Source organism: Marinimicrobium sp., from assembly GCF_002695945.1.
GTDB classification, from domain to species: Bacteria; Pseudomonadota; Gammaproteobacteria; order Pseudomonadales; family Cellvibrionaceae; genus Marinimicrobium; species Marinimicrobium koreense.
In genome coordinates this window covers 3228-60898 of the sequence record NZ_NZQP01000012.1, presented here as the reverse complement: position 1 = coordinate 60898, position 57671 = coordinate 3228, and the positions used below count along the sequence as shown (strand labels likewise).

The 57671-nt window shown below is 60.0% G+C and carries 47 protein-coding genes, 2 pseudogenes and 1 riboswitch (2 of these 50 cut by a window edge); of the genes and pseudogenes, 23 read left to right on the top strand and 26 right to left on the bottom strand.

Annotation, left to right across the window (positions count from 1 at the left end; genetic code table 11):
- Positions 1–124, bottom strand: partial view of a nucleotidyltransferase family protein gene (locus tag CMG77_RS01215; protein ID WP_286807298.1) — the 5' portion only. It extends 473 nt beyond the left edge of the window; 124 of the gene's 597 nt are visible here — the first part of the coding sequence; the start codon lies at positions 122–124; the stop codon falls past the left edge of the window.
- Positions 114–1082 (bottom strand): XdhC family protein, encoded by a 969-nt coding sequence (locus CMG77_RS01210; RefSeq protein ID WP_286807297.1) that lies wholly within the window; start codon positions 1080–1082, stop codon positions 114–116. The genes CMG77_RS01215 and CMG77_RS01210 overlap by 11 nt, the downstream gene beginning before the upstream one ends.
- A gap of 131 nt (positions 1083–1213) precedes the next feature.
- On the opposite strand from CMG77_RS01210, the gene CMG77_RS01205 reads away from it, so the two are divergent.
- A complete protein-coding gene (locus CMG77_RS01205) occupies positions 1214–2125 on the top strand; it encodes a histone deacetylase family protein (RefSeq protein ID WP_286807296.1) in 912 nt (303 codons plus the stop codon).
- Positions 2126–2335: 210 nt separating this feature from the next.
- Complete coding sequence (locus CMG77_RS01200; RefSeq protein WP_286807295.1) at positions 2336–3301, top strand: pectinesterase family protein; 966 nt, start codon at positions 2336–2338, stop codon at positions 3299–3301.
- Between the two features lie 21 nt (positions 3302–3322).
- On the opposite strand, the gene CMG77_RS01195 is transcribed toward CMG77_RS01200, so the two are convergent.
- The 5 genes from CMG77_RS01195 to senB all read right to left on the bottom strand — a co-directional run bounded on the left by CMG77_RS01195 (position 3323) and on the right by senB (position 8295).
- The gene (locus CMG77_RS01195) at positions 3323–4246 is read right to left on the bottom strand and encodes a metal ABC transporter permease (RefSeq protein WP_286903473.1); all 924 of its coding nucleotides are present in this window, start codon (positions 4244–4246) and stop codon (positions 3323–3325) included.
- A complete protein-coding gene (locus tag CMG77_RS01190) occupies positions 4243–5454 on the bottom strand; it encodes a metal ABC transporter permease (protein ID WP_286807293.1) in 1212 nt (403 codons plus the stop codon). Before CMG77_RS01190 ends, CMG77_RS01195 begins: the two co-directional genes overlap by 4 nt.
- Positions 5451–6245: a metal ABC transporter ATP-binding protein gene (locus CMG77_RS01185; RefSeq protein WP_286903472.1), complete on the bottom strand. Its 795-nt coding sequence runs from the start codon at positions 6243–6245 to the stop codon at positions 5451–5453. The genes CMG77_RS01190 and CMG77_RS01185 overlap by 4 nt, the downstream gene beginning before the upstream one ends.
- Positions 6242–7156 (bottom strand): metal ABC transporter solute-binding protein, Zn/Mn family, encoded by a 915-nt coding sequence (locus tag CMG77_RS01180; protein WP_502691722.1) that lies wholly within the window; start codon positions 7154–7156, stop codon positions 6242–6244. Before CMG77_RS01180 ends, CMG77_RS01185 begins: the two co-directional genes overlap by 4 nt.
- 152 nt (positions 7157–7308) lie before the next feature.
- Complete coding sequence (senB, locus tag CMG77_RS01175) at positions 7309–8295, bottom strand: selenoneine biosynthesis selenosugar synthase SenB (protein ID WP_502691721.1); 987 nt, start codon at positions 8293–8295, stop codon at positions 7309–7311.
- A 234-nt stretch (positions 8296–8529) separates the two neighbouring features.
- Between senB and CMG77_RS01170 the strand changes: the two genes are divergently transcribed.
- From CMG77_RS01170 to CMG77_RS01160, 3 genes are read left to right on the top strand one after another with little or no spacing between them, the layout of a single operon-like run.
- Positions 8530–9399: a putative selenate ABC transporter substrate-binding protein gene (locus CMG77_RS01170; protein ID WP_286903469.1), complete on the top strand. Its 870-nt coding sequence runs from the start codon at positions 8530–8532 to the stop codon at positions 9397–9399.
- Positions 9399–10052, top strand: a complete 654-nt coding sequence (locus CMG77_RS01165; RefSeq protein ID WP_286807288.1) for an ATP-binding cassette domain-containing protein — start codon at positions 9399–9401, stop codon at positions 10050–10052. The genes CMG77_RS01170 and CMG77_RS01165 overlap by 1 nt, the downstream gene beginning before the upstream one ends.
- 19 nt (positions 10053–10071) lie before the next feature.
- Complete coding sequence (locus CMG77_RS01160; RefSeq protein ID WP_286807287.1) at positions 10072–11544, top strand: PhnE/PtxC family ABC transporter permease; 1473 nt, start codon at positions 10072–10074, stop codon at positions 11542–11544.
- 14 nt (positions 11545–11558) lie between these two features.
- Here CMG77_RS01160 and CMG77_RS01155 read toward each other — a convergent pair whose 3' ends face one another.
- The 5 genes and pseudogenes from CMG77_RS01155 to CMG77_RS01135 all read right to left on the bottom strand — a co-directional run bounded on the left by CMG77_RS01155 (position 11559) and on the right by CMG77_RS01135 (position 19215).
- Positions 11559–12326, bottom strand: a complete 768-nt coding sequence (locus CMG77_RS01155) for a peptidylprolyl isomerase (RefSeq protein WP_286807286.1) — start codon at positions 12324–12326, stop codon at positions 11559–11561.
- 151 nt (positions 12327–12477) lie between these two features.
- Positions 12478–13173 (bottom strand): respiratory nitrate reductase subunit gamma, encoded by a 696-nt coding sequence (gene narI / locus CMG77_RS01150; RefSeq protein WP_286903468.1) that lies wholly within the window; start codon positions 13171–13173, stop codon positions 12478–12480.
- Positions 13173–13868, bottom strand: coding sequence for a nitrate reductase molybdenum cofactor assembly chaperone (gene narJ, locus CMG77_RS01145; protein ID WP_502691720.1), 696 nt, complete (start codon positions 13866–13868; stop codon positions 13173–13175). Before narJ ends, narI begins: the two co-directional genes overlap by 1 nt.
- Before the next feature lie 41 nt (positions 13869–13909).
- Positions 13910–15442, bottom strand: coding sequence for a nitrate reductase subunit beta (gene narH, locus CMG77_RS01140; protein ID WP_286903466.1), 1533 nt, complete (start codon positions 15440–15442; stop codon positions 13910–13912).
- Positions 15443–15450: 8 nt separating this feature from the next.
- Positions 15451–19215, bottom strand: a pseudogene (locus CMG77_RS01135) (nitrate reductase subunit alpha).
- Positions 19216–19574: 359 nt separating this feature from the next.
- Here CMG77_RS01135 and CMG77_RS01130 point away from each other — a divergent pair.
- The 6 genes from CMG77_RS01130 (at position 19575) to gloA (ending at position 26371) form a co-directional block, all read left to right on the top strand.
- Positions 19575–20852: an O-acetylhomoserine aminocarboxypropyltransferase/cysteine synthase family protein gene (locus CMG77_RS01130; protein ID WP_024461197.1), complete on the top strand. Its 1278-nt coding sequence runs from the start codon at positions 19575–19577 to the stop codon at positions 20850–20852.
- Positions 20853–20914: 62 nt separating this feature from the next.
- Positions 20915–22735: an ATP-binding protein gene (locus CMG77_RS01125; RefSeq protein ID WP_286807281.1), complete on the top strand. Its 1821-nt coding sequence runs from the start codon at positions 20915–20917 to the stop codon at positions 22733–22735.
- Between the two features lie 21 nt (positions 22736–22756).
- Entirely contained in the window at positions 22757–23971 is a 1215-nt protein-coding gene (chrA, locus tag CMG77_RS01120; protein ID WP_286807280.1) for a chromate efflux transporter, read from the top strand.
- Positions 23972–24093: 122 nt separating this feature from the next.
- A complete protein-coding gene (locus CMG77_RS01115) occupies positions 24094–25209 on the top strand; it encodes a flavin monoamine oxidase family protein (RefSeq protein ID WP_286807279.1) in 1116 nt (371 codons plus the stop codon).
- Between the two features lie 72 nt (positions 25210–25281).
- Positions 25282–25806 (top strand): protein tyrosine phosphatase family protein, encoded by a 525-nt coding sequence (locus CMG77_RS01110; RefSeq protein WP_286807278.1) that lies wholly within the window; start codon positions 25282–25284, stop codon positions 25804–25806.
- Between the two features lie 34 nt (positions 25807–25840).
- Positions 25841–26371 carry a lactoylglutathione lyase gene (gloA, locus tag CMG77_RS01105; protein WP_286807277.1) on the top strand — a complete coding sequence of 177 codons (531 nt, stop codon included), beginning with the start codon at positions 25841–25843 and terminating at the stop codon, positions 26369–26371.
- A 15-nt stretch (positions 26372–26386) separates the two neighbouring features.
- Here the strand turns inward: gloA and CMG77_RS01100 are convergent, their stop codons facing one another.
- From CMG77_RS01100 to CMG77_RS01080, 5 genes are all read right to left on the bottom strand, one after another.
- Positions 26387–28654 (bottom strand): xanthine dehydrogenase family protein molybdopterin-binding subunit, encoded by a 2268-nt coding sequence (locus CMG77_RS01100; protein WP_286903465.1) that lies wholly within the window; start codon positions 28652–28654, stop codon positions 26387–26389.
- A 12-nt stretch (positions 28655–28666) separates the two neighbouring features.
- On the bottom strand, positions 28667–29122 hold the full coding sequence (locus CMG77_RS01095; RefSeq protein WP_024461204.1) for a (2Fe-2S)-binding protein: 456 nt from the start codon (positions 29120–29122) through the stop codon (positions 28667–28669).
- Positions 29123–29180: 58 nt separating this feature from the next.
- On the bottom strand, positions 29181–30155 hold the full coding sequence (locus CMG77_RS01090; RefSeq protein WP_286903464.1) for an AraC family transcriptional regulator: 975 nt from the start codon (positions 30153–30155) through the stop codon (positions 29181–29183).
- A 175-nt stretch (positions 30156–30330) separates the two neighbouring features.
- Positions 30331–30789, bottom strand: coding sequence for a nuclear transport factor 2 family protein (locus tag CMG77_RS01085; protein ID WP_286903463.1), 459 nt, complete (start codon positions 30787–30789; stop codon positions 30331–30333).
- Positions 30790–30887: 98 nt separating this feature from the next.
- Positions 30888–31790, bottom strand: coding sequence for a LysR family transcriptional regulator (locus tag CMG77_RS01080; protein ID WP_286903462.1), 903 nt, complete (start codon positions 31788–31790; stop codon positions 30888–30890).
- A gap of 341 nt (positions 31791–32131) precedes the next feature.
- On the opposite strand from CMG77_RS01080, the gene CMG77_RS01075 reads away from it, so the two are divergent.
- Together CMG77_RS01075 and CMG77_RS01070 are read left to right on the top strand one after the other, a co-directional pair.
- Complete coding sequence (locus CMG77_RS01075) at positions 32132–33256, top strand: alpha/beta hydrolase (protein WP_502691713.1); 1125 nt, start codon at positions 32132–32134, stop codon at positions 33254–33256.
- Positions 33257–33416: 160 nt separating this feature from the next.
- Complete coding sequence (locus CMG77_RS01070) at positions 33417–34559, top strand: cupin domain-containing protein (RefSeq protein ID WP_286903460.1); 1143 nt, start codon at positions 33417–33419, stop codon at positions 34557–34559.
- A gap of 80 nt (positions 34560–34639) precedes the next feature.
- Here the strand turns inward: CMG77_RS01070 and CMG77_RS01065 are convergent, their stop codons facing one another.
- Complete coding sequence (locus CMG77_RS01065) at positions 34640–35281, bottom strand: flavodoxin (RefSeq protein ID WP_286903459.1); 642 nt, start codon at positions 35279–35281, stop codon at positions 34640–34642.
- Between the two features lie 396 nt (positions 35282–35677).
- On the opposite strand from CMG77_RS01065, the gene CMG77_RS01060 reads away from it, so the two are divergent.
- The gene (locus tag CMG77_RS01060) at positions 35678–36166 is read left to right on the top strand and encodes a (2Fe-2S)-binding protein (RefSeq protein WP_286903458.1); all 489 of its coding nucleotides are present in this window, start codon (positions 35678–35680) and stop codon (positions 36164–36166) included.
- Positions 36153–38354: a molybdopterin cofactor-binding domain-containing protein gene (locus CMG77_RS01055; RefSeq protein WP_286903457.1), complete on the top strand. Its 2202-nt coding sequence runs from the start codon at positions 36153–36155 to the stop codon at positions 38352–38354. The genes CMG77_RS01060 and CMG77_RS01055 overlap by 14 nt, the downstream gene beginning before the upstream one ends.
- 41 nt (positions 38355–38395) lie before the next feature.
- Here CMG77_RS01055 and CMG77_RS01050 read toward each other — a convergent pair whose 3' ends face one another.
- On the bottom strand, positions 38396–41056 hold the full coding sequence (locus CMG77_RS01050; RefSeq protein ID WP_286903456.1) for a nitrate/nitrite transporter: 2661 nt from the start codon (positions 41054–41056) through the stop codon (positions 38396–38398).
- A 162-nt stretch (positions 41057–41218) separates the two neighbouring features.
- Complete coding sequence (locus tag CMG77_RS01045) at positions 41219–42718, bottom strand: MFS transporter (protein WP_286807267.1); 1500 nt, start codon at positions 42716–42718, stop codon at positions 41219–41221.
- A 238-nt stretch (positions 42719–42956) separates the two neighbouring features.
- Between CMG77_RS01045 and narL the strand changes: the two genes are divergently transcribed.
- The gene (gene narL, locus CMG77_RS01040) at positions 42957–43607 is read left to right on the top strand and encodes a two-component system response regulator NarL (RefSeq protein ID WP_024461215.1); all 651 of its coding nucleotides are present in this window, start codon (positions 42957–42959) and stop codon (positions 43605–43607) included.
- Positions 43607–44830, top strand: a complete 1224-nt coding sequence (gene moeA / locus CMG77_RS01035; RefSeq protein WP_286807266.1) for a molybdopterin molybdotransferase MoeA — start codon at positions 43607–43609, stop codon at positions 44828–44830. Before narL ends, moeA begins: the two co-directional genes overlap by 1 nt.
- Positions 44831–45060: 230 nt before the next feature.
- Here the strand turns inward: moeA and CMG77_RS01030 are convergent, their stop codons facing one another.
- Positions 45061–46326, bottom strand: coding sequence for a peptidase U32 family protein (locus CMG77_RS01030; protein ID WP_349678207.1), 1266 nt, complete (start codon positions 46324–46326; stop codon positions 45061–45063).
- A gap of 184 nt (positions 46327–46510) precedes the next feature.
- Positions 46511–46663, top strand: a riboswitch (molybdenum cofactor riboswitch).
- Here CMG77_RS01030 and moaA point away from each other — a divergent pair.
- Together moaA and moaB are read left to right on the top strand one after the other, a co-directional pair.
- Complete coding sequence (moaA, locus tag CMG77_RS01025) at positions 46653–47630, top strand: GTP 3',8-cyclase MoaA (RefSeq protein ID WP_286807265.1); 978 nt, start codon at positions 46653–46655, stop codon at positions 47628–47630. It overlaps the preceding riboswitch by 11 nt.
- 41 nt (positions 47631–47671) lie before the next feature.
- Positions 47672–48187: a molybdenum cofactor biosynthesis protein B gene (moaB, locus tag CMG77_RS01020; protein ID WP_286807264.1), complete on the top strand. Its 516-nt coding sequence runs from the start codon at positions 47672–47674 to the stop codon at positions 48185–48187.
- Positions 48188–48304: 117 nt separating this feature from the next.
- Here the strand turns inward: moaB and CMG77_RS01015 are convergent, their stop codons facing one another.
- The 5 genes from CMG77_RS01015 to ubiU all read right to left on the bottom strand — a co-directional run bounded on the left by CMG77_RS01015 (position 48305) and on the right by ubiU (position 54615).
- Positions 48305–48679 carry a putative zinc-binding protein gene (locus tag CMG77_RS01015; protein WP_286807263.1) on the bottom strand — a complete coding sequence of 125 codons (375 nt, stop codon included), beginning with the start codon at positions 48677–48679 and terminating at the stop codon, positions 48305–48307.
- Positions 48680–48770: 91 nt separating this feature from the next.
- Positions 48771–49433, bottom strand: a complete 663-nt coding sequence (locus tag CMG77_RS01010) for a TSCPD domain-containing protein (protein WP_024461223.1) — start codon at positions 49431–49433, stop codon at positions 48771–48773.
- A gap of 14 nt (positions 49434–49447) precedes the next feature.
- Positions 49448–52702, bottom strand: a complete 3255-nt coding sequence (locus CMG77_RS01005; RefSeq protein ID WP_286903455.1) for a ribonucleotide reductase barrel domain-containing protein — start codon at positions 52700–52702, stop codon at positions 49448–49450.
- 42 nt (positions 52703–52744) lie between these two features.
- Positions 52745–53620: a U32 family peptidase gene (locus tag CMG77_RS01000; RefSeq protein WP_286807259.1), complete on the bottom strand. Its 876-nt coding sequence runs from the start codon at positions 53618–53620 to the stop codon at positions 52745–52747.
- Positions 53620–54615 carry a ubiquinone anaerobic biosynthesis protein UbiU gene (ubiU, locus tag CMG77_RS00995; RefSeq protein ID WP_286807258.1) on the bottom strand — a complete coding sequence of 332 codons (996 nt, stop codon included), beginning with the start codon at positions 54613–54615 and terminating at the stop codon, positions 53620–53622. The genes CMG77_RS01000 and ubiU overlap by 1 nt, the downstream gene beginning before the upstream one ends.
- Positions 54616–54709: 94 nt before the next feature.
- Here ubiU and ubiT point away from each other — a divergent pair, with 94 nt between their 5' ends.
- The 4 genes and pseudogenes from ubiT to CMG77_RS16070 all read left to right on the top strand — a co-directional run.
- The gene (gene ubiT / locus CMG77_RS00990) at positions 54710–55192 is read left to right on the top strand and encodes a ubiquinone anaerobic biosynthesis accessory factor UbiT (RefSeq protein ID WP_286807257.1); all 483 of its coding nucleotides are present in this window, start codon (positions 54710–54712) and stop codon (positions 55190–55192) included.
- 223 nt (positions 55193–55415) lie between these two features.
- The gene (locus tag CMG77_RS00985; protein ID WP_286807256.1) at positions 55416–55835 is read left to right on the top strand and encodes a hypothetical protein; all 420 of its coding nucleotides are present in this window, start codon (positions 55416–55418) and stop codon (positions 55833–55835) included.
- Between the two features lie 109 nt (positions 55836–55944).
- Positions 55945–56739 (top strand): class II glutamine amidotransferase, encoded by a 795-nt coding sequence (locus tag CMG77_RS00980; RefSeq protein ID WP_286903454.1) that lies wholly within the window; start codon positions 55945–55947, stop codon positions 56737–56739.
- A 117-nt stretch (positions 56740–56856) separates the two neighbouring features.
- A pseudogene (locus tag CMG77_RS16070) lies at positions 56857–57671 on the top strand (NAD(P)/FAD-dependent oxidoreductase); it runs 415 nt beyond the window's last position.

Genomic DNA, 57671 nt, shown 5'->3' with positions numbered 1-57671 from the left:
CCTGAAGTAGTGTCTGGCCTTCCGTGAGCTGGGCCCGGCGTTTGTCCGCGCCGAACCGGGTGGAGTAGCCGGCGGCCATGATCAGGCCGACGACATTGCTAGAGGGGGTGACACTAGAGGGCATGGCGCGGTCGGCCCCGGTGCACTCGGATGATGTCGGCCATGACGGCCAGGGCGATTTCGGCGGGGGTTTTGCTGCCGATGGCCAGGCCGATCGGCATGTGCAGACGCTCGATGTCCGCGTCGTTCAGGCCACCGGAGCGGCGCAGGCGTTCGGCGCGGTTGGCGGAGGTTTTGCGCGAGCCCATGACGCCGATGTAAAACGCCTCGGTGCGCACCGCTTCCATCATCGCCAGGTCGTCGATTCTCGGATCGTGGGTCAGAGCCACTACCGCCGTGGCGGCATGGGCGTGCTGCTCGATGTAGAGCGATGGCAGGACGGCCTCGACATTGACCCCCGGCACGTTAAAGGTGGCTACTTCGTCATCGCGCGGATCGCACACAATCACATCAAATCCCAGTGCCTGGGCAAACTCGGCGCAGGCAGCGGACACCGGGCTGATGCCGGCGATGATCAAGCGCAGCGTGGGGCCGACCCGGATGCGCACGGCCTGTTCATCACGCTCCACTCGCGGACCGAGGGCCGAGCCCTCGACAAAGGTCGATTCACCATTGTCCAGCAGCACCGAGCGGATCAACGATTGCTGACCCCGCATTGCCTCTCGCAACGTCTGAAGATGCGCGCGGTGTTCTTCCGTCGGGGTCAGTCGTTCAATCAGAACGTCGAGCACCCCACCGCAGGGAAGCGTGACCTTTGGGCCGGAGACTTCATCGTTGCCATAGCGGATCTGGGACAACGGCTGATGAAAATCACCGGCGCGCAGTCGGGCCAGAAAGTCTTCCTCGACACAACCACCGGACAGTGAGCCCACGTGTTGACCGTCCGAGCGGGCCACCATCATGGAGCCGGGTTCGCGTGGCGAGGAGCCGAAGGTGGCGAGAACGGTGCACAGCCAGATGGGTTGGTTATTGTCCAGCCATTGTAGGGCCCGTTCGATGACTTGCAGGTCGAGGTGTTGCATGGTTTTTTCGCTTTGTTTCGGGTTTGGTTACAGCATAGCGGAGTTGTGTCGTATTGTCGTGGTTGTGGAGTGTTATTCGCTGGCACCATACTTTAAGATGACTCATTCAATTAACGCATTTTATTCACCCTATGCCCTCATCCCTACCCCTGGTTTATCACCCGGCCTACAGCTTCCCTTTCCCGGAGCGACACCGGTTTCCGATGGCGAAGTTTGGCCTGCTGGCCGAGCACCTGCGCCGCATCGGTCTGCTGCGCCCGGAGAACAGCTTTCGGCCCGGGCCCTGCAAGCCGCTGTGGTTGGAGCAGACCCACTGCCCGGACTACCTGCAGCGCTTTATCTCTCGGGCCCAGTCACCTCGGGAACTTCGGCAGATGAACCTGCCCTGGAGCGAGGGGTTGCTCAAGCGCACGCTGATTGCGCCCTCGGGCACGGTGCTGGCCGCACAGCTGGCACTTCATACCGGCCTGGCCTGCCATCTGGCCGGCGGCACTCACCACGCACACTATGACTACGCCTCGGGCTTCTGCATTCTGAACGATCTGGCGATAGCCGCAAAGGTGCTGATTCGCCAGAGCGGTGTCGGGCGGGTGCTGATTTTTGACTGCGACGTCCATCAGGGGGACGGCACCGCCGCACTGCTGGCGGATGAGCCCCACGCCTTTACCTGTTCGCTGCACTGCGACAATAACTTTCCGTTCGACAAACAGCGCAGTGATCTCGATGTGCCGCTGCCCGATGGCATGGGGGATGAGGATTATCTGCGGGTGGTGATGGACACTCTCGAACAGGTACTTACGGATTTTCAGCCCGATATCGTCCTCTATGATGCGGGGGTAGACGTCTATGCCGGAGACCCGCTCGGGAGGCTGAACATTACGGAGGCGGGCATTCGAGAGCGGGATCGGCGGGTGTTGAGTGAATTGCTTAAGCGGGATATTCCGGTGGCGACGGTGATTGGGGGCGGTTACGATGATGACCGGTTGGCATTGGCGCGGCGCCATGGGATTGTGGTGGAGGAAGCGGCGAAGTTGCGGGGGTGATGTGGTTGGCGGAGAGTCGGTTACGGCGGATGCGGGAAAGTGTGGGAACGGCGGATGCGCCTTCGGCTTATCCGCCCTACGGATAGCATGGCGGTCGGCGTAGGGCGGATAAGCGAAGCGCATCCGCCGTTACCCAAGTGTGAAAAACACCAATGGTTTACAATAATACGTCAAACCAAAAAACAATGAACTGAGAGAGAGAAGTCAACCATGAAGATCGGATACCGTATCGTTGTATTTTTTATGCTATCACTGCTGGCGACCCTGCCTGTGCGGGCGGATATCGTCTATGAGATGACCGTCGCCCCGGACGGCAGCGGTGATTACGACACCATTCAGGCCGCGATCGATAACACCAAAGCCTTTCCCGACAAACGCATCACCATCCACATCAAGAACGGCACTTATCGGGAGAAGGTCCGTGTGTATGAGTGGAACCCGATGGTGTCTCTGATTGGCGAGGACGCCGGCAAGACCATCATCACCTGGGGCGATCACTTCAAGCAGATCGACAAGGGCCGCAATAGCACCTTCCACACCGCCACCCTGCAGGTAGATGGCGATGACTTCCACGGTGAAAATCTGACCATTGAAAATACCGCCGGCCCGGTGGGCCAGGCGGTCGCACTGGCGGTCAATGCCGATCGGGTGAGTTTTTACAACAGCCGCTTTCTCGGCCATCAGGATACGCTCTACCTGACCGGGGAAGGCAAACGGCAGTACTTCCGGAACTGTTATGTCGAAGGCACCACGGATTTTATTTTCGGTCGCGCCACGGCGGTGTTCGACCACTGCCAGATCCACTCGAAAAGTGATTCTTATATCACGGCGGCCTCGACACCGGAGGGCATCTCCCACGGCTTTGTGTTTCTGAACGCAACACTCACCGCCGCCGAGGGTGTAGATGAGGTTTACCTCGGGCGCCCCTGGCGAGACTTTGCCCGCACGGTGTTTATCAACACCGACATGGGGCCACACATCAAGCCCGAGGGCTGGCATAACTGGTCCAAGCCGGACGCGGAGCACACCGTACTTTACGGTGAGTACGACAGCCGCGGACCAGGCGCGCAGCCCGACAAGCGGGTGAAATGGCAAACCACTTTGAGTGACGAACAGGCCGGCGATTACACGCTGGAGACAATTCTCGGTGAGGATGGCTGGTATCGCGCTCGATAAGCCGACGATCCGAAGCGGTGCTTAGGCGTTCGCAAGCACCGCACGGCCGCGTCGCTGCGGGCCCCAGAGGCAGGTCAGCAGCAGAATAAGCCCGGCCACGGTGGCGATCATGCCGGCGGCGCTCAGCGACATATCCAGCCCCAGCGCGATCAGGCCGTAGCCCGCCAACCAGTAGCCCACGACGGCGGATATCAGGGCAAAGAGCTGACTCCAGGCGAGCTGTTTGCCCAGGTGATTGGTCATCAGGCGGGCAGCCGCCGCCGGGCAGATGAACATGGCGATCACGATAATGGAGCCCACCGCTTCAAAGGCCGCGATGGCCGCCACCGCCACCATGGTGACCAGCAGAAGATCCACCAGCGCCGGGCGGGCGCGGATGCTGGCGGCGAATTCCGAATCAAAACTTCCCAGAATCAAGTGACGGCGGAACACCACCACGAACACCAGTACCACCAGTGCCACCCCCCCGACACGAGCCAGTTGCGGTGGCAGAGTGGCCAGCGCCGCCGGATCAACCAGGGATGAAAGACCGACGCCTTCAAACCAGATCAGACTCTCCAGATTTCCGTATAGGGCGTGCTGCACATCAATGTGTACGCCGCTGGCCTGACTCACTTCCAGCAACAGCACTCCCAGGGCAAACAGGCTGGTAAAGGTCACCCCCATGGCCGCACTGATTTCCACTCGCCCGAACCGGCGTATGGCGTCGATCATGGCCACCGTCACCAGTGCCGAGACCCCGGCACCCAGCATCATGGCCGTGGAGGCAATGGTGCCGGTAAGCAGAAAGCTGGCCACGATGCCCGGCAGGGCGACGTGACTGATGGCATCGCTGATCAGACTCTGCCGGCGCAATACCAGGAAGTTGCCCAACAGCGCACAGGTCATGCTGATAATGATGGCCACGGTCATGGGCACCAGGCTGAACATCATGAAATCGCTCATGCCCTACCCCCGCTCGCGAGCAACCGCTGTTCAAGCTCATCAATGGCATCCGGCGGCAAGACCCGTGCAATCGGATCCAGACCCGCATGCTCGCGGTGCAGGGCGTCGCCGGGATAGAGCCGGCGGTACAAGGCCCAGAGCCGCTCTTCATGCTCCGCCTCCCGGGCCGCCGCCCGCCCCTGGGCCGTGGCGACCCCATCGCGCCGGATGTGGCCCGCCCGACGTAACAACCGCAACGTGAGGCCATCAAAAATTGGCTCGTTGCGTGACATCGACAGCAGCCCCTGGCGCAAATGAACCCGCCGACGAAACCGCTGGTGGGCGAGCAAAGAGGCGAACACACCGCGACGCGGCGCGGCGAGGAACGACATCAGAAAAATCGCAAACGCCGACAAGACAATCAATGAGCCGGTGGGAAGACTCGCGCGCGCACTCGACAGGGTAACGCCCAGATAAGCCGCCAAGGCGCCCAGCACCGCCGCCAGCGCCACCATGCGCGGCGGCCGGTTGGTCCAGAAGCGAGCACTTACCGGCGGGGTGATGGTGAGTGCCACCACCAGAATCAACCCGGTCACCTTCAGGCCGATGACCACCACCGCCATCAACAACAGCAACAGTAACAGGTCTACCCGCCCGGTATTGACCCCCTGGGTTTGCGCAAACTCCGGATCAAAGCAGACCAACAAAAATTCCCGGCGCAAAATAAAGACCGCCAAGAGCAGCCCGAGCGCACAGGAGGCGATCAGCTTGGCCTCGACGGCCAACATTCCGGCAGTAGAACCCACCAGGTAGCCAGTCAGGCCCGATTGACCGGTGACGTTCATGGATTGAATGACCGTAATGAGGACCACACCGAAGGCAAAAAACGTGGACAGGACCGCCCCAATCGCTGCGTCTTCACCCAGACGGGTGCGGGCGCTGATCCACTGCACCAGCCAGAGTCCTAGGGCGGCACTCAACGCGGCGCCCAATAGCAGTCCGGGCAGCCAGCGACCATCACCCTGAACCGCACCTATCAGTACAAAGGCCATCGCCAACCCGGGGAGGGTGGCATGGGTGATGGCGTCGCTGACCAGGGAGCGTTTGCGCAACAGGACAAACGCACCGATCATGCCCGCCCCGGCGCCCAACAGCATGGCTCCCAGAGTCACCAGCGTGGTGTTATAGCCCGCCGAGAAAATGAGTGCCGGCCACCAGGCGTCCATCATGGCTCCTCCGAGACCGCCGGCACCAACCGCTCCAACTGCACCGGATTGAGGCGCCCGCCATAGGTGGCCTGAAGGTTCTCCGCCGTGAATACCTGATCGACCGGACCGGCGGCCACGCGCCGCACATTGAGCAGCAACACGTCATCGAAGTAATCTCGCACCGTGGACAGGTCGTGGTGAACACACAAGAGGGTTTTCCCCTCTTCGCGCAACTGCTTCAAGACCTCGACAATGGCCCGCTCGGTGGCCGCGTCCACCCCGGCGAAGGGTTCATCGAGAATGGTCAGCGCCGCGTTCTGGACCAGCGCCCGCGCCAGAAAGACCCGCTGCTGCTGACCACCAGACAGTTCACCGATCTGCCGATCCGCGAAGGCTTCCATCCCCACCCGCGTGAGACTTTCCATGGCCTTGTCGGTATGGCTGCGGCGGGTCAGCTGCCACCAGCGCAGTTTGCGAAACAGTCCCATGGTGACCACATCGAGCACGGTGGCCGGGAAGTCCCAATCGACGCTGTTGCGTTGCGGCACGTAGGCAATGTCTTCGGTCATCTGCGCCAGCGGTCGGCCAAAAACCCTTACATCCCCGGTCAGGCTGCGGGTGATACTGAGCGCGGCTTTGAGCAGGGTTGACTTGCCCGCGCCATTGGGGCCAACAATCGCGGTCATACGGCCTGGCTTCAGCAACAGGTCCACGGAGTAAACCACGGGCCGGTGGTCNTAACTGACGGTCAGNCCCTGAATCGATANNGGNCTGGCGGTCACGGCTTCACTGAGTTGNCCTTTGGCGTTCATTCCCTGGCCCCGGCGTGTTNCAGTTTCCCNAGCCGGCCACNGGACGGGACTTCACCGCCCANCGCACGGGCAATGGTACTGACGTTGTGATCGATCATTCCCAGCCAGGTACCTTCGTAGGTGCCGGCGGGCCCCATGGCATCGGAGTACAGNTCACCGCCAATGCGCACCGAGTGACCGCGCGCGGCGGCGCCCTCAATCANCGCCCGGACGTTCCGATCCGACACCGATGATTCGACAAAAATCGCCCCGATTTCGCGCTCGACCAACAGATCAACCAGCGCTTCGATTCGCGACAGACCGGCCTCGCTTTCCGTCGAGAAGCCCTGAATCCCCAGCACCTCGAATCCGTAGGCATCCCCAAAGTAGCCGAAGGCATCGTGAGCGGTNACCAACACCCGCTTACCTTCCGGGACNCTGCCCAACACCTGANNNGCGTAGTCATTGAGTGTTTCCAGCTCGCTCAGATAGGCNTCAGCGCGCTGGTCAAAGTAGGCTTTCTGNTCCGGGCGGAGCTCCANCAATGCGCTGCGCACCGCTTCAACCCCATAGCGCCAGCGNCCCGGGTCCATCCAGACGTGNGGATCCGACTGGTTCCGNTATTCNTCATCCGACAGACGCAAGCGCTCGGGNACNCCTTCCNCTACCGCGAANACCGGACGACGCTGGGCCAGACGNTCCAGGAACTCTTCCAACTGGGCCTCCAGGTAGAGGCCGTTCCAGAAAACGGCATCGGCCCGGCTGAGCGCGGTAATATCGCGGCGGGTCTGGCGGTACAGGTGCGGGTCCACCCCCGGCCCCATCAGCCCTTCGACANGCACGTGATCTCCCCCGACCTCACGCACCACATCCGCCACCATGCCGGTGGTCGCCACCACCTGTAGTCNTGACTCCGCCGCAACGGACAGCATTCCGCCAAACAGGCCGGTGATTAACAGTGCCGCCGAAAGGGCAACACGCTTGGTCAGCGTCACAAAAACTCCTCAGATCGTTCAATCAATAACAACAGACTATTCCTTTCACAGCCATTTGTTAATTTATCATACTTTATAGATACCATAGCTCAGGCAGAGGTGACCCGTTCAATGATCTGCCCCAGAGCGCNCTGCTCCGCCTCGGGCTGAAACAGGGGAGCTCGAGCCATCACCTGGTCCCTGAGCCGGCGCCNCCAGACCGGGTCTCGTTCGATACGCAACAGACACTCCCGCAGGGCGACGGTGTTGCCCATCGGGTAATAGCCCACGTAGTCCTCCCCGAGCAACCCACGGTTGCCGGCAATATCCGACGCAATGATTGGTAACCCGGCGACACAGGCCTCGCTGACCACATTGGCACCGCCCTCCATTCGGGAGCTGATGACCATGGCCCGCGCCCGCCCCATCCACTGCCTGACCCGCCAACGGGGCTGATCCCCCAGCCAGCGATAGCGCGGATTACGTCGCGCCTCNTCTTCGGCGGCCTCGGCCCAGTCCTCCGAGAGCGCACCGCCCAACTGCACGACTCTCAGCCGGGAATCCAGAGGAAGATCCCGCACGGCCATGGCCGCCCGCAGGGAGTCCTTCTCTTCCCGCAGGTGCCCCGCGACAAGAATGTCCACCGTGCGCCGAACCGCTTGAGGGACTCCGGGCGGCAGCGGCTCGGCGGACTGATGCACCACATGCAACTTCGGCCAGTAACGCTCGGGCAGGTCCTCCTCCAGACAGTCGTGCAAGCCGATCAGAGCATCCGCCGCATCCAGGCTGGCGTAAACTGTCTCGGGCTCGCTGACCTGAAACCGGTACACGTCCGTTCCGGTCAGCACCACAACCAGCGGAGAGTCCGGATGGGCCCGCCTCCAGGCAAGGACGGCAGCGTGACTGCGCCAGGCGTGCAGGGCCAGAATCAGGTCCGGCGCACGGCCTGTCGGCGCATCCTCCGACAAATGAATCGAGACCCGATAGCCCAGGGGCCTCAACAATCCAGCCCAGCGGCTCGCCGTCGCACGGTTGCCGGCCCTGGAGCCCGGCGCCGCGGGCGTAATCAATGCGATGTGCCCCCGTTGTTTCACCATCACCACCTTTTGAACGATTTGCTGGCCGAAGATTAACACGACAGTCCAGCGCATATTCCGTTCATACGCCGCCGCGTGCGCCTCGGACGCGTCTGTTNACCCGGTATTCACGTATCGCGTAGTGGATCGGCCGGCACACTATACTCATCAGAGCACCCCGGACAGATCATCGGGATTCCGGTACCATACCGATTGAATGCCCATTCAGTTTTACTCACACCAGAGGATTTGACCATGTTAGGACGCAACCTCCTTCGCTTTGCCTTCACCGCTGTGGTGCTGGGCTTGACCTCCTTGGGTGCCAGTGCCCAGACCTTTGTGTTCACCGCCATTCCCGATGANGATGAAACCCGGCTTCAGGAGCGATTTCAGGCCGTGGCGGACTATCTGGAAGAGGANCTTGNGGTCGACGTGCGCTTTGTACCGGTCAAGTCTTACGCGGCAGCCGTGAGCGCCTTCCGCAACGACCAAGTACAACTGGCCTGGTTCGGTGCGCTTTCCGGGGTCCAGGCCCGGGAACGGGTACCCGGCTCCCAGGCTTTAGCCCAAGGGACCGAAGATCAGGCGTTTTACACCTATATTGTGGCCCACAAAAGCACCGGGCTTGAGCCCAACTCTGGGCTGACCGAGGCCATGCGGGGCATGACCTTCACCTTTGGCTCCAAAGGCTCCACCTCAGGCCGTCTGGTGCCCGAGTATTATATTCGCGAGGCCTTTGGTGAGGCGCCCGATGAGGTGTTCTCACGGGTCGGCTACAGCGGCAACCACAGTCGCACCGCATCCATGGTGGCCTCCGGCGCCTATCAACTGGGCGCGGTGAATTACACCGTGTGGGAAACCGAAATTGAAGCCGGCAATGTCGATCCGGACGAGGCTTTCGTGGTGTATAAAACCCCCAGCTACCCCAACTACCAGTGGAGCATTCGCGGTGACGTGGATGAGCGCTTTGGCGAAGGTTTTACCGAGAAAGTGCGAGCGGCGCTGATTGGCATGGACGACCCGGCGATGCTGGAAAGCTTCCCCCGCTCCGCGTTCGTGCCCGCGAGTAATGACAATTACGCGGTCATCCGTGACGTGGCCAAAGAAATCGGTCTGCTGGACTGATGACGGCGCTGTCCCTGACCGATGTGGTCGCCGACTACGGCGACCTGCGCGTACTCGGCCCTCTCAGCCTTGATGTGGTGCGCGGTCAGACTGTGGCCCTGGTGGGCAAGAGCGGCGCGGGCAAGTCCACTCTGCTTAGTCTGATGTACCAGCAGTGGCGCCCCCTGGGCGCGGCGTTGATGCCCCAGGACCTCGGGCTGGTTCCGGCCCTGAGCGTGTTTCACAACGTCTATATGGGCGGGCTGAAGCGGCACTCCACGACCCACAACCTGTTGTCTCTGCTACGCCCGTTCAAGCGGGATATCGAGCAGATCCGCCCGATCCTGGAAACCCTCGACATCGACCACAAATGCTGGACCGCAACCGGGGAGCTTTCCGGTGGTCAGCGCCAGCGCGTGGCGGCGGCGCGGGTCATTCACCAGAAAGGTGAAATCCTGTTGGCGGATGAGCCGGCGTCGGCCCTCGATGGCCCCATGGTGGAACGGGTCCTGGCGGCACTCACCGACGCCTACCCCACGTCAGTGCTCGCCATGCACGATGTCGAACTGGCCCTGCACTTTGCCGATCGGGTGGTGGGTATCGCCGACGGCGGCATTGCCCTGGACGAACCCCGCGATCGTCTGCAGGCCAGTGACCTGCTGACGCTGTACTGAGTCGGGTAACGGGCTGTTTATGTGGCGATCCGCAAGTGTAAGAACCAGTCTGGCTTTTGTCGCGCTGGCCCTGGCCTGTCTGTTTGTCGCCGACCTGGGCATCAGCGCCCACGATCCCTGGGGTGAGTTGGACCGACTGTTTTCCGGGCTGATTCGCCCCGACTTCACCCAGACTGATTACCTCGGCGAGGCGCTGGTCCGAACCCTCGCCTTTGCTTTTGTCGGCGTGGGGCTGGGCGCGACCGCCGGGCTGCTGTTGGCTCTGGTATTTAGCTCAAAAATCGTGCGCACTTTTTGCGCCTTTATTCGGGCCATTCACGAACTTTTCTGGGCGCTGATCTTTCTGCAGTTTTTCGGCCTGCATCCGCTGACCGGGGTGCTCGCCATTGCCATTCCCTATGCGGGCGTATTCGGCAAGGTCTACGCCGAAATACTGGAGGAAACTGACCCGCTACCGCACACCACCCTGCCCTTCGGCACGGGATCGGTCGTCGCCCTGGTGTACACCCGGTTCAGCCAGGCCTGGCCCCATCTGGTCACCTACACCGCCTACCGCCTGGAATGCGGCATCCGCTCCAGTGCGGTGCTGGGTTTTGTGGGCATGCCGACGCTGGGCTTCTATCTGGAATCGGCGTTTGCCCAGGGGCACTACGCCGTGGTGGGCGCGCTACTGTTACTGTTCTATGTGCTGATCAGCACCCTGCGCCTGTGGGCCCGTCCGAAACTGATTCCCCTGTATCTGATCGCCGCACCGTTTCTGCTCGGCAGCGGCCTGCCGATTCGCTGGCAAAACGTCACCCGTTTTTTCACCGAGGACATAGTGCCCGCGCCCCTGCACAACGGTGAGGGGCTGGAGGGATTGTGGCTTTGGCTGGCGGAACTGTTCAGCACCCAGGCACTGCCGGGTATCTGGAATACTCTGGTGCTCACCCAGATTGCCCTGGTACTGACCGGCATTCTGACATTGCTGTTGTATCCACTCGCCTCACGGCACTTTACCAATCGCCTGACCGGCCCCGTCGGCCATACGGTGCTGGTGGTGCTGCGCTCGACCCCGGAATATCTGCTGGCGTTTATTCTGTTGCAGCTCTGGGGCCCCTCCATGCTGCCGGCGGTGATCGCCCTGGCGGTGCATAACAGCGGTATCATTGGCCACCTGATCGGCCGGCGCACCAACGAAATCACCCTGCGCCCGGACGCCCCCCGAGGGGTCGAGCGCTACGGCTATGAACTGACGCCACGGATTTATGGCCCCTTCCTGGCATTCCTGTTTTACCGCTGGGAAATCATCATGCGCGAGACCGCCATTCTCGGGATTCTGGGTATTGCGACTCTCGGCTTTTATGTGGACAGCGCGATTCAGGAAATTCGCTTCGACCGGGCGATGGTGTTGATTTTGATTACCGCGTTGTTGAACATCGGGGTGGATATTTTGGCCCGGTGGTTGCGAGCGCGGTTGCGGTTAAGGCATACCGCGCAGAGTGAGCCTTGAGGTTTGCACCCGACCTACTGCATCAACGGCGAACCATCCACCTGGAAATCGTATCCCTCGATCTCCGCCTCCGCGATCAATACCTGAATGTACTGGGCAATCGCCTTGCGCCGGACTTTTTCATTCAGATACTCGGCGATCTTTTCCCGGGCCTGATCAAAGGTCAACGGTTTTCCCGGAATCTTGCGCTCGATGTACACCAGGTGAAACCCGTAGCGGGATTCCACCGGGCGGGGCATCAGGCCCGGCTCGGCGACGAACACCTGACGTTCGAACTCCGGAACGGTCTGGCCTTTGCTGAGCTGACCGAGGCTGCCACCGGTTTCTTTCGAGGGGCAGGAAGATTCCCGCTTGGCCAGTTTGCCAAAATCGGCACCGCCCTTGAGGATATCCAATAGGGCATCGGCGCGCATTTTGGCTTCGGCCCGTCCGGCGTCGTCTTCTTTCGGCACTGCCAGCAGAATGTGCTTTACCTCCAGCAGTGGCGAGGTTTCGAATTTGCCCGGGTTGGCCTCGAAATATTGCCGGCAATCTTCCTCTGAAGCATCGGGTATGGCCACTTCCTGCTCGATCAGGGCTTCGATGAAATCTTCATCGGAGCTTTCCACGGTGTCATCACTGACCGGAATGCCGAGCGTTTTGGCGCGCTGTCGAAACAGCTCACCGATGATCAGGGATTCGGCCGCTTTGAACATGGCCTCCCGCCGGGATTCCGCCGGGTGGTATTGCATTTCCGCGAGGACTTTGTCTTCGGGGATTTGGGTTTGGTTGACGGTGATCATGGTGTGAGTCCGTTTTAAGGTGGAGTCGGGGTTTTGGGTTTGGTAGAAAGATCGCGTTTGGGTTACGGCCGAGCGCAGCGGTATAGACCCGCGTAGGGCGGATCGGTCCGACGCATCGGAGCGAAGCGCATCCGCCGTAACCACACGTGATCTACATCGACGCTCTCGCCCGACGGCGAACCACCTGATAATTCCGGCCCAAATACTTCACCGGCACACTCAACAGATGCACCAGACGGGTAAAGGGGAACAACAGGAAGATGGTCAGCCCCAACACCAGGTGCGCTTTGAAGATCCAGTGCACACCGACAATGTATTCCGCACCACTCAACCCGCGCAGCAGGAAGANGCTCTGAGCCCAGTGCATCAGTTGCAGCATTACCGCGCCGTCCAGATGACCAACGGAGATGAAGATGGAAGCCAGGCCGAGCAACAACTGCGCCAACAGCAGGAACAACACCACGATATCCATGGGCTTGCTGTTGGGACGGATGCGCGGATGGAACAGGCGGCGCAGCGTCAATACCACCAGACCGAACAGACACAGCACCCCGAACAGGCCACCGGCCACCACGGCCAGGATCTGCTTGGCGCTGGCACTCACGCCCAACAGGTGCCACACCTCCACCGGGGTCAACAGCCCCACCAGATGACCAAAGAAAATGCCGATGATCCCGATGTGAAACGGAATGCTACCGATGCGCAGCCACTTCTTCTCCAGCAACTGACTGGAGCTGGCCTTCCAGGTGTACTGCTCCCGGTCGTACCGGATCCAGGTACCGATAAACATCACCGCCAGCGCAATATAGGGGTAGATGCCAAACGCGAATAGATGAAAAGTGGACATCATGCCTCCTGACGATTTTTTACTGGTTGAGGTTCCATCAGGTTCAGTATCTGCTCCTGATCCCGACGCTGGCCGGACTCCGGCCGGTATTGAACATTGCAGCCTTCNGCCTGGGCGTCCGGGCCGAAGNTNACGGCTTCTTCTTCCCACACCTTGTCCANCGCCTCGGGGGTATCNTCNCGGGCTTCACCGGCCACCTGCTCCCGGATCTNCTCGATGTTGACCCGATCGCCACACCANTGCAGCANCGCTTCNAACAGCGCNGCGTAGTTGGANTCNCGCTCNTTCANNCGAGCGGCGAGCAGGCCNAGNATNTGCTCCACNTCCTGCANTCCCGCGCGCGCGTTGTCCGGCCCCTGNGTGGACAGAAACTCCAGGTATAGAGGCAGATAGTCCGGCAGTTCGTTGGCGTCGATGGCCAGNCCCGCCTGCTGGTACTGGTTCATCAGGTCCACCATGGCNTGACCGCGATCCCGGGATTCGCCATGCACATGCTCGAACAACAGNAGCGACAGGGAACGACCGCGCTCAAACAGCGCATCGTACTCGGACTGCCAGTCCATCAGGTCACCNCNGGTGCGCTGCTCGACAAAGGCCAACAGCGCATCGCGCTGCTTGCCCTTGAGGTTCATACTGGCGACCAGAGCTTTGAGCTCGTCTTGAGCTTCCATCAACTCTGCCGTGGGGTACTCCATCAGCAGAGAAATAACGCGTAAACTTTTCATCGGTCTTTCTCCTAATCCTGCAGGATGGCAGGAATGATCTGGCGAACCCCGGCGCGATTGCCGCCGAACAGGCTGGTTTCGCTGGTGCCGTCCGCACAGCCATTACCGAAACTGAAACCGCAGTCGCCTTTCATGTCGTAGGCGTCTTCGGCGTAGGCCCGGTGACTGGTGGGAATCACGAAGCGATCTTCATAGTTGGCNATGGCCATATAGCGGTACATGTCTTCCACCTGGGCCACACTCAGACCGACCTGCTTGAGCACCTCGAGATCTTCCACGCCGTCCACATGCTGGGAGCGCTTGTAGGCGCGCATGGCGATCATCCGCTCCAGCGCTTCCACNACCGGCTGNTCTTCCCCGGCGGTNANCAGGTTGGCCAGGTANCGAATCGGAATCCGCAGGGATTTCAGNTCGGGAATTTCGCCATTCATGCCCACATGNCCNGCTTCNGCCGCACTCTGAATCGGTGACAGCGGCGGNACGTACCAGACCATGGGCAGGGTGCGGTATTCCGGGTGCANCGGCAGCGCCACTTTCCACTCAACCGCCATTTTGTAGGTGGGCGANTTCTGNGCNGCNTCGATCCAGCCCTGNGGAATNCCTTCGGCCTGAGCNGCNGCNATCACCGCCGGGTCGTTCGGGTCCAGGAAGATGTCCAGTTGCGCCTGGTACAGGTCCGCCTCGTTGGCCACACTGGCCGCCTCTTCGATGCGGTCCGCGTCGTACAGCANNACNCCCAGGTAGCGGATNCGNCCCACNCAGGTTTCCGAGCAGACNGTGGGCTGNCCCACTTCNATNCGCGGATAGCAGAAGGTACATTTCTCGGACTTACCGCTCTTCCAGTTGTAGTANATNTTCTTGTACGGACAGGCCGAGACACACATNCGCCAGCCNCGNCACTTNTCCTGATCAATGAGCACAATNCCGTCTTCCTCGCGCTTGTAGATNGCNCCNGANGGACANGANGANACACAGGCCGGGTTCAGGCAGTGCTCGCACAACCGGGGCAGGTACATCATGAAGGTNTTTTCAAACTGCCCGTAGATATCGGCCTGTACCTGATCGAAGTTCACGTCCTTACGACGCTTTTCAAACTCGGTGCCGAGNATCTCCTCCCAGTTCGGACCCCACTCGATTTTCTCCATCCGCTGACCGGANACCAGCGAGCGCGGACGNGCGGTCGGCTGGTGCTTTTTNTCACCGGCNGTGTGCAGGGTCTGNTAGTCAAAATCGAACGGCTCGTANTAGTCGTCAATNTCCGGCAGATCNGGNTTGGCGAACAGGTTNGCCAGTACCCGCAGCTTGCCGCCGATNCGNGGCTTGATNTTGCCTTTCTTGTCGCGTTTCCAGCCACCGTTCCACTTGTTCTGGTTTTCCCACTCTTTGGGNTANCCGACNCCGGGNTTGGTNTCNACGTTGTTAAACCAGGCGTACTCGACACCNTCGCGNGAGGTCCAGACGTTTTTNCAGGTCACTGAACAGGTGTGGCAACCAATGCACTTGTCCAGGTTCAGCACCATGCCGATTTGNGCTCTTACTTTCATNNCTTACCTCACNTAGCCAGGCTGTCAGTGGTCTGCTCGTCTTCTTCGAGCCANTCNACTTTNTCCATCTTGCGGACAATGACGAATTCGTCGCGGTTNCAGCCTACGGTGCCGTAATAGTTGAAGCCGTANGCCTGTTGGGCGTAGCCACCGATCATATGNGTGGGTTTCATCACCGCNCGGGTCACAGAGTTGTGAATCCCGCCGCGGGTTTTGGTCAGGTTCGATCCNGGNGTGTTGATGATCCGCTCCTGGGCGTGATACATCATGCTCATGCCCTCGGGCACCCGCTGNGAGACGACCGCACGACAGGCGATAGCGCCGTTGACGTTGAACACGTCGATCCAGTCGTTATCCTCAATNCCCGCTTCCTTCGCGTCNTTCTCGCTCAGCCACACNATCGGGCCNCCGCGCGANAGGGTCTGCATCAGCAGGTTGTCCGAGTAGGTGCTGTGGATGCCCCATTTNTGGTGNGGGGTNATCCAGTTGAGCACCAGCTCTTTGTNGCCNTTGCTNCGCTGATTGAGAATNGGCTCGACGGTTTTCAGGTTTACCGGCGGCTTGTACAGGCAGTGNTGCTCACCGAAGTCGAGCATCCACTCGTGNTCCTGATAGAACTGNTGACGACCGGTGATGGTGCGCCANGGGATCAGNTCATGCACGTTGGTNTAGCCNGCGTTGTAGGACACNTGCTCGTCTTCCAGACCCGACCAGGTGGGNGAGGAAATGATCTTGCGCGGCTGGGCGACNATGTCNCGGAAGCGNATNTTNTCNTCNTCNTTGGGCAACGCCAGNTGCTTGTGATCCCGNCCGGTAATTTTGCCNAGGGCGTCCCANGCTTTTACCGCCACATGGCCGTTGGTTTCCGGCGCAAGGGACAGNATCACTTCACAGGCATCAATGGCGGACTCGATCCGCGGGCGGCCCTGGTTGGCGCCCTCTTCNTGATGCACGCGGTTGAGNTTNCCGAGGAATTCNACTTCCTCTTTGGTATCCCAGTTGATGCCCTTNCCGCCATTGCCCAGCTTGTCCATCAAGGGNCCGAGNGAGGTGAAGCGGTGNTAGGTGTTGGGGTAGTCCCGNTCCACNACGTTGATGTTGGGCATGGTCANGCCGGGTACCGCATCGCACTCGCCTTTCCACCAGGCTTTGACGCCGTAGGGCTGNGCCATTTCTCCCGGGGAGTCGTGCATGATGGGTGTGGTCACCACATCCTGCTCCACCCCCAGATGGCCGTTGCTCANCGCGGAGAATTTTTTGGCGATGCCTTTGAAAATGTCCCAGTCGCTGCGCGATTCCCACACCGGGTCCACCGCTTCGGTNAGCGGGTGGATAAAGGGGTGCATATCCGAGGTGTTCATATCGTCCTTTTCGTACCAGGTCGCGGTCGGCAGAACGATGTCGGANTANAGGCAAGTGGTGGACATACGGAANTCCAGNGTNACCCACAGGTCCACCTTGCCCTCCGGCGCCTCATCGCGCCAGGTGACGTCCTCGGGCTTGGCCTCGCCGGTTTCGCCCAGGTCTTTGTTCATCAGGCCGTGNTTGGTNCCCAGCAGGTGGCGCAGCATGTANTCGTGGCCCTTGCCGCTGGANCCCAGCAGGTTGGAACGCCAGATGAACATATTGCGCGGNTAGTTCTGNGGGCTGTCCGGATCTTCGCAGGCGAANTTCAGCTCGCCACTGACCAACTGATCGCGCACATANTCNTTGACGTCTTTACCGGCCGCCTTGGCGGCTTCGGCCAGNTTCAGCGGNTTGGTCGCCAACTGCGGNGCGGACGGCAACCAGCCCATGCGCTCGGCGCGGGTGTTGTAATCCAGAATACTGGACTGCCATTTGTCCTTGTTCGCCANGGGCGAAACCAGGTCGCTCATGTTCAGTTTTTCGTAGCGCCACTGATCGGAATGCGCGTAGAAGAATGAGGTACCGTTCATCTGCCGGGGCGGACGCTGCCAGTCCAGACCAAAGGCCAGGGGCTGCCAGCCCGTCTGCGGGCGCAGCTTTTCCTGACCCACATAGTGCGCCCAGCCGCCGCCGCTCTGACCGATGCAGCCACACATCATCAACATGTTGATCAGGCCGCGGTAGTTCATGTCCATGTTGAACCAGTGGTTCATNCCGGCNCCNACAATGATCATGGAGCGGCCGTGGGTTTTATCGGCGGTGCGGGCAAACTCCCGGGCAACGCGGATCACATGCTCGGGTTTGACCCCGGTCACGCGCTCCTGCCACTTGGGNGTGTAGGGNTTGTCGTCATCAAAACTCTGGGCGCAGTTGGGATCGTCCAGACCATTGTCCACGCCATAGTTGGCCAGAGTNAGGTCGTACACGGTAGCGACCAACACCTCGCGGCCATCGGCCAGCTTGACGCGTTTGGCCGGCACCTTGCGCATCTGCACTTCGGCGTGTTCGGTGTGCTGGAAATAACCGTAGTCGTGCTCTTTACAACCNAAGTAGGGGAACGCGACTTCGGCCACNTCATCGCTGTTGCCTTTCAGGGACAGCTGCAGATCCACTTCNTCGCCGGTTTTGCCATCGCGGTTCTCCAGGTTCCACCGGCCGGCTTGGCCCTCCGGGCGACCCCAGCGGTAACCGATGGAGCCNTTGGGGCTGACCAGNCGCTGGTCGTCGCTGTTAATGGCAATGGTTTTCCAGTCCGGGTTGGCTTCCTCGCCCANGTTATCCACCAGATCCGCCGCGCGCAGAAAGCGACCCTGCTGCAGACGACCGCCTTCGTCATCNAGNATGACCAGGTTGGGCATATCGGTNTAGCGCTTCACATAATTTGTGAAGTACTCNCTCTGGGAGTCNACGTAGAACTCTTTCAGGATCACGTGACCGAANGCCATGGCCAGGGCCGCATCGGTNCCCTGGCGCGGTGCCAACCACTGNTCGGTCAGTTTGGCNACTTCGGAGTAGTCCGGCGTGATGCTGATGACCTTGGTGCCCTTGTAGCGNACTTCGGTCAGGAAGTGGGCATCCGGGGTNCGGGTCTGGGGNACGTTGGAACCCCAGCAGATGATGTAGGAGGAGTTGTACCAGTCGGCGGATTCCGGCACGTCGGTCTGCTCGCCCCAGACNTGTGGTGAGGCGGGAGGNAGNTCGCAGTACCANTCGTAAAANCTCAGGCAGTTGCCGCCNATCAGGGACAGNTAACGGGCNCCGGAGGCGTAGGACACCATNGACATCGCGGGAATGGGCGAGAAGCCGGTGATCCGGTCCGGNCCATAGGTTTTTGCGGTGTAGACGTTCGAGGCGGCAATGATTTCATTCACCTCGTCCCAGTGCGCCCGCACAAAGCCACCGAGGCCGCGACGGGATTTGTAGCTTTTCGCNTTGGCCGGGTCTTCNACAATGGACGCCCAGGCGGCCACCGGGTCGGTGTGCTCCTGACGGGCTTCGCGCCAGAGNTTCATCAGGGACTGGCGCACCTTGGGGTATTTCAGGCGGTTGGCGCTGTAGATNTACCAGGANTANCTGGCACCGCGNGGGCAGCCNCGAGGTTCGTGGTTGGGCAGNTCNGGNCGNGTNCGCGGNTANTCNGTCTGCTGGGTTTCCCAGGTGACCAGACCGTTCTTCACGTAAATTTTCCAGCTGCAGGAACCGGTGCAGTTCACNCCATGGGTGGAGCGCACAATTTTGTCGTGCTGCCAGCGCTGGCGATAGCCGCGCTCCCATTGGCGATCTTCATCGGTGGTAACGCCGTGGCCTTCGGCAAAAGGTTCTCGCTGCGCCTGAAAGTAGCGCAGCTTGTCGAGAAGGTGACTCATTCGCGGACTCCTGAACAGAGGCTATGACAATGCCCGGNTCAGGGCATCGCTCGGTATCAATTTCACCCGTTCATAGTGCGCAATAATCCGCGAGCCCGCCACTGCCCCCAACGCCCTTCAAATGCCCCCTTCTACCCCCTTGGAGGTATCGCACCGATCCCCTAACCCATTGATTTCGTTGACCTCATGGATTCCAACTGACAACAAAACCACGACTTGGGCGCCCTTCAATTCATCGGTGGTATCCCGTAAGAGACGTGGGGTTTTTGCGAGTCATTTTCATTCCTGGATGTGGTACAGTCTCCGATCCTTTAAAACAACAATCCCGCGCCACCGGCGCCCTGTTTGGAGAACCGACCATGAAGCTGGAATCACTGGCCCTACACTGCGGGTACGAGCCCGAGCCGACCACCCATGCGGCCACCACCCCCATCTATCAGACCACCTCCTACACCTTTGATGACACCCAACACGGTGCCGACCTGTTCGACCTGAAGGTGCAGGGCAACATCTACACGCGCATCATGAACCCCACCAACGCGGTACTGGAAGCGCGGGTCGCGGCGATGGAAGGGGGTATCGGTGCCCTGGCGTTGGCCTCGGGTATGGCCGCGATTACTTACTCCATTCAATGCATCGCCGATGCCGGCGACAATATCGTCAGCACCAGTCAGTTGTACGGCGGCACCTACAACCTGTTTGCCCACAGCTTCCCCCGTCAGGGCATCGATGTGCGCATGGCGTCCTTTGATGATCTGGAGAAAATGGAAAGCCTGATCGACGACAAAACCAAGGCGCTGTTTTGCGAGTCGATTGGCAATCCCGCCGGTAATATTGTGGACCTGCAAGCACTGGCGGACATCGCCCACCGCCATGGTATTCCGCTGATTGTGGACAACACCGTCGCCACCCCCTTCCTGTGCAAGCCGTTCGAGTTCGGCGCGGACATCGTGGTCCACTCCCTGACCAAATACATTGGTGGCCACGGCACCACTGTGGGCGGCGTTATTGTGGACTCGGGCAAATTCGATTGGGTCGCCAACAAAAAACGCTTCCCGATGCTGAATGAGCCGGACCCCTCCTACCACAATGTGATTTACACCGAAGCCCTGGGCGAGGCCGCTTACATTGGCCGCTGCCGCGTGGTACCGCTGCGCAACACCGGTTCGGCCCTGGCACCGCACAGCGCCTTCCTGATCATGCAGGGCTTGGAGACGTTGGGCATTCGCATGGAGCGTCACTGCGAGAACGCATTGAAGGTCGCCCAACACCTGAAGCAGCACCCCAAGGTCAACTGGGTGAACTACGCCGCCCTGCCGGACAGCCCCTACAATGGCCTGTGCCAGAAAATCAGCGGCGGACGCGCCTCGGGTATTCTGAGCTTCGGTATCAAGGGCGGTAAGGAAGCGGGGGCGCAGTTTATCGACGCGCTGCAGATGATTCTGCGCCTGGTGAACATCGGCGATGCCAAATCCCTGGCCTGCCACCCGGCCACCACCACCCACCGTCAGTTGAACGAGGAAGAGCTGAAATCCGCGGGTGTGTCGGCGGACTTGGTGCGACTGTCCATTGGTATTGAGCACATCGATGATATTATTGCCGATATCGATCAGGCCCTGGAGAAAGTCAGCAGCTGATCCCATCGGTCAAACGCCGGCCGGGACTCAAGTCCCGGCCGGCCCGTTCAGACGGCACCGCTATGCGCACCCAATCCCTGGTTCTCAGTATCAAGCTCGCCCTCGCGGGCATCGTCGCTCTGGCCGCCCTGACCATGGCCGCGTCCTACTGGTTATCCGACCGGGCCGACAGTGACGCCCACGCCATCAACCTGGCCGGCTCCCTGCGCATGCACACCTACCACTTGCTGGCATTGGAAGAGAGCCCCGCCGCCAGCACCGAGCGCCGCGAACAGGTCCTCGGTCAACTGGAAAGCACCTGGAATCACCCCCTTTTTGAGCTGTTGCGTCACCGCAGCCCGGCGCTCGAACAGCGGCTGGAAACCACCGAAGCCCAGTGGCGACAGCTGCGCACGCAACTCAACAACCTGAACGCCGACGAGCGCATTGCCGCCACCGAGGCCCTGGTCGAGCAGATCGACGCCACGGTCGGTGAACTGCAACGTCACGCCGAAACCAATGCCTCGCTGCTGCGCCTGGTTCAGGTGATTGCCCTGTTTACCATTCTGGCGCTGGCCGCCGTGGTGGTGTACTGGCTTCACCTGCGGGTGGAGCAGCCCCTGGCCGAGCTGCTGGGGGTCACCCGCCGGGTCAGCCAGGGCGACTACGAGCACCGACTGGCGCCGCGTTATATGGATGAGCTGGGCGAAGTGGCCGAGTCGTTCAACCAGATGAGCCGCGCCATCGCCTACGCCCATGGGGAAATGGAAGCCCAGATTGCCCAACAGACCCGGGAGCTGCAGCGCAGCAATACGACGCTGGAGTTTCTGTACCAGACCGCTCAGACGATCATCGAGCAGGAGCCCGAGGGCATCGACTTTCAGCCAATCATCACCCGTGCCGCCGAAGTCGCCCAAGTGGACGATCTGGAACTGTGCCTGATTACCTCCGCTGGCGATCATCCCTATCGTCAAGTCAAACCCGAGGACAGCGAGTACGATATCTGTATGACCCGTAACTGCGGTGATTGCCTGAGCGGCGAGTTGCTGAGCAATGCCCAGGGCACCGGTTTGCCGGATCCCGTCTATCGCTACAGTTTCCCCATGAACCGCGACCAGCAACACTACGGCGTACTGGTGTGTCGTATGGGCGACAGCGGCAGCCTCACCCCCTGGCAGCAGCAATTACTGCAGTCGGTGGCAGACCAGATCGCCATGGCACTGAGCCTGCAGGCGGAAGAAGACAACGCGCGGCGACTGTCCCTGGCCCACGAGCGCACGGTGATCGCCCGGGAGCTGCACGACTCCCTGGCCCAGGCACTGTCGTATCTGAAAATCCAGGTCACCCGCCTGAACCGGGCGCTGGCCAAGGACGACAAGCAAACGCTGGAAGACGTCTCCAAAGAATTGCAGGAGGGGCTGAGCTCCGCCTACCGGCAGCTACGCGAACTACTGACGACTTTCCGTCTGAAAGTGGACGGCCCCGGGCTGCTCGGCGCCCTGCAAACCAGCGTGAAGCAGCTCAGCGCCCAGACCGAGATGACCATCGAGCTGGATTACCAACTGGAAAGCCTGCCGCTAACGCCGAACGAAGAAATCCACCTACTGCAGATTGTGCGCGAGGCGACCCAGAACGCCCTGCACCACAGCCAGGGCCAGCGCGTCGATATCCAGATTGAGCGCCGGCACAATAAAGTGTCGGTGGTGATCGACGACGACGGGGTGGGCATTCCGGAGAACCCCGAAAAGCTGAACCATTACGGCATGGCGATCATGCAGGAGCGCAGCAAAAATCTCGGCGGCGAGGTGACCATCGGCAACCGCACCGGAGGCGGCACCCGGGTCCAGTTCCTGTTCACGCCGGACTGCCTGCGCCAGGCAGGCGTGTTTGCCCGCGAAGCTTAAAACCAACTACGGAGGAGAGCAGTGCCCCAGGCGAACACCCCCACCACCCACCCGCGAGGCTCAGCTCTCGAGGTCTTTCTGGCGTTCCTCAAACTCGGGCTGACCTCCTTCGGCGGCCCCGTCGCGCACCTGGGCTACTTCCGCGAAGAACTCATCAAACGCCGGCAGTGGCTGAGCGAACAGGGCTATGCCGACCTGATCGCGCTGTGCCAGTTCCTCCCTGGCCCGGCCAGCAGCCAGGTGGGTTTTGCCCTGGGCATGATACGCGGGGGGTTTATCGGCGCCCTGCTCGCCTGGGTCGCCTTTACCCTGCCCTCCGCCGCTCTGCTGTTCGGCTTCGCCTACCTGGCCGATGCCTTTGGCGGCCCCCTGGGGCAGAGTGCCATCGACGGCCTCAAGCTGGTGGCCGTCGCGGTGGTGGCCCACGCGGTCTGGGGCATGGCACGCAACCTCTGTCCGGACCGGACCCGTGCGCTGATTGCCCTGGGCGGCATTGCGGCGGTGGTTTTCATCCCGACCGCATTTGGACAGATTGGCGCCATCACCCTTGGGGCACTCGCCGGGTTGGTGTGGTGCCGAAACCTCCAACGCCCCGAGGCTGGACATATAGCGCTGCCTTTGTCGCGCCGGGCCGGTAGGGTTTTTCTGGTGGCCTTCTTCGCCCTACTGGGGGGCCTACCACTGGCGGTAGCGCTCTGGCCCGCCCACGCGCTGGCGCTGTTCGAAGCCTTCTATCGCTCCGGCGCCCTGGTCTTTGGTGGCGGCCATGTGGTGCTGCCCCTGCTCGAATCCCGGGTAGTGGACACCGGCTGGGTCAGCGCCGATGCCTTCCTTTCGGGTTACGGCGCCGCCCAGGCGATTCCGGGCCCATTGTTCACCTTCTCGGCCTACCTGGGTGCGGTGGATGCCAATCTCGGCGGCCTGCTCGGGGCCAGCATTGCGGTGCTGGGGATCTTTCTTCCCGGTATGCTGCTACTGCTGGGCGTACTGCCCTTCTGGGACCAACTGCGCCGGAAGCGCTTCGCTTTCCCGCTTATGGCCGGCGCCAACGCCGCCGTGGTTGGGATACTGGCCGCCGCCCTCTACCAGCCGGTGTGGACCAGCGCCGTACTTACGCCCTCGGACTTTCTGATCGCCGCCGCGGGCTTTGTGTTGCTCTCAGTCTGGAAGCTGTCGCCGCTGAAGGTGGTGGTGGGCATCGTCGTGGCCAATACCCTACTCGGGCTTGCCAGTTGACCCCCAAAGGAAAGGCACCGAATGATCCCAGGCTCCCGCCTCGCCGTATCGCAATCGTCGAGGCATGAGGGATCAACTCTGCCCCATCGACAGCCTGGCCCATCAAACACAAGAGCTCGTTTATGCACAGTGCCTCAATAGCGATCATCGGCGGCGGCTTGAGCGGCCTGTACGCGGCTTACCGGCTGGAGCAGATGGGCCTTACCGACTATGTGCTGATTGAAGCGCGCTCGCGCTTTGGCGGTCGTATCGAGTCCCCCACGTTCCCCGATATGACCGGCCCGCACAATCGGTTTGATCTGGGCCCATCCTGGTTCTGGCCTGAGCTCCAGCCGCAACTGATGCAACTCATCCAGGCAATGGATCTGGAGGTATTCGAGCAGTTCGAAACCGGCGCCATGGTGATTGAGCGATCGCCCGATGTTGCGCCCATTCGGACCAATGGCTATGTAAACTCGCCGCCCTCCATGCGGTTGGCGGGCGGCGTGGCCAGTCTGGTGGAGGCCCTGCACCGACGGCTGGATAAAACCCGGTTAATGACCGGAGAAACGGTCCAGAGCCTTCGCTACCGCGATGATCATATTGAGCTTGATAGCGTCGATATCGCCCATTCCGTCACCACCCGAAAGGTCCAGCGGGTGCTGCTGGCCATGCCTCCGCGGCTGGCGGAAAGCACCATCGCCTTTGATCCGCCGTTGCCCGAGCCACTGGCTCGGCAGTGGCGCTTCACGCCGACCTGGATGGCACCACACGCAAAGTACGTCGCGCTGTATGACACACCGTTCTGGCGGGAACAGGGGCTATCGGGTGAGGCTCGCAGCCTGCACGGCCCCATGAACGAAATTCACGATGCCTCCGTACCGGGCGGTGCGGCGGCGCTGTTCGGTTTCTTTGGTGTTCCGGCCCAGGTGCGCCAGACGGCGACCGAGGCGACGTTAAAGGCCCACTGCCGGTCGCAGCTCGGTCGGTTGTTTGGGCCACAGGCGGCCGAGCCCCGAGCTGAACTGCTTAAAGACTGGGCGCTTGACCCGCTCACCGCTACATCGGCTGACCGACGGGACGGCGGCGCCCATGTCGCGGCACCGGAAATCGAAGCGCCCTCTGGCCCCTGGCGAGGTCGCGTGACCGGTATTGGCAGCGAGTGGTCAAAACCGTTTCCAGGCTACCTGGCCGGCGCCATCGACGCTGTCACCCGAGTCGTGGAGCGGATCCCGTCAGAAACTCAGGGGTGGACGTAACCACAACGAAAAGCCCACGACGCCTTGACCGTGTTATCGTAATTACCTCATTTCAAGCAGGAGTGAATCACCATGAGTTCCATCGTCCGATGTGCCACTACCGCCCTGTTATTGCTCTGGGCCGTCAATTCTCTCGCCGGTGACTTGTCCGCCACCGCCGAGGCCCATGACTTTTACACACCGAGCGAGAACCTGGTAACCGGGGGCCAACCGTCGCGGGACGAGCTGGCGGCCCTCAAAGCGGCCGGGGTGACCAAAGTGATCAACCTGCGTGGACCGGAAGAAAAGGTCGCCTTTGACCCCAAGGCGGAAGCCGAGGCACTGGGTATGGAGTATGTCTCACTGCCCATTTCCGGCGCCGGTGATGTGACCGCCGACAATGCGCGTAAACTGCACCAACTGCTGCAGCAAGAGGATGATGAACCGGTCTTCCTGCACTGCGCCTCAGGCAACCGGGTGGGCGCACTGCTGGCCATTGCCGCGCACCAGATTGAAGGCAAACCTCTGGACGAGTCTCTGACCCTGGGCCGCTCGGCCGGGCTGGGCTCACTTGAAGGCAAGGTGCGCTCGGTACTCGACGAGTCAGGCCGCCAGTAAATCAATTCATTAAACATCAAACAGTGGAATTCCCATGAGCTTTAACACAGAAAAATACCCCGGTGTGGCCGACGAGGCCCCGAAGGAAACCGACGGCTTTCGCTTTAACCACACCATGCTGCGGGTGAAAGACCCTGAGCGCTCCCTGGCCTTTTACTCCCACGTGCTCGGCATGCGCGTACTGCGCCGGCTGGACTTTGAGGAGATGGAGTTTTCCCTGTACTTCCTGGCCAAGCCCGATGCGGACGAGCCCCTGCCCGAAGACGCGCAAGAACGCACCCGCTGGACCTTCAGTGAGCGCGGCATTCTGGAGCTGACCCACAACTGGGGCACCGAGAAAGACCCGGACTTTGAGTACCACGACGGCAACAGCCAGCCCCAGGGCTTTGGCCACATCTGTTTTTCCGTGCCCAACCTGGAAAAGGCCGTCGCCTGGTTCGATGCCAATGATGTGAACTATGTAAAGCGCCCGGAAGACGGCAAGATGAAGCACATCGCCTTCATCAAGGACCCGGACGGCTACTGGATCGAGATTGTCCAGGCCGAGCGGATGGCGCCCTCCTGACGCCATCCCAACCCGCTAGCCTTTCTCCAGGGCTTTGATAAACGGCTGGTCATACAGCCTTGTTCCCGTAGCCCGGTACAAGGCGTTAGCCAGCGCTGGGAAGACCGGCGGAAACGGTGGTTCGCCCAGACCGGTGGGGTCTATGTCATTGTCGACAAAGTTCACATGAATCTGGCGGGGGATTTCGTTCATGCGAATTATCCGGTAGCGATCAAAATTACGCTTATCCGGCTTACCGTCAGTGAACGTCATCTCGCCGTACATGGCATTACCGATGCCATCGATGACTGCACCCTCCACCATGTTGACCGCCGCATCGTGATTTACCACAACGCCACAATCCACCGCGCTGTGCACCTGGTCGACTTTGGGTAAGCTATCCCCCTCCTGGGTGACGGTTACCACCTGAGCCGCGTAGGAGTTATGACAGAAGTAGGCTGCTACGCCTTTCTTGACGTCCGAGGGCATGGAGTTCCAACCCGACCGGTCGCGCACCAGTTTCAACACGCCCGCATAGCGACTCGGGTCGTAGTCATTGTTCTCGCCGACCGGATTGTTGTTCGCCCGCTCCAGCAAGCTCAAACGAAACGCAATCGGATCTTCTCCGGCCGCCTCGGCCACTTCATCCAGAAACGCCTGCTCGGCCAGCGCCATGAAGTTGGAGCGAGGTGCACGAAACGCCCCGGTGGTGATATTGGAGGGAATCACCAAGCCCTCCGCCAGGTAGTGATCCACGGCCCCGGCGGGAAAGCGGTTTTCATGCACGCAATGCTCGGTCAACCCCACACCGCGAACCTGATAAGCCACCAACTGGTTATTTTCATCCAGCGCTGCTTTGAGCTGAACGGTATAGGTGGGGCGATAGATCCCCATGGTCATGTCGTCTTCGCGGCTATAGATCAGTTTGACGGGCGCCTTGACCTGCTTCGAGATAACGGCCGCTTCCACCAGATAGTGGGAGTACGCGCGACGACCAAAGCCGCCTCCCATGCGGGTCATTTCAATGCGAACCTTATCGGTGGGCACATTGAGCCGGCTGGCCACAGTGCCCTCGATAAAAGCCGGCGCTTGCAGCGGGCCCGCCACATGAACCTCGTCGTCGGAGACATGGGCAAAAAAGTTCATGGGTTCCAGTGTGTTGTGCGCGAGTAACGGTGCCCGGTATGTCCTCTCGATCACCGTTTCGGCTTGCTCGAAAGCCGTTTTAGGGTCTCCGTCCCGGCGCAACACTTCCAGCTCGCCGTCCAGCGCATTGTCCATCGCCTTGCGGTGACCGTCGGTACTCTCCAGACCGCCGGGCACCTTCACCTCAATGGCAGTACCAAAACGATCAATGGTCTCGGTCCGGGCAGGCATGGCCTTCCACTTCGCCGACAGGGCTTTTTTCGCCTTCATCACCTGCCAGGTTTTATGCCCGACTATGGCGATAAGGCTGGGGAAGGCGGTGGTATCAAAATAGTTCTTTTGGTAGTCCGGTCGCATGGACTCAAAGACAAAGGCATCCACAATGCCTTTCATTTTTTTGATCTCATCCAGATCCGCCGAGTCAACCGTCTGCCCAAAGGCCGGAGGGTGCTCGATCATCGCCACCAGCATACCTTCGGCCTGATAGTCGAGGCCAAACATCGGTTGGCCGGTCACAATCTTCAGGCCTTCCAGGTTTTTCCGGGACTGTCCGATCAACTCAAACGCACTCTTGTTTTTCAAGGGTACTTGCTTGGGCATCGGGATCATGGCCGCTTCGGACGCCATCTCTCCGTAAGTGCTGGTTTTTCCGGAGGCGGCGTGCGACAGAACACTTTTTTGAGTTGATACCTCTTCAACCGGAACATTCCACTTCTTAGCCGCCGCCTGACGCAACATGTGTCGAGCGCTGGCGCCGGCCATGCGTAAACTCTGCCAGGCGAGTCGGATAGACTGACTGCCCCCGGTAAACTGGCGCTGATAGTCCTCGGGTTCAAACTCGGCCTGTTTGGCCGTGACCTTTTCCCAGTCGGCGTCCAGCTCCTCCGCCAGAATCATGGGCATGGAGGTCATCAGGTTCTGACCAAACTCCGGGTTGGGAACCATGGCGGTAATATCGCCCGAGGGCGCAATCCGAAGATAGGCATTCAGTTCAAAGGCCTGATCGGTCGCGGCTTCACCCGAGGCAGCCGCCGCGCCGCTCAGCCAGCTGAAGTTGATCAACAAACCGCCGCCAGCCGCNGCACTGGCCTTCAGGAAGGCCCGGCGGCCGATGGAGGTTTTCAACACAGTCGCTTCGCTTTCGGTTTCAGTGCTCATATCCCTACCTCCTTACGCCTTTGCGGCCGTTTTAATGGCTGTCTTGATCCGGCTATAGGTTCCACATCGGCACAAGTTACCGGACATGGCCTCCTCAATCGCCTCGTCGTCCGGACTGGCATTACGGGCCAGTAAGGCGGCCGCCGACATGATCTGCCCCGCCTGGCAGTAGCCGCACTGGGCCACGTCGTGTTCCAGCCACGCCTGCTGAACCGGGTGGCTGCCGTCCTCGGAGAGCCCTTCAATGGTGGTAATTTTGGCATCACCGATTGCGGACACCGGGAACGAACAGGATCGAATGGCATTGCCGTTCATGTGCACGGTGCAGGCGCCACATTGGGCGATACCGCAGCCAAACTTGGTGCCCGAAAGGTTCAATTCGTCTCTCAGCACCCACAGCAAAGGCGTGTCCTGATCGGCTTCGACTTCGTACTTCTGGTTGTTCACGGTAACGTTATAGGTAGGCATGGGACCCCCAGTTTGTGGTCTTGCAAAGTTCAATGAACTGTACATCGAGTGGTTTGAATCAGTGATCCCGGTAATGGCTTATATCCTTACTCGGCGCCCTTCCGAACATCCGGCTGTATTCACGACTGAACTGGGACACGCTGGCATAACCTACCCGGTGACAGGCCGTACTGATATCCACCGCCCGGGTCAGCAAGAGTTGTCTGGCCTCTTGTAACCTCATAGTCTTCTGAAACTGCAGGGGCGTCATCTTGGTTACCGACTTAAAGTGATGGTGGAACGATGACGAACTCATGTTGGCAAGCTCAGCCAAGTGGTCGATCTTGATCGGCTCCCGGAAATGTTCCTTGATCCAGGTGATTGCTTCGGCCACCTTGAAGGCGTGCGAGTCGGACAGGCCGATGTGCGCGATGGCCGCCCCGGCCGGACTGCGCAGCAGCCGGATAAGAATTTCGTCGATCATTAACGGAGCCAGAAGATCGGCATTGTCCTGGCTGAGAATCAGCTCAAGCATGCGAATGGCCGAGCGCACAATGTCGGGGTTCGCTTCATCGAGGTAGATGGCTTCGTTATGCCGAGTCATGGGCAAGCCGTTCGGGTATGCCCGGAAGATCAGTTCCGAGAGCTTTTTCCGATCGATATGCACCACCAGGCACAGATAGGGCTCCGCCTTGGACGCCTCAATGAATTTAACGCCAAGCGGCACTTCCGCCGCATANACCGCCATNCGGGACTCGTTGTACTCGTAACGTCTGTCGGCCAGGTACACGCACTTGGTTCCCTGAGCCACCAGNCACAGCCCGGGCNTACTCAGCGTATGCTGCAATTCGGAGGACGGCGAGGACTGACGCAGGACATGAAGCCCCGGAACGGGCAGGTCAAAGCGGCCATCGTGCGGGGCGAATCGTTCGATGAGGCGCGCCAGNACACCCAGCTCCTGCGGGGCAGGCNCTGATTNTTGCTTATCGGCNGACTTGTTCGACTCGACCGACTTGCCCGATTGGAAGGGAACGACATTNTGCTGCTCAGTCATAAAGNAGACCCACTGGCCAAAATGTGTACAGATCCGCTAAGTATATTCCCTGCTAACACCCACCANTTGCCCATAGCCACTAACCTTTTGCCTGATCCTGCAGGCGACCGGCNCCCNNCGCNATGCTTCNGNTACCGGTAAGCCCACCANCATCANGCGCCNAAGCTCAACGGGACTANTGTTNAATCTCGTGGGTGTCTCTCACGCTACTGAAAGTGAGATCGAGCATTTGCCAATCACCATCCAGCTTTTTATACACTTCAGTCACGGTAAATTCGTTGGAGACCTCGTTTCCACGCACCACCGCTACCAGTGTGATGCGGTTCCACGCGATGGCGGTGTCGCCGATCACCTCCACCGCCACATCATGAACCTCAGCGTCTTTGTACCAGATACTGCCGGACTCAATAATTTCCAGTTCCCGCTCTTTTTTCCAAGAGCCACTCATATGCACGAATTTGGACTGCTCATGGAAAAGCGCTTCCAGCTTTTCAACGTCTTTATCCGCCATCCACTGCCACTTGGCGGCGGAAATTTCCCGGATCTCACGTTCGCTCACGGAGCTATCGGCAAAACTCAGCTGTGATGCCAAAAGCAGTGCCAATAGGCCAAACAAGGATTGTCGTAAGGTCATAAGATCTCTCCTGCCGNTTGNTTCAGTCATTCGATAGTAGGAGAGCGGGAAGCGCTAAACAAGATCAAAAATCAGGATGCTTTATTGAATTTTATTCATCAATCNGCGGGAGCCGGCTCGCGCAACGCCTCAAGAACGACCGCAAAGGCGCCTGATGCNGGCTTTCGGCTTGGGTAATAAAGGTGGTAGCCGGTGTAGGGCTGACACCACTCATCCAATACTCTGATCAGCCGCCCNGCGGCCAAATGCTCGGTGGCCACATCCTCCGGCAGGTAGGCCAACCCCTGGCCGGCCAACGCCGCTCGAAGAATGGGGGAGACACTATTGAATATCCAGGAGCCGGTCACCTTGACGGTCAGTTCCCGTTTACCTTTCTCAAACTCCCAGGGCAGCAGCCCTCCATGGGTGGGCAGACGCAGGTTGATGCAGTTGTGCTCCGCCAGTTCCTGGGGTGAGCGGGGCTTCGGGTGATGGGCGAAGTAGTCGGGAGACCCCACCACGGCAATGCGGGCATCCGGGCCGATGCGTACGGCGATCATGTCATTGGCCAGCTCTCCTCCGAGACGAACGCCCGCGTCGTAACGCTCAGCNACNATGTCGGTGCGAGCGTAGTTGACTGTGACCTCGACGGTGATATCCGGNTATTGGGGGAGTACCTTGGCCAGCTTGGGCCAAATCAGGGTGTTGGCGGCATGCTCGGCGGTGGTAATCCGAACCGTGCCAGCGGGCCGACTGCGCTGATCCCGCACGGCGTCCAGCTCANTATCGATCCCCTCAAAGTGTGGGGCTATACGCTCAAACAGACGCTCCCCCGCCTCGGTGGTGGACACNCTGCGNGTGGTTCGAGTCAGAAGACGNACCTCCANNCGNGNCTCCAGNGCNCGGATNGCNTGACTGAGCGCAGAGGTCGAAATNCCCATCTGCGCCGCNGCCCGGGTAAAACTGCCCTCCCTCGCCACATGGATAAAGGCAAGCAGCTCNCTGTAACTGTTTCTGGCCATTATTGAGCTCTGTTCAACAAACCNTCCTGATTATAGAGGCTAATCATGGNAGTGTCCAAGCGGTAAGCTGGAACCTGCGCTGGACGTCCCGCTTGAGACCAGAGGCAAGAACGAAGTCACTCAGAGCAGAGTANGTACGACCAATGGCTCGCTCAAAACAGGCGTTTTCATGGCGTGGAGAATCAGGCAAACGTTCGACAAAATCTCGCATCCCTTGAGTCTCAGCGACGCCTACACTGAAGCTCGCNCTAAACGCCCCACGGCGACACTGATTAGAAATAGCCAAACGGTTAANACCGGTAAGCCGGGCGATTAAACAGTCTCTATGAGGAATATTGACGATGACGACANATTCATCAGATCAGAGCTTGCCAAAAGACACCCAAGCAACGACGAAATCCAATCGCCAACGACTCCGGACATTATTTCATTCGAGCGTTCTCGCAACGACGTTCGCCATCTCGGGAGAAACTGCCGCTGCGGATTACAGAAACAACCCTTTCACATTGGTCTATGAGGGTGCCATCACCGAAAACGTCGAGGGCGAAGTCAATATCAACCCGGTTACCTATGACCTCAACGGCATCGACATTTCGGCGAATCTTTATACACCCGCGAACTACGATCCTGGCAATGAGTACCCCACAGTGGTGATTGCTCACCCCAATGGTGGGGTAAAAGAACAAGTGGCCGGTTTATANGCCCAGCGCCTGGCTGAACAGGGGTACATCACTATTGCGGCGGATGCGGCCCATCAGGGCGCCAGCGAGGGTACGCCTCGTCACGTGGACAAGCCAGCCAACCGCATTGAAGACATTCACGGCATGGCCGACTTTATCAGCCAGTACGCGGGTGCTGATTCTGAGCGTATCGGCCTTCTCGGTATCTGTGGCGGGGGCGGTTATGCCCTAAAGGCCGCCCAGACGGACAAACGGTTTCAGTCGATTGCCACCTTGAGCATGTTTAATTCAGGCCGAGTGAGGCGCAATGGCTACCGCGACTCCCAGCTTGACACCATCCAGCAACGGCTGAAGGAGGCCTCCGAGGCGCGAGCCCAGGAAGCCGCNGGTGGCGAAATTCTCTATGCGGCCGATCAAGAACTCACGGACGAGCAAATTGCTGCTCTGCCGTTTGCGCTGTACCGCGAAGGCTTTAAGTACTACGGTGACACTCACGCCCACCCCAACTCCACCTTCCGGTACACTAAAAGCAGCCTTCTGGCGCTAATGAACTTCGATGCAGCCACCAATATGGACCTGATTGATCAACCCTTGCTGATGATCGCTGGAAGCGAGGCGGGTTCGCTGTACATGAGCCAGGACGCTTTCAAGGAAGCCGACCAGGCAGAGAGCCGAGAGCTTATGCTCATTGACGGAGCGACCCACATCGAAACCTACTGGAATCCGGAGTACGTGAACCAGGCCGTTGACAAACTGACCCAGTTTTTCAACAAAACATTGAGATAGGAGGCAGCTATTGTAAACCGGGTTAAACCCTGGGAANGACCATCTGCTTCGCTCACAGCGGCCCCTATCTAGGCTGACCTTGCCGACAAGGGGCCGAACCAGGTGTTTTTATAGACATCACGTAACATATTCCAAGCTCAAGCATGCAACGGAGAACCACATGACCAGAACGCAACTGAAAGGTGCACTCATCTTGATGTTATTCACGGCTGGTGCACAGGCCAACAANGAGCAACCAGGCCAAACGATAGTCAAAGGGCAGGATCACGAGGTCAACCAAGCGCCCGCCAATCGCTTCTCAGGCGATGCCCATTTTTCACGCTTTCCGACTATGCCCTCCCCCGGTGACGTCGCGCCCGCCACGGTGACATTTGAGGCCGGANCCATCACCAACTGGCATATCCATCCCCACGGTCAGTACCTGATTGTGACTGACGGTGAAGGCCGAACCCAGGAGTGGGGAAAGCCCATACAGACACTGCAAGAAGGCGATGTGGTGATATGCCCGCCGGGCGTCAAGCATTGGCATGGTGCCAGTGAGCACCGTTCAATGACCCATATTGCCATCAGCCCGGTATCCCCGGACGGACAAGGCGTCACCTGGTTAGAGAAGGTGGAGCTCCCCGAGCCCAAATCAACGACACCCGACCAACCCGAAGCGCCCACCCCGGTGACGCTCACGGAAAAGCAACTGAGCCTGATCCCCATTGCGGCCTTCTCTGCGATCGGAGATACAGAGAAGCTCAAGCCAGCTCTCGTTCAAGGCCTGGAANGTGGCTTGACCGTGAACGAAATCAAAGAGGCCTTTGCGCATCAATACGCCTATGCCGGCTTTCCGAGAGCCTTAACCGGCATGCTGACATTCAGAAGCCTACTGGAGGAGCGCAGAGAGAACGGTATTGAAGACGTTCAAGGTAAAGAGCCGAGCCAATTGCCCGATAGCACGGATTACTACCAGCTTGGTTCAGAAACCCTGGAGTACTTAACGGATCGAACCATGGAAGAAGCGTCACAACCGCTGTTTGGTAATTTCTCTCCCACCATGGACCATGCGCTGAAAGCCCATCTGTTCGGCTATTTGTTCAGCCGGGACAACTTAGGCTACCTTGAACGGGAACTCGTTGTGGTGGGTACGCTTTCAGCCATCGGGGATGTCAACGCTCAGCTCAACTCCCATTTGACCATTACGCAGGATCTGGTGGGTGATTCAGAGCAGATGGAAAGAGTCATGGCGACCCTGGAGAAGGAAGTCGGAAAAGACGTAGCCCGTAATGCTCGGGGTGTTTTGCGAGGCATTCAATAGCCCCCCCCGAAGCATCATCAATCGCACCAAGGGAGACGTTTTCGTCTCCCTTGGTGCGAAAGAGTTGGTGACCCTAAGCGCTACAAAATTTCAATGCGTTCCAGCCAGTCGTGAACCTTGGATCGAACCTCATCCTTTCGCTCGCCCTCTATCGAGAGATAGATGCCGTCNCTTTCCAGACCACCTTTGACCGAGAAGCCCTCCAGAATAGTAGATTCCGAACAGAGCATCTCCACCGTCTCAAAACCGCTTCCGACACCATAGCCACCATGGGTATTGAACGGGATAACTCGCTTACCACTCAAATTGTTCTCATGCAGAAAGCTCTTCATTGGAGGCGGCATCTGCATATCCCAAGTTGGGAATCCCACAAATACTGTGTCGTATCCGTCGATGTTTTCGATCTCGGTTTTCAGCGGAGGGAGGTAACCAGTTTCATTTTCCTCATCAACCTGAGCGACAATCGNATCATAGTCTTCCGGGTAAGGGGTTTCGAGCTCCAGCGCGACACTATCTCCACCCACGGCCTCTTGGATGATATCCGCAACGGCTTTGGTGTTTTGCGTGCGACTCAGGTAAACAATCAGCACTTTATCACCCAACACCTCTCTCCCAACCTCTAGATCTTCGCTCGATACGTTTGAAGCAAAGCCAAGCAAAGCCGCCAAAAGTATGAGCCCCACCAAGACGGCTTTTATTGCTTCACTGGTCTCTTGAGTCATGGTAAAGCCTCTTCCGTTACATGCCTGGTCACAGGGTTCTGAAGGTTTACGACTATCGCCCTAAACACATTGACGATCTCGATAGCTACTGGTCTCTTTACTCGGCGAAGCACCAAATTATAGGTTTCAAACCTCTCGGCGTTTTGCCCATACAGAGCCAGCTTTTGCCCAATCCTTCTGGAGAGCATACCTCTTCACAAGAATAAGCGGTCCATTTGCCCCCCCCTCATCGCGCAAAGTGCTATTTAATCATGCAGTTGCGCCCATCTCACTATTTCGCCATCCTATTGGTACACTCAAGCTCTAACTGGCTCGGTATACGCATGGTCTGACGGTGAAACGTCTCCTATACTGTGCCTAGTTTTTTAACACGTTTCACGCACCCGGAGACATACCATGAAGCTCACCATCAACGGCGAGACCAAAGAGGTCGACGTCGAGGACGATACCCCACTGCTGTGGGTGCTGCGCGAGCAGCTCGGCCTGACCGGCACCAAATACGGNTGCGGTATNGCNCTNTGNGGNGCCTGCACCGTCCATATTGACGNCGTGGCGCAGCGCTCCTGTGTGCTGCCGGTCAGCGCGGTNCGGGAGAATCAGAAGATCACCACCATCGAGGGCCTCGGGGTGCAGCAGTTTCACCCGGTGCAGGAGGCCTGGGCGGAGATTGATGTGGCCCAGTGTGGTTACTGTCAGCCGGGCATGATCATGGCCGCCGCCTCGCTGCTGGCGCAGAACCCGGAGCCCACGGACGAGGAAATCCGGAGCGAGATCACCAACATCTGCCGCTGCGGGACTTATCCGAGGGTGCTGGAGGGCGTAAAGCGCGCCGCCCAGCGCATGGCGTCCACCCAGAAGGCCGGAGGTTCCAATGAACAAGCCTGAAGCTCAAGCGCCCGCTAATGGCGGCGTCAACCTGTCCCGCCGGGGTTTTCTCAAGGGTAGTGGCGCGGCCGCCGGCGCCTTTGTATTCGGTTTTTCCGTGCCCTTCAGCCCGTCCACCCTGGCGCAGTCCGACTCACCGGAAGTGAACGCCTGGGTGGTGGTTCAACCCGATGAGACGGTGCTGATCCGCATCGCCCGTCAGGAAATGGGCCAGGGCTCGTTGACCGGCCTGGCGCAGTTGGTGGCCGAGGATCTGGAATGTGACTGGGACAAGGTGGACTTCGAACTGGTCAAGCCGGGCCAGAACCGCGAGCGCGACAATGTCTGGGGGAGTCAATTCACTGCCGGCTCGACGGCGATTCGTGGCTCCCATGAGTATCTGCGTCAGGGCGGCGCCGCTGCCCGTATGATGCTGACTGAAGCTGCCGCCCGGCAGTGGCAGGTGCCCGCCAGTGAGTGCACCGTTTCCGAGGGGGTGATTACCCACGAGCCCAGCGGGCGCACCACCACCTTCGGCGCCGTGGCNCAGGCGGCCAATGACATCGAACCGCCCAAAACCGAGTCCATCCGCCTCAANGACCCNAAAGACTGGCGCATTGCCGGTAAGGACAAGGCNCGGCTGGACACCCTGGACAAGCTCGACGGCTCCCTGGTGTACGGCGCCGACTTCTCCATGCCCGGNATGCTGGTGGCGGTGCCCAAGGCCTGCCCNGTGCACGGCGGTAAGCTGAANAGTTTTGACGCTGAGAAGGTCAAGAACATGCCCGGCGTCAAGCAGGTGGTGCGCGTCGANGATGAAACCGTNGCGGTGGTGGCNGATACCTTCTGGCGTGCCCAGAAAGCCTTGAAAGCCCTGCCGATCGANTGGGATGAAGGCGAAAANGCCAANGTNTCCAGCGAGAGCATCGCCAAAAAGCTGCGCGAAGGTTTGACCGCGGANACATCGTTTATCGGCAATCAGGCNGGNGATGCCAAAGACGCGCTGGCCAAGGCCGAGCGGGTCATNGAAGCCGACTACAGCTATCCCTATCAGAACCACGCCCAGATGGAGACGCTCGCCGCCACCGTGCGCTGGCGCAAGAACGGCTGNGAGATGTGGGGNCCGACNCAGGTGCCGGGAACGGCCNTGGAAGCCCTGGCCGAAGCGGCGGANTTNCCCCAGGACGTGTGCGAAATCCACACCATGCGCATCGGCGGCAGCTTTGGCCGCCGCGCGGCCACNGACTATATACGNCAGGCCACCNTGATCGCCAAACAGATTCCCGACACNCCNATCAAACTGATGTGGACGCGGGAAGAGGACATGCTGCAGGGCCGNTTCCACCCNGTGACTCANTGTCGTCTGCGCGCNNCCNTGGACGATGAAGGCAATGTCCAGGCCCTGCATATGCGCATCTCCGGCCAGTCGATCATGGCCTACGCCATGCCCCAGGCGATGAGTGACAAGGGCGATCCGGTGGTGTACCAGGGGCTGGACCCCGAGGGCGATATGGCTCTNGGNTATTCGGTGCCGAANCTNCTGGTGGACCACGCCATGTACAACCCNCANATCCGCCCGGGCTTCTGGCGNGGNGTNAACCTNAACCAGAATGCNCTGTANCTGGANAGNTTTATTGANGAGCTGGCNCACGCCGCCGGCCAGGATCCNCTGGCNTTTCGTCGCAANCTGATGGCCAANCACCCGAAACACCTGGCGGTGCTCGAAGCCGCCGCCGAAGGCATCGGCTGGNACACCAAGCCGCCGGAAGGCATCNATCGGGGCATCGCCCAGGTGAAGGGTTTTGGCAGTTACGTGGCNGCNGCNGCGGAGGTGTCGGTCACCGACGGCAAGGTCAAGATGCACCGCATCGTGGCCGCCACCGATCCGGGGCATGTCATCAACCCGCAACAGGTGGAGGCGCAGGTCGCCGGTTCATTCGTGTACGGCTTGTCGCCCCTNCTCTANAGCGAAGCGACGGTGAAAGACGGGCGCATTGAGCAGGAGAACTTCAACACCTACAAGGTGATGACGCTCAAGGANATGCCCAAGGTGGAAGTNATCACCATGCCCTCCGGCGGNTTCTGGGGCGGCGTGGGCGAGCCCACCATCGCGGTGGCCGCTCCGGCGGTNCTCAACGCCATNTTCGCCGCAACCGGCAAACGTATCCGCGATATTCCCCTCAAAAACACGGACCTGACGGTCAGCTAGAAAACAATGTCTCCCCTTGCACGACAAGGGGAGACATTGCATCAACAGGGCACCTCAGCTCCACGTCGGGCGTAATACCACCAGGTTACGAACAGACAGCTCACGTAGAACACCACAAAGCCGGTCAGGGCCGCGGCGACACCGCCGGTCATATCGAATGAGGTACCGTAAGCTTTGGGGATAAAGAAACCGCCGTAGGCCGCGATGGCGGAGATGAAACCGAGTACCGCCGCCGCTTCTCTGTTGCCTTCCACCTGAGCCTGTTCGGTGTCGCCCAGCGCACGCTGGCGTAGGGTCATAAACATCACCGGCACCATGCGGAACGTGGAGCCATTGAGAATACCCGAGGCGACAAACAGCACCAGAAACATCCCGAAGAAGCCCCAGAAATTACCGGCACTGTCTTCTCCGGGCAGAAACTGCAGCACACCGACGACACCGGCAATCATCACCGCGAAAGTCCAGAGGGTCACGCGCGCACCGCCCAATTTGTCGGCAATCACCCCACCGGCCGGACGCGCCAGGGCACCGAGCAAGGGGCCAATAAACGCGTATTTGGTCGGGTCCACATCCTTGAANAGCATGCCGGACAGCAGCGGGAANCCCGCNGCAAAGCCGATGAANCTGCCGAAGGCGCCCAGGTACAACCAGCACATCAGCCAGGTGTGCTTGCGNTTGAAAATCACCGCCTGATCACTGAACGAGGATTTCGCCGAAGCAATATCGTTCATGCCAAACCAGGCNGCTATCGCCGCCACAATAATGAACGGTACCCAGAGCAGAGCGGCATTCTGAATCCACAGGTTCTCGCCCGCCAAGGCGCCGGACTGAATCACCATGGGGTCACCCCCGAACGGGCCCANCACACTGGCGGCGATCGCCAGCGGNGCNATCANCTGCATGGCGGATACCCCGAGATTACCCAGGCCGGCATTCAACCCCATGGCNCCNCCCTTCTCCGCTTTCGGGAAGAAGAANCTGATGTTGGCCATNCTGGANGCNAAGTTGCCNCCACCGAAACCGCACAGTAAGGCCAGAATCANCATCACCAGATAAGACGTATCGGTATTCTGNAGGGCNAAACCCAACCACAGNCANGGCAGCAGCANCGAGGCGGTGGAAATCGCNGTCCAGCGGCGGCCGCCAAATATCGGCACCATAAAGCTGTAGAAAATACGCAGNGTCGCCCCGGACAGCGCCGGCAANGCCGCCAACCAGAACAGCTGATTGGAGGTATAGGGGAAACCGAGCTGGGGCATTTTCACCACCAGAATGGACCANATGGACCAGACCGCAAAGGCGAGAAACAGGTTGGGNATGGAGATCCACAAATTGCGTCGGGCGATTTTTTTGCCTTTCTCTTCCCAGAAGGTTTTATCTTCCGGACGCCAGTCCTCCAGCACAAANGCATCGGGCGTGGAGAATTCCGGCAGGTCNGTNACTTCCTGTCCGGAACGCCACTCGTGCCGCTCCGCCAGGCGAATGGCGTAGTGCATCCAGGCCANCGCCGCACCAGAAATCACAAACAGCAACATGAANGCGCTCTGCCAGACACCGATCACGTCGTTGAGCATGCCGAAGGTCAGCGGCAGAAAGAANCCNCCCAGGCCACCGATCATGCCGACGATACCNCCCACAACCCCAACGTGGGTCGGGTAGTANACGGGAATGTGTTTNAACACCGCNGCCTTACCGAGCGACATGAAGAAACCGAGAATGAANGTNAGCACCACAAAGGCGGGCAGAGTCAGTTCAAAGCTGAACTCCAGGGTGCGATCCACCCCCAGCACCCGGTATTCGGTGGGCGGATAGCTGAGCAGAAAGCAGCAGATGACCGAGGCGGTCAGGGTCCAGTACATCACCCGACGGGCGCCGTAGCGATCGGACATCCAACCACCGAGAATCCGGAACAGCGAGGCGGGAATAGTATAGAGCGCGGTGAGAATACCGGCGGCGGCGATACCCAGCCCGTAGACTTCCATCAGATAGTGGGGCAACCACAGCGCCAGGGCCACAAAGGCGCCGAACACAAAAAAGTAATAGAGTGCAAAGCGCCAGACCCGAAGGTCTCCCAGGGGCGCCAACTGCTGACTCAGCGAGGTGATGTTGGCACGACGTTTCGCCAGTCCGGGATCGGCCTTGGCGAACAGGATAAAGCCCACCCCCATCAGGGCAATCACCACCGCATACACCTGAGCCGTCACCTGCCATCCGAGCGCGAGCAACAGGAAGGGGGCACCGAAGTTGGTGATCGCCGAGCCGACATTACCGGCACCGAAAATTCCCAGCGCCGTGCCCTGCTTGCCCGCTGGATACCAGGCCGAGGTGTAGGCCACCCCGACAATAAACGAGCCGCCGGCCAGCCCCACACCGAGCGCGGCCAGCAACAGCAGATAATAATTCTGCGCCATGCTCACCAGCAGCACGGCCACACCGGTGGTGATCATCAACAGGCCAAACACCCAGCGGCCGTCGAACCTATCGGTGAGTACACCGAGGAACAGGCGGCTGATGGAGCCGGATAAAATCGGGGTCGCCATCAACAAACCGAGCTGGGTATCACTCAGCCCCAGCTCTTGCTTGATCTGGATACCGAGGATGGAAAAGATCGTCCAGACGGCAAAGCACAGGGTGAACGCAAAGGTGGAAAGAAAAAGCGCACGCCGCTGGTCGCGGGGGGCGATGGCGCTGGCATCAAGCATGAGGCGTCTCCAGAGAACCGGGCCGATAAAAACCCGACAATGTTTAGGGGTACTGCCTCATAGTAGAAATGATTGGCGCCCGTGCCTATTGAGCCGTTTAGGCACCACCTGCTACCTCTGAATGGGTAGGCGAAAGTTCTTTGGCATAAGGAGCAATTCGGCTTAGGGGTTATAGATGAACGCGTGGCGCCGCAGGTACAAGGCCCAGGCCGCCAACGCGCAGAGACCATAGAACAGCGCAAAGCCCAGAAATGCCTGATAGACGCCGTCCATTCCGCCGGCTCGATTCAGCGCCAGAGGGATATATACCATCCCCAGGGTCGCTACCGATACCAGCCACATTTGCGCCGGCTGTCGTCGGGTCGGGGGGAACACTTGGGGCAGTGCGCGCAGCAAGGCGGCGTAACCAATGCCCGAGGCCGCGAAAAGCAGCGCCATCGCGAGCAAATACGGCATAAGGTAGTCCAGAGGGAACTCGGACAAGGTCAGGGCACGCAAGCTCCAGAATACGGCCACCGCGCCCAGCGCCAGCCCGAGCATACTGACCGCCGCCACCCGTGCACCGCCCCAGCGCCCGGCCGCCCAACCGCCCAAGGGGCGAACCAGAATGGCCAACAGGGGAAACATCCAGGCATAAAGAAATACTCCGGAATACCCCTGCGTCTCACCGAACAGCTGACAGGTCACGATCGGGAACACCAGGGTCAGCCCCAGGAATGTACCCACACTGGCAAGCCACAACAGGCTCATCAACCAGAGGTGCCGGTGGGACAACAAACCGATCAACCGCTGACGCTGAGGCGCGGTGGAGAGCCCCGCAACCAGCAACACGCACAGGGCCAGCACACACATCAGCGTGAGCTCCACCGGCATCCAGACCGAGACGCCACCGAGCGAACGAGGTAAGGTCAACCAGCCGGCCAACGCAGCCAGAAGTCCGCCGGCGAACAGCGCGGATACACCGCGACGCCAATCGCTCACCGCGAGGGACTGTCGCCAAGGCGCACGCAGGGACCAGAGCAGGAGAATGATCAGGGCAAAAATAGCCCAGAACAGACCGCTCCAGCCCAGCCAGATCGAAGTGTTTTCAGGCAGGCGCCCCAGAAAGTGACTGACGCTCAGATTGAGCCACTGGGGCTCACCCACCGGCAGCGGCACCGTAATAACCAGCGGTACCACCAACAAGCTGAGCACCACCCCCAGATGCCCCGCCAGCGAGGCCGCTTCCAGGCCGTAGCGCTGTGCCTCGTCTGAGGTTTCCGCCGGTCCGCCCAGGGCTGCCAGACCGCCACCGCCGAGCCCCACCAACAGAAACAGTGCCGGCAGCCAGGTCCGGCTCAGGGGCGCGCCACTGAGCATGAAGGTCAGCACCACCGCCACCAGCAGCAGAATCAACAATGTGCTGAGCACCAGGCCGCGGCCGTAGCTCAACAGCCAGAAGCCGAGCGTCAAGCGCAGGCAACTGGCCGACAAACCCGTCAACGCCAGCAGGGACAGTAAATCGGAATAGCTCAGATCGGTGCGGGTGCCCGCCAACAACACCACCCAGACCGATGGCAACAACCACAGTCCGAAGCCGCAGACCAATACCGCGCCCACCCAACCGGGCCCCGGACCGGTGGTGTCGGTCGATACCTTGGTCGGGGTAGACAAGTCACGCATAGGGGACGCACTGCTCGCAGGGTTGATCGTAATCCTCATCGCGCTACTATGGGCGCTGGGCAAAAGGCGCTCAATGCCCCCTTGGACATAGGGGCACTCGGGCGTCACCCTCCAAAGGGCTACCCACACTGGACAGCTTGCGCCTTTTTCATCCTTACGCTAAGGCCGCCCGCGACTTGCCAAAAAGAGGTAAGCCACTGACAATGCGGCGATATTGATTGATTTGGGAGACATCTTTATGAGCCACGACGCGGCCAGCATCATGCTGGTGGATGACCACCCCTTATTGCGCAAAGGGTTGCAGCAACTGATTGAACTGTCCGACGACCTGGAGCTGGTCGCGCAGGCCGGCAGCGGCGCCGAAGCCATCAAGCTCGGGGAAGAACTGGACCCGGACCTGATTCTGCTCGACCTGAACATGCAGGGCATGGACGGACTGGAAACCCTGGAAAAATTGCGCGGGGTGGGAGTGACTTCCCGCATCGTGATGCTCACCGTCTCCGACGCCGACGAAGATGTGATTGCCGCCATCTCCCGGGGCGCCGACGGTTATCTGCTCAAGGATATGGAACCGGACGAACTGCTCACCCAGATCGAGCGCGCCCTGCAGGGCAAGATGGTGATGAGCGAAGCCGTGACCCAGGCCCTGGCCACCGCCATCCGCAAGCCCCAGCCCAACAACGAAGCCAAGCTCGACAGCCTGACCGGGCGCGAGCTGGAAATTCTCAAACTGATCGCCAAGGGGCTGAGCAATAAACTCATCGCCCGGGAGCTGGACATTTCCGATGGCACGGTCAAAGTGCACGTCAAACATCTGCTGAAAAAGCTCGGCCTGCGCTCACGGGTGGAAGCCGCCGTGTGGATGATCAACCAGGAAAAGAGTGACTGATGGCCTGCTGCGACGAACCCCAACTGATTCCGGTTCAGGACGCCATCGCCCGCATGCAAGTGGCGGTACAGGCGGTGACCGACACGGAGACCGTTTCCCTGCCCGAGCTGCTCGACCGGGTCACCGCCGAGCCGGTACACGCCGGCTTTAATGTCCCCGGCTACGACAACTCGGCGATGGATGGCTACGCTCTGCGCGCCCAAGATGCCGGACAAGTGTTGACGCTGGTCGGACAATCACTGGCCGGGCATCACTTCGACGGTGAACTGAACGCTGGGCAATGCGTACGCATTACCACCGGCGCCACGATTCCCGCCGGTGCCAATGCGGTGGTCATGCAAGAGAATACCGAAGTCGACGGCGATAGCGTTCGCGTGATGAAAGCGCCTGCTACGGGCGAGAATATTCGTCGTGCCGGCGAGGACATCACACAAGGCCAGGAAGTGTTTCCCTCCGGTTATCGTTTCGGTCCCGTGGATATTGCCCTGCTCGCTTCCCTGGGCTTGGCCGAGGCCTCGGTCAAGCGACGCCTCAAAGTCGCGGTGCTGTCCACCGGCGATGAACTTACTCCGCCGGGACAACCACTGAAAGATGGCCACATTTACGACAGCAACCGCTACGGCCTCATCGCCATTCTTCAACGCCTGAACGTCGAGGTGCTGGACCTGGGCCTGATTCCCGACCAGCCGAATCAGATCCGCGCCGCTTTCGAACGCGCCGGAGCAGAAGCCGACGCCATCATTTCCAGCGGCGGTGTGTCGGTAGGCGATGCGGATTATGTCAAAGACATTCTCGGCGAGCTGGGGGAAATCGGCTTCTGGAAAGTGGCCATCAAACCCGGAAAACCTTTCGCCTTTGGGCACCTGGGTAAGGCGGTATTTTTCGGCCTGCCCGGCAACCCGGTGTCCTCCATGGTCACCCTGCACCAGTTGGCGCTACCCATCCTGCGCACCATGGCCGGCGAAGCACCGGAACCGCCTTTGCAGGTGACTGCCAAGGCCGCCAGCGGCTACAAGAAAAGCCCGGGCCGACAGGACTTCCAACGCGCGACCGTGCGTTGCATCGATGGCGAAAACCAGATCGACAGCAACGGCGCCCAGGGCTCCGGTGTACTCACCTCCTTCCTCGGCGCCAATGCCTACGCCGTGCTCGAAGCCGAACGAGGCAAAGTCGAAGCCGGCGAGCCCGTCACCGTCATTCCCTTTGATCGGTTTATTACCTGATTAAAGCGGCACCACATGGGTGCCCTACTTCAGCGGCAATGCCACCTCATGACGGCGGATGCGCGCTCCGCGCTCCAAAACGTCGGACCGATCCGCCCTACGGATAGCTCGGAGGCCGCGTAGGGCGGATAAGGCCGGAGGCCGCATCCGCCATGATCGAACGCAATGCGCTATCTAAGACAAGACTTCATATCTGGCAACGGCGGATGCGCGCTCCGCGCTTATCCGCCCTACGCCAGGTTTTTAACCAGCAGGGCGGTTTCCGGGTCGCAATCCACCGGGAGTTGCAGGCGGACGCGGTGGCCCGAGCCCGGGGCGCGTTCTATCGGGGTGCCGGCTTTATCCTGCAGCGCGCTCAGCTCAAAGGGGTGATTGCCTTCGGGCGTCAGCAGGTACAACCGCTCCCCCACAGAGAAGCCGTTTTTGGCTTCGACTTCATACCACTCTCCTACCCTCGCCTTGGGCTCGGCCACCCACTGCTGGGCACCGTTGTGGTGCGCACGCTCCAGGTTCTGCAGGGTTTCGGGGCGGGCGTGGCGGTCCAGCAGGCCGGCGGTGTAGCCTCGGTTGGCCAGGCCTTCCAGCTCAAACAGCAGGCTCGGGTCAAAGGCTTTCCCGGCGACGGCATCGCCGATGGCGCGGCGGTAGACCTGGGCGGTGCGGGCCACATAGTAAGGCGACTTGGTGCGCCCCTCGATTTTGAGCGAGTGCACGCCCATCCGGGTCAGCTGCTCCACATACTCCACGGCACGCAGGTCTTTGGAGTTGAGGATATAGCTGCCGTGCTCGTCTTCATCCATCGGCATCAGCTCACCGGGGCGGGTCTTGTCCTCGATCACCACGGGCTCCCACTGCCCGATTTCGTTTTCCCGGGCGGGCCTGGCCTCGTACTTCCAGCGGCAGGCGTTGGTGCAGGCGCCCTGATTGGGGTCGCGGTGGTTGAAGTAGCCCGAAAGCATGCAGCGCCCGGAATAGGCCATGCACAGGGCCCCGTGTACAAAGACTTCCAGCTCCATGTCCGGCACCTGCTCGCGGATTTCACCGATCTCCTCAATGCCCAGTTCCCGGGACAGGATGATCCGCTCGATGCCCTGCTCCTGCCAGAACTTGACCGCGGCCCAGTTGACCGTATTGGCCTGGACCGATAAGTGCATGGGCATATCAGGAAACTGCTGGCGGACCAGCCAGATGACGCCGGGGTCGGAGACGATCAGGGCGTCTGGCCCCATATCCACCACCGGCGCCAGATGCTTGATCAGGGTGCGGACCTTGTTGTTGTGTGGCGCCACGTTGGTCACCGCATAAAAGCGTTTGCCCAGGGCATGCGCCTCGCTGATGCCCTGGGCCATGGCCTCGTGATCAAAGCTGTTATTGCGCACCCGCAGGCTCATGCGTGGCAAACCGGCGTAGACCCCATCGGCACCGTAGGCAAAGGCCAGGCGCATGGCACGCAGGCTGCCGGCGGGGGACAGAAGCTCGGGGGCAAACAGGGACATTGGGCAAAGATCCTCAGGAATTGGGCATCACAGCGGGCAAAAACCCGCGCATACTAACGGCACGCGCACGCTAAGTGGTTGATTTGACTCAAAACTGCCACCGAAAAGTGCCAACTACCCATGAGGAGGTAGACGGGGTTATACCTCGGAGCCATAAACCTTTGGCTAAAATTGGACTACAATGAACGTACATTCACACCGAGCCCATTGACCTAAGGCAACGCTAAGGTCCATGGGCCGTTACCCTCTCACCCAACCGGGTGAGCCGAGGTAACCGGGGCCGTTCGGGAAACCGGGCTGCCTCCCGCGCTTGGAAAGGTGTTTCTATGCTGACTGACTCTTTTGATCGGCGCTTCAGTTACTTGCGCCTGTCCGTTACCGAAGTGTGCAACTTTCGGTGCGACTACTGCCTGCCGGACGGGACCGATTGTGGCCCCGATGCCCGCGCTCAGGACCTGACCCTCGACGAAATCCGCCGTCTGGTGAATGCCTTTGCCCGCTTGGGCATGCGCAAAGTGCGCATTACCGGCGGCGAGCCCTCCCTGCGCAAAGATCTGACCGAGATCATCCGACTGTGCAAGCAGACCCCCGGTATTGAAACCGTGGCCATGACCACCAATGGCTACCGCCTGACCAAGGACATCGATGCCTGGCACGCGGCAGGCCTGGATGCGCTCAACGTGAGCATCGACAGCCTGGATCACGCCAAGTTTGAGATGATCACCGGTCACAACAAGCTGCAGGAAATTCTCAAGGGGCTGGAACGTGCGGCCGAGCTGGGCATTCCCAACATCAAGGTCAACAGCGTATTGATGAAGCACTACAACGACGATGCGCTGGATGACTTTATCGACTTTGTGAAAGACCGGCCCATCACCCTGCGCATGATCGAACTGATGCAGACCGGGGACAACGCCGAGTTTTTTGATCGCCACCACTTGAGCGGCGACCGGGTGATCGAGCGGATGCGCGCTCAGGGTTGGGAGGAGCGACTGCGCGGCCGGGACTCCGGCCCCGCCCGGGAATTCTGGCACCCGGATTACGCCGGCGGCATCGGCATGATCATGCCCTATAGCAAAGACTTCTGCGCCACCTGCAACCGTCTGCGCGTCTCCAGTCAGGGGCAGCTGTTCCTGTGCCTGTTTGTCGATGAGCACCAGAGCCTGCGCCACCTGTTGCAGTCCGATGATCCGGAGCCGGTGATGGCGTTTTTGCGGGAAGCCATCAAGGGCAAAGATTTCAGCCATCACCTGCACGAGCAGAACCCCGGCTCGACCCGGCAGCTGGCGATGATCGGCGGTTAAACTTTTACCTGATTCAATAGATTGTTACGGAGTAGCTGTTAATGGCACACGCCTTACCATCGGAAATGAAACCCCTGAACATTGCGGTTCTGACCGTTTCCGATACCCGCACCTTTGAGAACGACACCTCGGGTCAGTACCTGGTGGACGCTCTGCAGGAAGAGGGCCACACCCTCGCTGACCGCGCATTGCTGAAAGACGATATCTATCAGATTCGCGCCCAGGTCTCTGCCTGGATCGCCGATGCCAAGGTGCATGTGGTCCTGATCACCGGTGGCACCGGGTTTACCGACCGGGATTCGACCCCCGAGGCGATGAAGCCGTTGTTTGATAAAGAAGTGGAAGGGTTTGGGGAGATGTTCCGGCAGATTTCCTGGGGGGAGATTGGTACGTCGACCATTCAGTCTCGAGCATTGGCGGGGTTGGCGAACCATACCTTGATTGCCTGTCTGCCCGGGTCGACCGGGGCCTGCCGCACAGGGTGGACGAAGTTGTTGCAGCCGCAGTTGGATGCTCGGCAGGGGCCTTGTAATTTTGTGGGGCATTTGGTTCGGTAGAAGAATCGGCTTGGGTTGCGGCGGATGCGCTTCGCTTATCCGCCCTACGCGTAACTCAGGAAGTGGTGTAGGGCGGATAAGCGCAAAGCGCGCATCCGCCGTTACCATTGCTATACGCTACTCCCCCGTCGCAATAATCCCCAACTCGCTATACACACTGCGCAACACATCGTAATGCTCCTGAATGGAGCACCCTTCGTGATTCCGCTTTTTGATGCCCTTGCGGGTAAGCTCAATATGCCACTTGGGCGTTACGCCGTGGCGGGCCAGGGAGTGCTTGACGCAGGCCAGGGCGCAGCCGTCGATGGCGCAGATATCCCGGCCGGATTTGGCGACCTTGACCAGACTCGGTACATCGCCACCCACGCCCGCAATGCAGGACATTTCAGCGTGGCCTTCCCGGTCCATCACCACGGCAATATCGTTCGCCAACTGGGCCACGTTCGAGCGGCCCGAGCAGGCGTAAACCAGCGGTTTCTGTGTGTCGTCCATAGTAAATTCCAAAGCTGACAACGTGTGAAGTTACTTTACGCTGACTGCACACATCCGCCTTGACGTAAATCAACTGAGCCTCAGTCGAGGCTCAGCCGCACTTGGACGCGCCGCAATTGAGGCAGGTTTTGCAACCATCCATGATGATCACCGCTTTGGTATGGCACTTCAGACACAAGGTTGCGGTCGGCGGAAACTCATCACTGCCATGCTCGATGTGATGCTTCTGCTCGTACTCCACCTGCTTCTCCTTGAGCACCTCCCGCTGCGCTTCAGAAAGTGCTTCATCCTGGATCAGGCCGATGCGCTTCATGTGGGTTTCGATGGCGTCGCCGATTTCCGCTACCAGCGAGGGCATAAAGCGGCCGCCGGATTTGAAGTAGCCGCCCTGCGGGTCAAACACCGCTTTCAGCTCTTCCACCAGGAAGGTCACATCACCACCCTTGCGGAACACCGCGGAGATGACGCGGGTCAGCGCCACCACCCACTGAAAATGCTCCAGGTTCTTCGAGTTGATGAAAATCTCGAAGGGGCGGCGCACTTCGTGGTCGGTGCCCGGGTTCAGCACCACATCGTTGATAGTGATATACAGGGCGTGGTCGGACAGCGGTGTCTTGATTTTGTAAGTGCTGCCTTCGAGGGTTTCCGGGCGCTCGAACTTCTCGTGCATGCGCTCGATGTCCGGCTCTTTCTCGGGCTCCGGCTTTTTGATGGAGAAGCCGGTGATTTTTTTGTCAATAACTTTGGCGTTCATACAGACTGCTCCAATTAAAACTTGCCGTAATAACCTTCTTTCAAGGCCTCGTACAGGTTGGCGGCGGTGTGCATTTCGCCGTCGTACTCCACCTCTTCGTTGCCCTTCAGTTCGAGCTTTTGACCGTCCTCCAGCTCAAACACATAGGTGGTGTTTTCCAGATCCTGCTCTTTCACCAACACACCCTGGAAGGCTTCCGGGTTGAAGCGGAAGGTGGTGCAGCCCTTCAGCCCTTTCTCGTAGGCGTACAGGTAAATGTCCTTGAACCGGTCGTAGGCGATTTCTGTGGGCACGTTGATGGTTTTGGAAATGGAGGAGTCAATCCATTTCTGCGCCGCGGCCTGCACATCCACATGCTGCTCCGGGGTGATCTGGTCGGACACCACAAAGTACTCCGGCAGACCGCTCTCCCCCGGCTGCGGGTAAGGCTTGGCTTTGGGCTCGACCAACTGGCGATAGCGCAGCAGTTCGTAGGAGAACACATCCACTTTCTCCTTGGTTTTCTTGCCACTGCGGATCACATTGCGCGCGTAGTGGTGTGCAAAACTGGGCTCAATGCCATTACTGGCGTTATTCGCCAGGGACAGGGAAATGGTGCCCGTGGGCGCAATGGAGGAGTGGTGGGTAAAGCGGCCACCGGTNTCCGCCAGCGCCNCCACCAGTGCCGGNTCTTCCTCGGCCACCTGCNGCATATANCGGCTGTANTTTGCCCANANCACTTTNCCGGGCACCTGATCGCCNACNTTGTANTCTNTNGCCANCTCNGGNTGNTTGGCCAACATGATGGGCGTNACNTCAAAGGTTTCCGCCATGATGGGCGCCGGNCCTTTTTCTTTGGCCAGGTTCAACGACTCGCGCCANCCGGCCAGNGCCANCTCNTTGCTCACCTGTTCGGTAAAGGCGATGGACGCGGGACTGCCNTAGGGNATNGTGAGCATGGTCAGGGCCGANCCCANCCCCAGAAAGCCCATNCCGTGGCGGCGCTTNCGNTCNATCTCNNNGCGCTGCTNCGCCAGTGCCAGCCCATTGATNTCCACCACGTTATCCANCATGCGGGTAAAGATGGAGACCANCTTGCGGAATTTTTCCCAATCNAATTCCGCCTGNTCGGTAAAGGGATGCTTCACGCACTGGGTCAGATTNACNGAGCCGAGCAGACAACTNCCATAGGGNGGCAGNGGNTGCTCACCGCAGTTGTGCACGTAGAGNCCATTGGCATCNAAGGCGTTGATGCCNGGAACCTGCACGTCGTAAACGGTTTCGGTTCCCACGGGGGTNAACCCTTCCACCGTCACCATAAACCGCTCGCGGTTCAGGGTGCGCTTGTAGCTACCCAGGGCATTTTTCAGGCGGGTCATTTTGTCGATGTCGGAAAAGCCCACCCGTTCCNTAAAGGTCGGCAGATTATCGCCACTGATGACCAACTCGTGTTGGGCGACGGTGGCATACGCTTGCTGGCCACCCCGGCCATCCGGTAGCGCACGGTGCTGGGCNGGGCGACGATTCTGNTAAAGNCGNGCNGCAATNCCNANNCGCAACAGCATGCGCTGAACNGCNTTCANNCNNGGCAGNTCGGACTGNGCCAGACGCACGCTGACGCCCTTCTGCTGAGAGCCCTGCACCGAACCATCGGCATCGAAAAANCCGCGCAGGAAGCCGCGATAGAATTCNCTGGAGCGTGTTTCCANCGCGGGGGTAATCANTTTNTTGCCGGGNGTCATGCCCAGGTCTTCNGCCAGCTGTTTGATGGCGCCCGTGGCCAGACGGTATTCNCCCCGGCCGGGCANTTCCATCCAACCNCGGAANTCCGCCCGGTGCGGCAGNGTGCGGGCGCAGCGCAGCGCCTCGNCCATGACCGGGTGNGCCTGGGGNGAATCACCCACNGCCTGNTGTCCCGGCCANACCGANAGNACNGCNTTGTCGCTTTTCAGCGTACCNTCGCCCACCAGCAAGCCCATCAGGTANCCCTCTTCNCGNNTACCCTCGCCNGACCANTCCGGNATNGNCCGGTGGTTGTGCAGGACGATCTGATCGCCCGGCTCCAGTTGNTCAGCGGGCACCCANTCNAGCGTTTCCGACCAGCGGCTTTTGGAAGCGACCTTGCGCACTTTGTGGTCACCGGTCAGTTTCACGGTATAACCTTCGCGCGTGGACAGTTCGAACACCGGTTTATCGCCGGTGACGAAGAAGCCTTCNTCGCCGGANGCGTAGTGNGTGCCGTCCACCCGGGCGGTAAATGGGCGCCCCACCAGTTCACNGACCTGGCGCGGCCCCTCCGCGGTNTGAACCCANGTATCGGCGGTNACGCAGGGNTTGGTCGCGCGNATGTCTTCACAGAACCAGTTGTTGTTCCACTGNTTGACCCGATCGATCAGGATAAAGCCGGGCTCNGCNAAGTCGTAGGTGGAACGCATGATCTGGTTCCACAGTTGCCGCGCCGGGACTTTCTTGTANACCTTGCAGGCGATNTCNCCNTCNTCNTTNCGCAGGTATTTNTCGGANACNTGATCGAGGCGCCGCCAGACCACCTGNTCGGGGTCATCACCGTCCAGGCCCTCGCGCTTGAGGTCATTCTCGGTGATGGGGAAANTNAGCGGCCAGGTGGCATCGGCNTTGACCGCNTGCACAAAGTCATCGGTAATCAGCAGCGACAGGTTGAACTGGCGCAGNCGCCCGGCCTCGCGCTTGNCCCGGATGTACTCGCTGACGTCCGGATGGTGCACNTCAAAGGTGGCCATCTGGGCNCCNCGCCGGCCACCGGCNGAGGAAATGGTGAAGCACATCTTGTCGTAGATATCCATAAACGACAGCGGCCCGGAGGTNTTGGCGCCGGCGCCGGCCACGTANGCGCCTTTGGGNCGCAGGGTGGAGAACTCGTAACCNATGCCGCANCCGGCTTTCAGGGTCAGGCCGGCCTCGAGGTTTTTGTGCAGAATGTCTTCCATCGAGTCGCCGATGGTGCCTGAGACGGTGCAGTTGATGGTGGAGGTNGCNGGCTTNTAGGCCTGGGCCCCGGCNTTGGAAATGATCCGGCCGGCGGGAATGGCNCCGTTGCGCAGCGCCCAGAGAAACTCTTCGCGCCAGTGGGCTTTGCGCTTGGGCTCGATTTCGGACAGCGCCTGCGCGACCCGCTCCCAGGTGGCNTCGATGGTCTGATCCACCGGNTGGTCCTGGTGGTCTTTCANGCGGTATTTCTGGTCCCAGATGTCCTGGGAGGCGGGCTGAAGTTCGACCGCCGACTCGGTGATGNCCCTGGATTGCTCTGTCATTCGTCAGCCTCAATAAAGTCGTTGGAATTTTGGGGGCCGCGCTCAGGCGACCTGCACGATACCGGCCATCTTGTGCCAATAGCCGTTGACGTCCTGCGCGGCGCGCGCCTGGGCTTCGCCCCGGCTGGCGGCCCTGAACCGGGCGAGCCACTCCAGGGTGCCCTCGGGCTCCGGGCTGAGGCGCACCGCGTCCACCAGCCCGGCCATTTGCGGCACCTCGGTCACCAGATTGTACCGATCTCCGGACTGGGTCTGAATACCATTGAGCACGAACAGCCGCTCGTCTTCCTGATTGTAGACGGGACGGCCCGACGGGTATTTGATGCAGCACAAGTCACATTGATCTTTGGGCCGATTTTCCGAGCGGGCGGTAAAGCAGCGCGCCGACCAGGCCAGGGGCAGATGCCCAAAGCCGAACACCTCGACCTCAAAGCTGCTGCGGATATCCTCAATATCCGGGTGCCGCAGTATCTCCGACAGCCACTCCCGGGACAGTTCCACCGGCATCAACCAGCGCTGCATACCGAACTGCACCAGTTGGCGCAGGGTCTGGGGGTTGTAGCAGTTGATGGCCGCTCCAGCGACGAAGGGCAGCCCCGCCTCCCGCAGCAGGCCCACCGCGCCGATATCGTTGGCCTCCAGGGCGAATTCACCGTTGTCGCAGTAGCGGCGCAGCTCGCGCAGGTCTGCAGGAGACTCCAGCAAGGTCATGGTGGATAACACCACTTCTTTGCCGGCCTCACGCAGCTGGTGCGCCTGGGCCATATAGTCCTCCAACTTCAGCTCCCGCCGCTTGGGACACACGGTTTCGCCCAGGTAGACGGCATCGGCGTCCGATTCGGCCACCGACGTGTAAAAACGCTGCACCTGCTCCCTGGGCCAGTAATACAGAATGGGTCCGATGGTCAGTTTTAACATTAGCGCCAACTCCTGTGATAGGCCCCGATGGTGGTCTGATGCCCTTCGGACAGTCCCGCCAGGGTGTGGTCCCAGTCCTGATGTACCTGATAGCGGGTCGGATCTTCCAAAAGACGGTCGATGGCCTGACGCCACACCCGGGTAACCTGGCCGACATAGGCGGGACTACGCTGGCGACCCTCGATCTTCACCGCCTTGATGCCATCGCGGTACAGCTCGGGCAACAGGCTCAGGGTGTTGAGGCTGGTCGGTTCCTCCAGGGCGTGGTAGCGCTCACCGCCTACCTCGAATCGACCTTTGCACAGGGTGGGATAACCGGCGTTCTCGCCGCCGGCGAAGCGGTCAATCAGGTAGCCATTCAGGCGGGATTCCAGGACGCCGCGTTTCTCTTCCCAGCGGACGAACTTGGCGGGGGAGCAGGCGCCGGAGTTGTTGGGGGACTCGCCGGTCATGTAGGAGCTGAGATAACAGCGCCCCTCAGCCATAATGCACAGACTGCCAAAAGCGAACACCTCCAGCTCGGTACTCACGGTATGCGCCAGTGCCGACACCTGTTTCATGGACAGCACTCGCGGCAACACCACGCGACTGACGCCATAGGCTTGTTGGTAAAAATCAATGGCCGCCGCATTGGTGGCCGAGGCCTGCACCGACAGGTGCCGCTCCACCTCGGGGTAGCGTTCCGCCGCGTAGGCCAACACCGCCATATCGGCGATGATCAACACGTCCGCTCCGGCCTTGACGGCCTCATCCACTGCCTGTTGCCAACTGTCCCATTGTGTCGGGTGAGCAAAGGTATTGATCGCCACATGCAATCGCCGCCCCTGCCGGTGGGTTTCCCGGGCGGCATCGCGCAGCCCCAGGGTGTCGAGATTGAGACCGGCAAAATGCCGGGCATTGGTATCACCGCGCAAGCCAACATAGACGGCATCGGCCCCCTCTTTCAGGGCGGTTTTCAGCGCGGGCAGGCTTCCTGCGGGACAAAGTAATTCCATCGGCGTTTACCTCTGTTTAAAAACGGTACCTATTTTGGGCGAGTGGCGACGCCCCCCGGGTTTGCTAGCATGCCCGCTCAGGAGGTGCCCCACTATGACTACCATGCAATCCCGTTCAGCAGTATTTCGCCCAACACTCCCCCGGCTCATTCAATGCGCCAAGGTGGCCCAGCCGCTCATCCCCCAGACCATTCGCCGACACACGCTGGGCATCGGTTTGAACCACACTTTTTCAGAGGCTCTGCGCCGGGGTGAACTGGATTTTCTGCGCGGTCGACAGGCGCGGATCACCGTGCCCGATATCAATCTGGACTTCTCGGTAACGCTACTCGGCCAACGGCTGCAGGTTTCGCTCAAGCCTGTGGCGCCCGACGTGACCTTTCGAGCCGATACCCGATCACTGCTGCAAATCATGGCCGGCCAGGTTGATCCCGACACACTGTTCTTTCGCCGCAAACTGGCCATTGAGGGTGATACCGAGCTGGGGCTGGCACTGAAAAATTTTCTCGACAGTCAGGACCCCGAACGGCTGATCCCCGCACCCGCTTATCGCTTTATCAGCCGGACGGTGGCGTGATCGTTCCGATCGGCTCAAAAAAAGGTGCACTCCCTGCACCAGAGGCCTTTGAGTCCCGGTGGCACAGCTGCCAGGGGAATACCAACCGGGACCTCTAGCCTACTGCTCTGGCCGCCCTCGGGATATTCCCCCATGGGTCTACCCCTTTAGAGGAATCACAGTTCACCCCGAAAGTGTGCACAATGGGCAGAACTCTCGTTTTTACAACAATGGCCACATCGCTATGAGCACCTTTGAGCTGAACCACTTCGATGACTTTCTCACTATTGCCCGCTCTCAACCGGAACCACAAAAGCTGATTCTGGTTCTCGCGCGCCGAGAATTACCCACCGGTTATACCGAGCAGCAGGCGCGGGATTTTGAGGACGGACACGGGGGCCATCTGGCGCCGCTGGCCGGTATCGACAAGCGTCCCGACGAACTGGCAGACTTCTCCAGCCTGGTCGAAGAAGCCAAGCAGGCGAGCGATACGTGGGATGCGGTTTTTGTTGCCGCCCTGCCCGGCACGGACAACAAGCTGCCCACCCCCAAAGCGGTAGACGACGCCATCGAAAAAGTCATCCACGCCATTCGCAACGGGATGATCAATAACTTGCTGGCATTCGACCGTTCCGGCGTCCCGATGCAGATCACCCACGGATAGCGCTCAACGAGTCGCGCCCCAGAAATCGAAAGGCGCGCCCAAGACCTGCGAAAGACGCCTCGATGCGTATAATGGTGATAGACCTCCGAAACCCGAGAGCCTCATCACTATGTGCGAACTCCTGGCCATGAGCGCCAACACCCCCACCGACCTGTGTTTCAGCTTTACCGGCCTGACCCGCCGTGGCGGCGAGACCGGGCCTCACAAAGATGGCTGGGGCGTGGCGTTTTACGAAGGCAAAGGGGTGCGCAATTTCCACGACGCCGATGCCAGCGCCTCCTCCCGTATCGCCGAAGTGGTGCAGACCCACCCGATCAAAAGCGAAGTGGCCATCTGCCATATCCGTCAGGCCAATGTGGGGGACATTTGCCTCGCCAATACCCACCCGTTCACCCGCGAGCTNTGGGGCCGGTACTGGGTGTTTGCCCACAACGGCCANNTNTCGGANTTNGCGCCCGAANCCGGTTTCTACGANCCGGTGGGCACNACNGANAGCGAGGCGCTGTTCTGCGACATGCTCAACCACNTGCGCCAGCATTGCGACCGGCACACACCGACCGCCGAGGTGGTNCAGCGGCTGGTGANTCTGTCCGAAGGCTACGCCCGTCAGGGGGTCTTCAACCTGCTGTTGAGCAACGGCGACTGGCTGTTCACCTACTGCTCCACCAAAATGGCCAGCATCACCCGCCGGGCNCCCTTCGGCCCGGCCCGCCTGAAAGACGCCGACATGATGGTGGATTTCGAATCNGAAACCACNCCCGACGACATNGTCAGNGTGATCGTCACCGANCCGCTNACCAGCGATGAGACCTNGGATATCTACCAANCCGGAGAGTGGCGCTTNTGGCGNAAGGGGGAGATTGCAATGCGAGGGACCAGGGACGCCCTCCCCCCTCAAAGCTGAGTGGCACGGCTTATATCGCTCAGCACTTTGCTTAATACCAATCCATCTAATAAGATATATTTTTAATACATCTTAATACTGATAAGCTTCCCGCTCGATCTGACAGGAGGCTGACNCATGACCCAACCCCGGCACCACGATATTGTNATCATCGGCGGCGGTGCCGCCGGCACCAGCGNCGCCGCCTCGCTGCTGCGTCANCGCNCGNNGTTGGATGTGGCNGTNATCGAGCCNANCGACACGCATTANTANCAACCGGCCTTTACGNTGGTCGGTGGAGGCACCTACGCGTTGGANGACACCGCTCGGCCGCAAGCCCACACATTGCCCCNCAACGCGANCTGGATTCGCCAGTCGGTCAGCGAACTGAAGCCGGAACAACAGCGTGTGGTGCTGAATAATGGTAATGAAATCCACTATCGGGCATTGGTGGTCGCGCCCGGCATTGAGCTGAATTGGTCGGCCATAGAAGGTCTTCCTGAGGCACTGGGACAAGGGGGTGTCTGCAGCAATTACGATCCTTCACTCGCCCGTTACACCTGGCAATGCATCGATGGCCTGAAGGCCGGCCGCGCCCTGTTTACCCAGCCGTCCACGCCCATCAAATGTGCGGGCGCGCCGCAAAAAATCGCTTANCTGGCGGCCCATCAATGGCAGAAACGCCAGCAGAGTCANCAGATACAGGCACAATTCTACAGCGGCATGGGCGCCCTGTTCAGCGTGCCGGACTTTGTTCCNCACCTGCAGAACGTGGCCATTGATTACGGGATAGGCATCAACCTTAAACACGATCTGATCCGGGTGGATGGCGAAANNCACATCGCNACNTTNAANGTGACNGATCAGAACGNCNANANCCACGANGTCGANGAGNCCTATGATGTTCTGCANGTNACACCGCCACAACGCGCGCCGCAGTTTGTNCGCGANAG

Excerpts from the sequence above, each read along its gene's own strand:
- CMG77_RS01210 (WP_286807297.1), bottom strand. The coding sequence starts at position 1,082 with ATGCAACACCTCGACCTGCAAGTCATCGAACGGGCCCTACAATGGCTG.
- CMG77_RS01205 (WP_286807296.1), top strand. The coding sequence starts at position 1,214 with ATGCCCTCATCCCTACCCCTGGTTTATCACCCGGCCTACAGCTTCCCT.
- CMG77_RS01200 (WP_286807295.1), top strand. The coding sequence starts at position 2,336 with ATGAAGATCGGATACCGTATCGTTGTATTTTTTATGCTATCACTGCTG.
- CMG77_RS01195 (WP_286903473.1), bottom strand. The coding sequence starts at position 4,246 with ATGAGCGATTTCATGATGTTCAGCCTGGTGCCCATGACCGTGGCCATC.
- CMG77_RS01190 (WP_286807293.1), bottom strand. The coding sequence starts at position 5,454 with ATGATGGACGCCTGGTGGCCGGCACTCATTTTCTCGGCGGGCTATAAC.
- CMG77_RS01165 (WP_286807288.1), top strand. The coding sequence starts at position 9,399 with ATGACGGCGCTGTCCCTGACCGATGTGGTCGCCGACTACGGCGACCTG.
- CMG77_RS01160 (WP_286807287.1), top strand. The coding sequence starts at position 10,072 with ATGTGGCGATCCGCAAGTGTAAGAACCAGTCTGGCTTTTGTCGCGCTG.
- CMG77_RS01155 (WP_286807286.1), bottom strand. The coding sequence starts at position 12,326 with ATGATCACCGTCAACCAAACCCAAATCCCCGAAGACAAAGTCCTCGCG.
- CMG77_RS01130 (WP_024461197.1), top strand. The coding sequence starts at position 19,575 with ATGAAGCTGGAATCACTGGCCCTACACTGCGGGTACGAGCCCGAGCCG.
- CMG77_RS01125 (WP_286807281.1), top strand. The coding sequence starts at position 20,915 with ATGCGCACCCAATCCCTGGTTCTCAGTATCAAGCTCGCCCTCGCGGGC.
- CMG77_RS01115 (WP_286807279.1), top strand. The coding sequence starts at position 24,094 with ATGCACAGTGCCTCAATAGCGATCATCGGCGGCGGCTTGAGCGGCCTG.
- CMG77_RS01110 (WP_286807278.1), top strand. The coding sequence starts at position 25,282 with ATGAGTTCCATCGTCCGATGTGCCACTACCGCCCTGTTATTGCTCTGG.
- gloA (WP_286807277.1), top strand. The coding sequence starts at position 25,841 with ATGAGCTTTAACACAGAAAAATACCCCGGTGTGGCCGACGAGGCCCCG.
- CMG77_RS01095 (WP_024461204.1), bottom strand. The coding sequence starts at position 29,122 with ATGCCTACCTATAACGTTACCGTGAACAACCAGAAGTACGAAGTCGAA.
- CMG77_RS01045 (WP_286807267.1), bottom strand. The coding sequence starts at position 42,718 with ATGCGTGACTTGTCTACCCCGACCAAGGTATCGACCGACACCACCGGT.
- narL (WP_024461215.1), top strand. The coding sequence starts at position 42,957 with ATGAGCCACGACGCGGCCAGCATCATGCTGGTGGATGACCACCCCTTA.
- moeA (WP_286807266.1), top strand. The coding sequence starts at position 43,607 with ATGGCCTGCTGCGACGAACCCCAACTGATTCCGGTTCAGGACGCCATC.
- CMG77_RS01030 (WP_349678207.1), bottom strand. The coding sequence starts at position 46,326 with ATGTCCCTGTTTGCCCCCGAGCTTCTGTCCCCCGCCGGCAGCCTGCGT.
- moaA (WP_286807265.1), top strand. The coding sequence starts at position 46,653 with ATGCTGACTGACTCTTTTGATCGGCGCTTCAGTTACTTGCGCCTGTCC.
- moaB (WP_286807264.1), top strand. The coding sequence starts at position 47,672 with ATGGCACACGCCTTACCATCGGAAATGAAACCCCTGAACATTGCGGTT.
- CMG77_RS01015 (WP_286807263.1), bottom strand. The coding sequence starts at position 48,679 with ATGGACGACACACAGAAACCGCTGGTTTACGCCTGCTCGGGCCGCTCG.
- CMG77_RS01010 (WP_024461223.1), bottom strand. The coding sequence starts at position 49,433 with ATGAACGCCAAAGTTATTGACAAAAAAATCACCGGCTTCTCCATCAAA.
- CMG77_RS01000 (WP_286807259.1), bottom strand. The coding sequence starts at position 53,620 with ATGTTAAAACTGACCATCGGACCCATTCTGTATTACTGGCCCAGGGAG.
- ubiU (WP_286807258.1), bottom strand. The coding sequence starts at position 54,615 with ATGGAATTACTTTGTCCCGCAGGAAGCCTGCCCGCGCTGAAAACCGCC.
- ubiT (WP_286807257.1), top strand. The coding sequence starts at position 54,710 with ATGACTACCATGCAATCCCGTTCAGCAGTATTTCGCCCAACACTCCCC.
- CMG77_RS00985 (WP_286807256.1), top strand. The coding sequence starts at position 55,416 with ATGAGCACCTTTGAGCTGAACCACTTCGATGACTTTCTCACTATTGCC.